This window comes from Streptomyces sp. NPDC026538, from assembly GCF_055567535.1.
This window is the reverse complement of sequence record NZ_JBVHQG010000006.1, coordinates 395344-452400: the sequence shown is the minus strand read 5'-3', so window position 1 is coordinate 452400 and position 57057 is coordinate 395344. Positions and strand designations below refer to the sequence as shown.

The 57057-nt window shown below is 71.3% G+C and carries 42 protein-coding genes and 5 pseudogenes (2 of these 47 cut by a window edge); 23 read left to right on the top strand and 24 right to left on the bottom strand.

Going from position 1 to position 57057, the window contains the following annotated elements:
* From ACZ4N4_RS25725 to ACZ4N4_RS25715, 3 genes are all read right to left on the bottom strand, one after another.
* Nucleotides 1-334, bottom strand: the 5' portion of a protein-coding gene (locus ACZ4N4_RS25725; RefSeq protein ID WP_467592853.1) for a MarR family winged helix-turn-helix transcriptional regulator. It extends 71 nt beyond the left edge of the window; 334 of the gene's 405 nt are visible here — the first part of the coding sequence; it begins with the start codon at nucleotides 332-334; its stop codon lies off the left edge, out of view.
* A 255-nt stretch (nucleotides 335-589) separates the two neighbouring features.
* Entirely contained in the window at nucleotides 590-1546 is a 957-nt protein-coding gene (locus ACZ4N4_RS25720) for an ornithine cyclodeaminase family protein (protein ID WP_467592482.1), read from the bottom strand.
* The gene (locus ACZ4N4_RS25715; RefSeq protein ID WP_467592480.1) at nucleotides 1543-2304 is read right to left on the bottom strand and encodes an IclR family transcriptional regulator; all 762 of its coding nucleotides are present in this window, start codon (nucleotides 2302-2304) and stop codon (nucleotides 1543-1545) included. Before ACZ4N4_RS25715 ends, ACZ4N4_RS25720 begins: the two co-directional genes overlap by 4 nt.
* Before the next feature lie 257 nt (nucleotides 2305-2561).
* On the opposite strand from ACZ4N4_RS25715, the gene ACZ4N4_RS25710 reads away from it, so the two are divergent.
* Nucleotides 2562-3875: an amidohydrolase family protein gene (locus ACZ4N4_RS25710; protein ID WP_467592478.1), complete on the top strand. Its 1314-nt coding sequence runs from the start codon at nucleotides 2562-2564 to the stop codon at nucleotides 3873-3875.
* Nucleotides 3872-4954, top strand: coding sequence for a dipeptidase (locus ACZ4N4_RS25705; protein ID WP_467592476.1), 1083 nt, complete (start codon nucleotides 3872-3874; stop codon nucleotides 4952-4954). The genes ACZ4N4_RS25710 and ACZ4N4_RS25705 overlap by 4 nt, the downstream gene beginning before the upstream one ends.
* A gap of 137 nt (nucleotides 4955-5091) precedes the next feature.
* Here the strand turns inward: ACZ4N4_RS25705 and ACZ4N4_RS25700 are convergent.
* Nucleotides 5092-5549 (bottom strand): annotated as a pseudogene (locus ACZ4N4_RS25700) (MFS transporter); the annotation flags it as partial.
* Nucleotides 5550-5553: 4 nt separating this feature from the next.
* Between ACZ4N4_RS25700 and ACZ4N4_RS25695 the strand changes: the two are divergent.
* Nucleotides 5554-6231: an AraC family transcriptional regulator gene (locus tag ACZ4N4_RS25695; protein ID WP_467592847.1), complete on the top strand. Its 678-nt coding sequence runs from the start codon at nucleotides 5554-5556 to the stop codon at nucleotides 6229-6231.
* A gap of 31 nt (nucleotides 6232-6262) precedes the next feature.
* On the opposite strand, the gene ACZ4N4_RS25690 is transcribed toward ACZ4N4_RS25695, so the two are convergent.
* The gene (locus ACZ4N4_RS25690; protein WP_467592474.1) at nucleotides 6263-7459 is read right to left on the bottom strand and encodes an MFS transporter; all 1197 of its coding nucleotides are present in this window, start codon (nucleotides 7457-7459) and stop codon (nucleotides 6263-6265) included.
* Nucleotides 7460-7576: 117 nt separating this feature from the next.
* On the opposite strand from ACZ4N4_RS25690, the gene ACZ4N4_RS25685 reads away from it, so the two are divergent.
* Nucleotides 7577-8158: a TetR/AcrR family transcriptional regulator gene (locus ACZ4N4_RS25685; protein ID WP_453576385.1), complete on the top strand. Its 582-nt coding sequence runs from the start codon at nucleotides 7577-7579 to the stop codon at nucleotides 8156-8158.
* A 39-nt stretch (nucleotides 8159-8197) separates the two neighbouring features.
* Here the strand turns inward: ACZ4N4_RS25685 and ACZ4N4_RS25680 are convergent, their stop codons facing one another.
* Nucleotides 8198-9055, bottom strand: a complete 858-nt coding sequence (locus ACZ4N4_RS25680; protein WP_453576388.1) for a DMT family transporter — start codon at nucleotides 9053-9055, stop codon at nucleotides 8198-8200.
* Between the two features lie 145 nt (nucleotides 9056-9200).
* Nucleotides 9201-10973, bottom strand: coding sequence for an ABC transporter ATP-binding protein (locus ACZ4N4_RS25675; protein WP_467592472.1), 1773 nt, complete (start codon nucleotides 10971-10973; stop codon nucleotides 9201-9203).
* Between the two features lie 204 nt (nucleotides 10974-11177).
* Between ACZ4N4_RS25675 and ACZ4N4_RS25670 the strand changes: the two genes are divergently transcribed.
* Both ACZ4N4_RS25670 and ACZ4N4_RS25665 read left to right on the top strand, forming a co-directional pair.
* Entirely contained in the window at nucleotides 11178-11441 is a 264-nt protein-coding gene (locus tag ACZ4N4_RS25670; protein WP_453576394.1) for a DUF2630 family protein, read from the top strand.
* A gap of 136 nt (nucleotides 11442-11577) precedes the next feature.
* Nucleotides 11578-12585 carry an amidohydrolase family protein gene (locus ACZ4N4_RS25665; protein ID WP_467592470.1) on the top strand — a complete coding sequence of 336 codons (1008 nt, stop codon included), beginning with the start codon at nucleotides 11578-11580 and terminating at the stop codon, nucleotides 12583-12585.
* 7 nt (nucleotides 12586-12592) lie between these two features.
* On the opposite strand, the gene ACZ4N4_RS25660 is transcribed toward ACZ4N4_RS25665, so the two are convergent.
* The gene (locus ACZ4N4_RS25660; RefSeq protein WP_450757302.1) at nucleotides 12593-13222 is read right to left on the bottom strand and encodes a TetR/AcrR family transcriptional regulator; all 630 of its coding nucleotides are present in this window, start codon (nucleotides 13220-13222) and stop codon (nucleotides 12593-12595) included.
* 83 nt (nucleotides 13223-13305) lie between these two features.
* Here ACZ4N4_RS25660 and ACZ4N4_RS25655 point away from each other — a divergent pair, with 83 nt between their 5' ends.
* From ACZ4N4_RS25655 to ACZ4N4_RS25640, 4 genes are read left to right on the top strand one after another with little or no spacing between them, the layout of a single operon-like run.
* Nucleotides 13306-14118, top strand: a complete 813-nt coding sequence (locus ACZ4N4_RS25655) for a sugar phosphate isomerase/epimerase family protein (RefSeq protein ID WP_453576400.1) — start codon at nucleotides 13306-13308, stop codon at nucleotides 14116-14118.
* The gene (locus tag ACZ4N4_RS25650; RefSeq protein WP_467592467.1) at nucleotides 14118-15236 is read left to right on the top strand and encodes a Gfo/Idh/MocA family protein; all 1119 of its coding nucleotides are present in this window, start codon (nucleotides 14118-14120) and stop codon (nucleotides 15234-15236) included. Before ACZ4N4_RS25655 ends, ACZ4N4_RS25650 begins: the two co-directional genes overlap by 1 nt.
* Nucleotides 15233-16357: a Gfo/Idh/MocA family protein gene (locus ACZ4N4_RS25645; RefSeq protein ID WP_467592465.1), complete on the top strand. Its 1125-nt coding sequence runs from the start codon at nucleotides 15233-15235 to the stop codon at nucleotides 16355-16357. Before ACZ4N4_RS25650 ends, ACZ4N4_RS25645 begins: the two co-directional genes overlap by 4 nt.
* Entirely contained in the window at nucleotides 16354-17367 is a 1014-nt protein-coding gene (locus ACZ4N4_RS25640) for a sugar phosphate isomerase/epimerase family protein (protein ID WP_467592463.1), read from the top strand. The genes ACZ4N4_RS25645 and ACZ4N4_RS25640 overlap by 4 nt, the downstream gene beginning before the upstream one ends.
* Here ACZ4N4_RS25640 and ACZ4N4_RS25635 read toward each other — a convergent pair.
* On the bottom strand, nucleotides 17354-17560 hold the full coding sequence (locus ACZ4N4_RS25635) for a hypothetical protein (protein WP_467592461.1): 207 nt from the start codon (nucleotides 17558-17560) through the stop codon (nucleotides 17354-17356). The genes ACZ4N4_RS25640 and ACZ4N4_RS25635 overlap by 14 nt on opposite strands.
* A 63-nt stretch (nucleotides 17561-17623) precedes the next feature.
* On the bottom strand, nucleotides 17624-19489 hold the full coding sequence (locus tag ACZ4N4_RS25630; RefSeq protein WP_467592459.1) for an arabinofuranosidase catalytic domain-containing protein: 1866 nt from the start codon (nucleotides 19487-19489) through the stop codon (nucleotides 17624-17626).
* Nucleotides 19490-19853: 364 nt separating this feature from the next.
* On the opposite strand from ACZ4N4_RS25630, the gene ACZ4N4_RS25625 reads away from it, so the two are divergent.
* Entirely contained in the window at nucleotides 19854-20060 is a 207-nt protein-coding gene (locus ACZ4N4_RS25625; protein ID WP_467592455.1) for a hypothetical protein, read from the top strand.
* Nucleotides 20061-20086: 26 nt separating this feature from the next.
* On the opposite strand, the gene ACZ4N4_RS25620 is transcribed toward ACZ4N4_RS25625, so the two are convergent.
* Nucleotides 20087-20716 carry a TetR/AcrR family transcriptional regulator gene (locus ACZ4N4_RS25620; RefSeq protein WP_467592451.1) on the bottom strand — a complete coding sequence of 210 codons (630 nt, stop codon included), beginning with the start codon at nucleotides 20714-20716 and terminating at the stop codon, nucleotides 20087-20089.
* Between the two features lie 122 nt (nucleotides 20717-20838).
* On the opposite strand from ACZ4N4_RS25620, the gene ACZ4N4_RS25615 reads away from it, so the two are divergent.
* A complete protein-coding gene (locus ACZ4N4_RS25615; RefSeq protein ID WP_467592449.1) occupies nucleotides 20839-21834 on the top strand; it encodes a substrate-binding domain-containing protein in 996 nt (331 codons plus the stop codon).
* A gap of 371 nt (nucleotides 21835-22205) precedes the next feature.
* On the opposite strand, the gene ACZ4N4_RS25610 is transcribed toward ACZ4N4_RS25615, so the two are convergent.
* Both ACZ4N4_RS25610 and ACZ4N4_RS25605 read right to left on the bottom strand, forming a co-directional pair.
* Entirely contained in the window at nucleotides 22206-23726 is a 1521-nt protein-coding gene (locus ACZ4N4_RS25610; RefSeq protein WP_467592446.1) for a catalase, read from the bottom strand.
* A gap of 321 nt (nucleotides 23727-24047) precedes the next feature.
* Nucleotides 24048-25181 carry an FAD-dependent oxidoreductase gene (locus ACZ4N4_RS25605; protein WP_467592444.1) on the bottom strand — a complete coding sequence of 378 codons (1134 nt, stop codon included), beginning with the start codon at nucleotides 25179-25181 and terminating at the stop codon, nucleotides 24048-24050.
* A gap of 90 nt (nucleotides 25182-25271) precedes the next feature.
* Here ACZ4N4_RS25605 and ACZ4N4_RS25600 point away from each other — a divergent pair, with 90 nt between their 5' ends.
* A complete protein-coding gene (locus ACZ4N4_RS25600) occupies nucleotides 25272-26015 on the top strand; it encodes a TetR/AcrR family transcriptional regulator (RefSeq protein WP_453576424.1) in 744 nt (247 codons plus the stop codon).
* 1097 nt (nucleotides 26016-27112) lie between these two features.
* Nucleotides 27113-31384 carry a discoidin domain-containing protein gene (locus ACZ4N4_RS25595; RefSeq protein ID WP_467592441.1) on the top strand — a complete coding sequence of 1424 codons (4272 nt, stop codon included), beginning with the start codon at nucleotides 27113-27115 and terminating at the stop codon, nucleotides 31382-31384.
* 66 nt (nucleotides 31385-31450) lie between these two features.
* Here ACZ4N4_RS25595 and ACZ4N4_RS25590 read toward each other — a convergent pair whose 3' ends face one another.
* The gene (locus ACZ4N4_RS25590) at nucleotides 31451-33067 is read right to left on the bottom strand and encodes a sodium/solute symporter (RefSeq protein WP_467592439.1); all 1617 of its coding nucleotides are present in this window, start codon (nucleotides 33065-33067) and stop codon (nucleotides 31451-31453) included.
* Entirely contained in the window at nucleotides 33064-33576 is a 513-nt protein-coding gene (locus ACZ4N4_RS25585) for a DUF485 domain-containing protein (protein WP_453576435.1), read from the bottom strand. The genes ACZ4N4_RS25590 and ACZ4N4_RS25585 overlap by 4 nt, the downstream gene beginning before the upstream one ends.
* Nucleotides 33577-34110: 534 nt before the next feature.
* Here ACZ4N4_RS25585 and ACZ4N4_RS25580 point away from each other — a divergent pair.
* Nucleotides 34111-34614, top strand: a complete 504-nt coding sequence (locus tag ACZ4N4_RS25580; protein ID WP_453576438.1) for a DUF1203 domain-containing protein — start codon at nucleotides 34111-34113, stop codon at nucleotides 34612-34614.
* A 282-nt stretch (nucleotides 34615-34896) separates the two neighbouring features.
* Entirely contained in the window at nucleotides 34897-35628 is a 732-nt protein-coding gene (locus ACZ4N4_RS25575) for a dienelactone hydrolase family protein (RefSeq protein ID WP_453576466.1), read from the top strand.
* 31 nt (nucleotides 35629-35659) lie between these two features.
* Here ACZ4N4_RS25575 and ACZ4N4_RS25570 read toward each other — a convergent pair.
* From ACZ4N4_RS25570 to ACZ4N4_RS25560, 3 genes and pseudogenes are all read right to left on the bottom strand, one after another.
* Nucleotides 35660-35800: pseudogene (locus ACZ4N4_RS25570) on the bottom strand (YbhB/YbcL family Raf kinase inhibitor-like protein); the annotation flags it as partial.
* A gap of 60 nt (nucleotides 35801-35860) precedes the next feature.
* Nucleotides 35861-36541 (bottom strand): aggregation-promoting factor C-terminal-like domain-containing protein, encoded by a 681-nt coding sequence (locus tag ACZ4N4_RS25565; protein WP_453576441.1) that lies wholly within the window; start codon nucleotides 36539-36541, stop codon nucleotides 35861-35863.
* Nucleotides 36542-36892: 351 nt separating this feature from the next.
* A complete protein-coding gene (locus tag ACZ4N4_RS25560; RefSeq protein WP_467592435.1) occupies nucleotides 36893-37558 on the bottom strand; it encodes a TetR/AcrR family transcriptional regulator in 666 nt (221 codons plus the stop codon).
* On the opposite strand from ACZ4N4_RS25560, the pseudogene ACZ4N4_RS25555 reads away from it, so the two are divergent.
* Nucleotides 37557-38132, top strand: a pseudogene (locus ACZ4N4_RS25555) (ester cyclase); the annotation flags it as partial. The gene ACZ4N4_RS25560 and the pseudogene ACZ4N4_RS25555 sit on opposite strands and share 2 nt — an antisense overlap.
* 355 nt (nucleotides 38133-38487) lie before the next feature.
* Here ACZ4N4_RS25555 and ACZ4N4_RS25550 read toward each other — a convergent pair.
* From ACZ4N4_RS25550 to ACZ4N4_RS25530, 5 genes and pseudogenes are all read right to left on the bottom strand, one after another.
* Nucleotides 38488-41038: pseudogene (locus ACZ4N4_RS25550) on the bottom strand (multifunctional oxoglutarate decarboxylase/oxoglutarate dehydrogenase thiamine pyrophosphate-binding subunit/dihydrolipoyllysine-residue succinyltransferase subunit); the annotation flags it as partial.
* A 75-nt stretch (nucleotides 41039-41113) separates the two neighbouring features.
* A pseudogene (locus ACZ4N4_RS25545) lies at nucleotides 41114-41272 on the bottom strand (2-oxoglutarate dehydrogenase E1 subunit family protein); the annotation flags it as partial.
* Nucleotides 41273-41521: 249 nt separating this feature from the next.
* Nucleotides 41522-42394, bottom strand: a complete 873-nt coding sequence (locus ACZ4N4_RS25540) for an ABC transporter substrate-binding protein (RefSeq protein ID WP_467592431.1) — start codon at nucleotides 42392-42394, stop codon at nucleotides 41522-41524.
* 157 nt (nucleotides 42395-42551) lie between these two features.
* A complete protein-coding gene (locus ACZ4N4_RS25535; protein ID WP_467592428.1) occupies nucleotides 42552-43307 on the bottom strand; it encodes an SDR family NAD(P)-dependent oxidoreductase in 756 nt (251 codons plus the stop codon).
* Nucleotides 43304-43987: a TetR/AcrR family transcriptional regulator gene (locus ACZ4N4_RS25530; RefSeq protein ID WP_467592426.1), complete on the bottom strand. Its 684-nt coding sequence runs from the start codon at nucleotides 43985-43987 to the stop codon at nucleotides 43304-43306. The genes ACZ4N4_RS25535 and ACZ4N4_RS25530 overlap by 4 nt, the downstream gene beginning before the upstream one ends.
* 488 nt (nucleotides 43988-44475) lie before the next feature.
* Between ACZ4N4_RS25530 and ACZ4N4_RS25525 the strand changes: the two genes are divergently transcribed.
* The 4 genes from ACZ4N4_RS25525 (at nucleotide 44476) to ACZ4N4_RS25510 (ending at nucleotide 49554) form a co-directional block, all read left to right on the top strand.
* On the top strand, nucleotides 44476-45531 hold the full coding sequence (locus ACZ4N4_RS25525) for a maleylacetate reductase (protein WP_453578295.1): 1056 nt from the start codon (nucleotides 44476-44478) through the stop codon (nucleotides 45529-45531).
* A gap of 184 nt (nucleotides 45532-45715) precedes the next feature.
* Nucleotides 45716-46585 carry a dioxygenase family protein gene (locus tag ACZ4N4_RS25520; protein ID WP_467592421.1) on the top strand — a complete coding sequence of 290 codons (870 nt, stop codon included), beginning with the start codon at nucleotides 45716-45718 and terminating at the stop codon, nucleotides 46583-46585.
* Between the two features lie 135 nt (nucleotides 46586-46720).
* Nucleotides 46721-47212, top strand: a complete 492-nt coding sequence (locus ACZ4N4_RS25515) for a flavin reductase family protein (protein WP_453578300.1) — start codon at nucleotides 46721-46723, stop codon at nucleotides 47210-47212.
* A 122-nt stretch (nucleotides 47213-47334) separates the two neighbouring features.
* Nucleotides 47335-49554 (top strand): helix-turn-helix transcriptional regulator, encoded by a 2220-nt coding sequence (locus ACZ4N4_RS25510; RefSeq protein WP_467592419.1) that lies wholly within the window; start codon nucleotides 47335-47337, stop codon nucleotides 49552-49554.
* A 102-nt stretch (nucleotides 49555-49656) separates the two neighbouring features.
* Here the strand turns inward: ACZ4N4_RS25510 and ACZ4N4_RS25505 are convergent, their stop codons facing one another.
* On the bottom strand, nucleotides 49657-51183 hold the full coding sequence (locus ACZ4N4_RS25505) for a 4-hydroxyphenylacetate 3-hydroxylase family protein (RefSeq protein WP_467592417.1): 1527 nt from the start codon (nucleotides 51181-51183) through the stop codon (nucleotides 49657-49659).
* A 159-nt stretch (nucleotides 51184-51342) separates the two neighbouring features.
* Between ACZ4N4_RS25505 and ACZ4N4_RS25500 the strand changes: the two genes are divergently transcribed.
* Nucleotides 51343-54246 (top strand): helix-turn-helix transcriptional regulator, encoded by a 2904-nt coding sequence (locus ACZ4N4_RS25500; RefSeq protein ID WP_467592413.1) that lies wholly within the window; start codon nucleotides 51343-51345, stop codon nucleotides 54244-54246.
* 973 nt (nucleotides 54247-55219) lie between these two features.
* On the top strand, nucleotides 55220-57057 hold the 5' end (the start) of the coding sequence (locus ACZ4N4_RS25495; RefSeq protein WP_467592841.1) for a beta-galactosidase. The gene runs 2236 nt beyond the window's last position; only the first 1838 of its 4074 coding nucleotides appear in the window; the start codon lies at nucleotides 55220-55222; the stop codon falls past the right edge of the window.

Genomic DNA, 57057 nt, shown 5'->3' with positions numbered 1-57057 from the left:
CGGGTTCGGTCAGCTCCTCGATCAGTTCCCGGAGGGCGTGGGCGCGTTCGGAGCGCCGCTGCCGGAAGACTTCGAGTCCGGTCCCGGTGATCTCCACGAGGACGCCTCGGCCGTCGGTGCGGTCGGCGTGGCGTGCCACCAGCCCCGCGCGCTCCAGCCGGCCGACGAGCTGGGTCATCCCCGGCTGCGAGACGCCTTCGGCGCGGGCCAGTTCGGTCAGCCGCAGCGGACCCTCCCGGCCCAGCCGGCCCAGCGCGGCGGAGGCGGCGGTGCTCAGACCGCCGGTGGTGGCGCTGTGCCGCACATGGCGTACCAACTGCTCCACGGCGATCATCAACTGCTCCGCCGAACCAGCGGGATTCCCGGCACCCGCCGACCCACCGGAGCCGCCCCGATCTTCGATCCGGTTCTCCATAACGGCATTATGCATCTAGATGTACGGTGAAACAAAGGGTCTGGCTCAGAGCATCGCCGGGGAACACCCCGGTCGGCGGGGAACACCTGCCGGGACAGGGGCGCCGGCCGAGTCCGCGGCCGGGACGGTGTCACCTTCCCGGCCGGCGGCCGCCGTTGCCGGCACACCCGCCCGTCACAGATCCACGCGCACTCCCCACCCCTGCTCGAGCGCCACGTCGTAGGCCACCCGGACCGCCGCCACGTCGAGCGCCGCGTGGCCGGTGGACTTGAAGACGGTGAGGACGTCGGCGTCCCCGCCCCGCCCCGGGTGGCCGCCGTCCAGGACGGACCCGAGCAGGGTCACCGGCCGGCCGGGGGAGAGGTCCTGGAGTTCATGTGCGCCCGCGGGTGGTGGTGCGCCGGCCGCGCCGGTCCACTCGGTGAACAGGACCGCGTCCCGTACCGTACCCGGGTCCAGTTCGGGCCCCTGGGAGCCGCCGACCGAGGAGACATGGACGCCGGGAGCGAGCCACTCGCGGCGGAGGACGGGAGCGGTGGCGCCGGTGCAGCAGAACACCACTTCGGCCTCGCGCACGGCGTCCTCGATACCGGTGGCGACCCGCGCGCCGGGATACAGTGCCGCAGCCGCACCGGCCCGCAGCGGATCACGGCCGGCCACCGTCACCTCGGCACCCGGCCGCACCGCCGCGAGGAGCGCCAACTGGGCGCGTGCCTGGGCGCCCGTCCCCACCACCGCCACCCGGCCGAGACCGGGGCGGGCGGCCAGGGCCAGCGCGCTCTGCGTGGCGGACGCCGCCGTGCGGACCTCGGTCAGCGACTCGCCGTCCACCAGCGCCAGCGGCCGGCCGTCGTGCTCGTCGAACAGTGCCACCAGCCCCCGGTGGAAACCCCGTCCGGGGTGGCGGGGATCGGCGGTCACGGTCACCAGCTTCGCGGCCAGGCCGAGCCCCGGGACGTAACCGGGCATCGCGCCCAGCAGGCCGGTCGGCGTCAGGGCGGCGATCCGCGGCGGGACGGAGGCCTCGTCGCGGGCGACGGCGACAAGTGCCCGGGCCACCGCGTCGAGTACGGCGTCCGGTGGCAACGCGGCGGCCGTCTGCCGGCGGTCCAGCACCAGCATGCCGCTCATCGGCCGGCCTCCGCCGTGCCGGCGGTCAGAGCCGTCGCCAGCTCGTCCGTGGCCGCGCGCAACTCCCGCCGCACGGACGCCAGTTTCGGCCCGTCGAACTCGGCGTCCGGTCCCACGACCGTCAGTGCGCACACCGGAGCGCCAGGGTCCGGCACCACCGCCCGGCTGACGGAGGCGACCAGCTTGTCGTTACGGCCGTGCTCCACGGCGACACCGGTCCGCTCCACCTCGGCCAGCTCCCGCGCCACCTCGCCGGCGTCCTCCCCGAGCCCGTCCAGCCACCTGCTCCTCGCCTCCGGTTCGAGCGCGGCGACCAGGGCCAGCGGACCGGCGAACCGCCGTACCGGCAGCAACTCGCCCCGCAAGTGGCTGATCATCGCGAGCCGTTCGGGTCTGACCACGTCGATCACTCGGGCGCCGCCCTCCTCCAGCACCTGGAGGTTGACCATCATCGCGGTCTCCGCGGACAGCCGCTCCAGCACCGGACGGGCCAGCGCGGTCAGCGAGTTGCCCACGGCCGAGGCGGACATCCGCAGCACCGCGGCACCGGGCAGATAACGGTCACCGGCCCGCAGTACCCAGCCCCGCCGGACCAGGTCCACCAGGATCCGGTAGGCGGTGGCGCGGTGCAGGCCCACCTCTGCGGCCAGGTCGGTCAGCCGCACCGGGTGCGGTGCGCGCGAGACGGCCTCGACCAGGTCGAGCGCCTTGTCCACGGCCGACCGGGGCGGCGCCGAGGTACGGGGTGCGACGGGCATGGCAGCGGGTTTTCCCTCTCGTCACGGTGCGCCACGGACCGGGGTGTCCTGGTCCGCGTCCGGGGCGGTGTCCTGTCCGGAGTCCCGGCCCGCGACCTGTCCGGTGTCCCGTCCGGCGTCGTCCCGACCGGCGTCCTGTCCGGTTCGGGTCCTTGCGGTGATCCGGCGGTCGCGGAGTACAGTACCTGCGTTTCATCACACGATACAGCTGTTACGTACAGCGTAACAGCGCGCCGTCTCGCGGACCGAAGGTGACCATGACCGACCTGCCCCCGGGCGCCCCGACCCCCTGGGCGGCACCGCCCGCCGGAACCGTCACGGTCTACCGCGGCGCCACCCTCTTCGACGGCACCGGTGACCGCCCCCGCCCGGACATCACGATCGTCACGGACGGCGCCCGGATCCACACCGTCACCGGCGACGGCGATCCGCTTCCCCCGCTCGCGGCCGACGCACCCCGCGTCGACCTCGACGGGCGGTTCGTGGTCCCCGGCCTGATCGACACCCACCAGCACCTGGCCACCCCGCCCGACCGGCCCGTCGCCGAGGCGGTGCTCCGGCGCCTGGTGCACAGCGGGGTCACCGCCGTCCGTGACATGGCCGACGACCTGCGCCAGATCGGCGACCTCGCCCGGGCCACCCTGGTCGGCGAGATCCCCGGCCCCGACATCCGCTACGCGGCGCTCATGGCCGGGCCCACCTTCTTCGACGACCCGCGCACCCACGAGGTCTCCCGGGGCGCCGTACCCGGAGCGGTCCCCTGGATGCAGGCCGTCACCCCCGGCACCGATCTCACCATCGCCGTCGCCCTGGCCCGCGGCACCCACGCCGCCGCGATCAAGGTCTATGCCGACCTGGACGCCGCGACCGTCGCCGCCGTCACCGCCGAGGCGCACCGCCAGGGCATCGCCGTCTGGGCGCACGCCACCGTCTTCCCGGCCGCGCCCGGCGAGGTCGTCGCCGCGGGCGTGGACAGCGTCTCGCATGTCACCCTGCTCGCGTTCGAGAACCCCACCGAGCCGCTGAGCAGCTACAAGACCAAACCCCGGGTGGACCACGAACGCTTCGCCACGGGCGACGACCCGAAACTGGCCGCCCTCTTCGCCGAGATGCGCCGTCGCGGCACCGTCCTCGACGCCACCGCGTCCATGTGGACCAGTGACGAGCTCCGGGGGGACACCGTCGACTCCGCCGAACGGGCCCGCCTCAACGCGGAGTTGGCGGCCGCCGTCACCGCCCAGGCGCACCGCGCCGGAGTCGACGTCTGCACCGGCACGGATTTCGAGACCGGCCCGGAGGATCCCTTCCCCGCGCTCTACGGCGAACTCGCCTTCCTCGTCGACCGCTGCGGCATCCCCGCCGCCGACGTCCTGCGCTCGGCGACCCTGGTCGGCGCCAGGGCCGCCGGCACCGAGGCGGACATGGGCAGCGTAGAACCCGGAAAACTCGCGAACTTCGCCGTCCTGGACGAGGACCCCCTCCAGGACATCACCAACCTGCGCACCATCACCCTCACCGTGAAACGCGGCTGCCGCTTCGACCGCGCCGAGTTCGAGAAGGACGCCAAGTGACCGCCGCCCACCCCGTGATCGTCAACGCGCTGGGACAGCTCGACAACCCCAACGCCCCCGCGGCCCTGGCCGCCGCCACCCAGCTCAACCCCTCCAGCGGTCAACTCGCCGTCGACGCACGGGCGATCGCCGACGCCCACGCCTCCGGCCTGACCGCCGTCAACATCACCCTCGGCTACACCATGGGCGACCTGCCGCCGTACGAGCACACGCTGGAGGAGATAGCGGTCTGGGACGGGATCATCGACGCCCACCCGGCCGACCTGCTCAAGATCCGTACGGCCGCCGACATCCGACGCGCCCACCAGGAGCGGCGGATCGGCGTCGTCTACGGCTTCCAGAACGCCGTCGCCGTCGGCGAGGACCCCGCCCTCGTCGACGCCCGGGTCGCGGGCTTCGCGGAGGCCGGCGTACGGGTCGTCCAGCTCACCTACAACCAGGCCAACCACCTCGGCGACGGCTCCATGGCCACCGCCAACCGTGGCCTGACCCCCTTCGGCCGCCGGGTCGTCGAGGCCCTCAACGACCACCACCTGATGGTCGACCTCTCGCACAGCGGGGAGAACACCTGCCTGGACGCGGCCCGGCACTCCCGGCAGCCCGTCTCGATCAACCACACCGGCTGCCGTGCCCTGGCCGACCTGCCGCGCAACAAGACGGACGAGGAACTCCGGCTGGTCGCCGACCGAGGCGGCTTCGTCGGCATCTACTTCATGCCCTTCCTCAACCCGAGCGGGCACGCGACCGCCGCCGACGTCGTCGACCACATCGCGCACGCGGTCGACGTCTGCGGCGAGGACCACGTCGGCATCGGCACCGACGGCGGTGTCACCGCCGTGGACGACCTCGGCGCCTATCGCACGGCCCTCGCCGAACACGTCGCCGCCCGGCAGGCGGCCGGTGTCGGCGCGGCCGGCGAACGGGCCGACACCTACCCGTTCGTCGTGGACCTGCGCGGCGTGGACCAGTTCCGCGACCTGATCCGCCTCCTGGAGGAACGCGGCTACCACTCCGAACGCATCGAGAAGATCCTCGGCCGCAACTTCCTCGACTACGCCACCCGCGTCTGGCCGTCCTGAGCCGGTCCTTCGGCGTCGCGCCGTCGGCGGCGTACGGTAGCGGGCCCGTGCGGGCAGGCGTCGTGCTCGACGCCGCCGTTCCGACCGGGTCGGCGCGAGCGGCGGCCCACCCGGGAGGGAGTGCGTGGCGGCGGCGGTCAGCGGTGTCCCGGTGCGGTCGGAACGGCGGCGTCGTCGCCGTCCCCGGTACCGGACGCCGTGGCGCGCGGCCGGGTGCTGCCGGGCTCGCGCAGGGTGCCGAACAACAGCCGGCTCAGCACCGGCATCAGGACCAGCGGAGCCAGCGCGGTCTGCAGGGAGGTGGCGTCGGCGAGGCTGCCGAGGGCGGGTCCGGCCAGGCCGCCGACGCTCACGGTCAGGCCGAGGGTGACCCCGCTGGCCGTGCCGATCCGCGAGGGCAGATAGTCCTGCCCGAGCGTCACCTGGAGCGAGAACAGCACATACAGGCCGACCGACGCCAGCGCCACGAACAGGTAGAGCGCCGGTCCCGGCACCACACCACACCCGCGACGGCCACCACGGCCAGCACGTAGGACCAGCGGCAGACGGTCACCCGGTCCCAGCGGCCGGCCAGGGATCCGCCCAGCACGGAACCCGCCATCGACGCCCACCGGCACGACGACCACCAGATCGTCTACGCCGGCCGGGGCGTGGTGGCCGTGACGACCGGCGCGGGCTCCTGGGTGGCCCCCGGCAACCGTGCCATCCGGGTACCGGCCGGCACCGTCCACGCGCACCGGGCCCACGGCGAACTCGAACTGCACTTCATCGGACTGCCCGCCACCGAGAATCCCCTGGCGCTCGACGCCCCGACCGTGCTCGCCGTGGGACCGCTGCTGAGCGAGCTGATCATCGCCTACACCCGTGGCGAGGACGACGACAGCCCCGAACGGGCCCGGCTGCGCGCCGTCCTGCTGGACCAGTTGCGCGCCTCACCGCAGCAGCCGCTGCACCTGCCCACCCCCACCGCACCCCTGCTGCGCGACGTGTGCGCGATCCTCCAGGCCGACCCGGCCGACGGCCGCACGCTCAGGGAACTCGGCCGTGTCGTCGGAGCCGGTGACCGCACCCTGTCCCGGCTGTTCCGCGGCGACCTCGGCATGACCTTCCCGCAGTGGCGCACCCAGTTGCGTCTCCAGTACGCGCTGGTCGTGCTGGCCGAGCGGACCCCGGTGACGGCGGTGGCGCACGCCTGCGGGTGGTCGTCGGCCAGTGCCTTCATCGACGCCTTCCGGCGGGCCTTCGGCCACACCCCGGGTTCCCGGCCGGCGGAGTGACGGCGGGACCCGGCCGCGGACTCGGCGGTTCTCACCCGCCGGCCGGTTCCGCGTCCCGTACCCGCTGCGGCGACCGGGCCGCAGGCGTCGCGAACACGGCGGCCACCACCAGGGCGAGCACCAGGATCAGGGCGTTCCGCAACCCGAAGTGCTCACCCAGGTAGCCGAGGGAGGGCGGCCCCACCAGGAAGGCGACGTAGCCGACGGTCGCGGCCAGCGCGACCCGGGCGGCGGGGTCGGAGCCGGAGTCGCCCGCCGCGGAGAGCGCGACGGGGAACCCCAGCGACGCCCCGAGGCCCCACAGGACGGCGGCGGCAGCCGCCACGCCCTGGTTGTCGACGAAGATCACCAGGGCCAGGCCCGCGGCCCCGACGAGCGCGCTCCCGCACAGCGCCGCCGCCCGCCCGAACCGGTCGACGAAGCGGCCGCCGACGAAGCGTCCGAGGGTCATCGCGGCGGCGAACACCGCGTACACGGCCGAGCCCAGGGCGGCGTCGAAACCGTGCCCGTCCACCATGACCAGCGGCAGCCAGTCGTTCGCGGTGCCCTCGGCCATGGCGAGGGCGAGGATGACGCAGCCGATGAGCAGCAGCGTGGGGTCCTTCCACACCGCGGCCCGTGCCGTGCCCGGCTCGCGGCGCTCGGCGGCGGTCCGCCGGCCCACCTCGGAGGGGACGCTCCTGATCACCAGGGCGAGTGCGACGAGGACCACCACCGCGACCGTGACGAGATGGACGAGCACGGGGAAGCCGACCGCTGTCAGACACATGCCGGCGACCGCGCCGACGACGGTGCCGAGACTGAAGAAGCCGTGCATGGCGGGCATCGTGGAGCGGCCGAGCAGCCGCTCCACCTCCGCGCCCTCCACGTTGATGGCCACCTCGCCGCCGCCCATGCCGAGGCCGAACAGGCCGAGGCCCAGAGCGACGCCGGGGCCGGAGCCGGCGGCGGCTCCGATACCGATCAGCGCGGCACCGGCGGCGATCGCCGACGTGCCGGCGAGGATGACGAGCCGGGCGCCCCAGCGGGCCACCAGCGCGCCCGAGCACAGGATGCCGGCCATCGAGCCGACCGAGAGCCCGAACAGGATCAGCCCCATCTGCGCGGTGGATGCGCCGACCAGGTCCCGCACGTCCGGGGTGCGGGTGACCCAGGAGGAGATGGTCAGGCCGGGGACGAAGAACAGGACGAAGACGGCGTTACGGCGCCCGGCGAGGTCGGCGGTCATGGCTGCTGGCTCCAGATGTGCCCGATGGGTCAGTGTGCGTGAGTCTGTACGAATGTACACACTGTCTTGTACATCCGTACACACTCGGTGTGGCGCAACCCATGGCAGATTGAGGGCGTGACCGGCACACGACGCGAGATCCCGAACGACCCCGGACGCAAGGAGCGCATTCTGGATGCGGCCCTCGACGTGATCGCCGAGGGCGGTGTGCACACGACCACCCATCGGAGGATCGCGGCGCGCGCGCAGGTCCCGCTCGGCTCGCTGACGTACTACTTCGACGGGATGGCGGACCTGCTGGCCCAGGCCTTCGCCCGCCTGTCGGACACCATGTCCCAGCTCTACCGGCGCACCCTGCAGTCCGCCGCGTCGACGGCCGAGGCCGAGGCGGCCGTCGTCGAGCTGATCTGCGGACCGGCGTACGCCACGGAACGCGACATGACGCTCATCTTCGAGATGTACGCCTACGCCAACCACAACGAGGCGGTGTCCGCGACCACTCGCACCTGGCTCGAACGCAGCAGGGACAGCCTCGCCCTGCACTTCACGCCCGGGGTGTCCCGCGCGCTCGACGCGCTGATCGAGGGCTGGCCGATGCACCGCGCCTTCGACGAGGCCCCCCTGGACCGGCGCCTGGTCACCGAGACCGTGCACGCGATCGTCACCGCCGCCCCGAGCCTCACCGCCGACGGCAACTGAAGCGCCCCGGCCACTGAACCGCCCGCACGGCACGACGTCTCAGTGCACGACGTCCGTCAGGTGGGGTACGACGCGGGTCAGCCGGACCACGCCCCACGTGATCAGCCCGGCGCCGAGCGCCTCCGGCAGCAGCCACCAGCCGGTGCGTACCGACTCGCCGAACAGGGCGACGCCCAGCAGCAGGCTCACCGACGCGTCGCCGATGGTCAGCGCGGGCTGGGAGGCGACGAGCGGACCGGCCTGCAACGAGTTCTCCAGGAGCATCAGCGCCGCGATCCCGGCGAGTGCGAAGCCGTAGGTCTGCCAGGTGGTGAGGAAGGCGGGCAGGCCGTCGTCGGCGAGCCGGCCGGTCGCCGACTTCATCAGCGCGGCGGTCAGCGCGTTGCCGATCGCGGCACCCGACGCCAGGGCCGCCGCGCGGAACAGCGGCGACGACGAGGACCGTTCGAGCAGCACGACGCCGGCGATGGCCCCCACGGTGAGGGCCAGGGCCGGGATCCAGCGCTGCATGGACGCCTGCTCCCGGCCGCCCGAAGGAGCCGCCGAACCGAGCAGGAGGGCCAGGCCGGACACCACCACCGCGATCGCCCACCAGCCCTGCGGGTTCGGCCGCCGGTGCATCAGCGGCATGGCGATGAGCAGGGCGAACGGGAGCTCCAGCATGAACAGCGGCTGGACCAGCGCCATCGGTCCGTTCACCAGGGCCAGCGCCTGGAACACCGCGGCCCCCACGACACCGGTGATCCCGATGGCCCAGGCGGGCCGCCGGGCCAGGGCGAGCAGCAGGCGCACCCCGCCCCCGCCGGGCAGTGTCGACGCGGCCTTCCGCTGGAAGGCCGTGCCCGTCGCATTGCTGACGGCACCCAGGACGGCGAAGATCACGGCCAGCACCATCATGGTTCCAGCATGCCGTGAGCGGGCCCGGCGCTCTCTTCGAGGACGGCACGCGGGCGCCCCCGCGCCGCTCCGGTTCTCCCGCATGCCGGCCGGCGGATTCCGAGGACCGGGACGCCGGGTCGCCGCAGGTCCCGGGGTGCGTCGGTCAGGCCACCTGCCCACCGTGCAGCGCGGTATAGGCACCGCCCCGGTGCAGCAGTTCCTCGTGGGTGCCGATCTCGCGGATACGGCCGTCGTCCATCACCACGATGCGGTCGGCGCCGCGGACGGTGGACAGCCGGTGGGCCACCACGAAGGTGGTACGACCGCGCAGCAGACGGGTCAGGGCCTGCTGTACCAGCGCCTCCGACCGGGTGTCCAACGCCGAGGTGGCCTCGTCCAGCACCAGGACCCGCGGATCACGGATCAACGCCCGAGCGATGGCGAGGCGTTGGCGCTGGCCGCCGGAGAGCCGGGCGCCGCGCTCGCCGACCACGGTGTCCAGGCCCTGGGGCAGCTGGTCCACGAACTCCAGCGCGTTGGCGTCGCGCAGCGCCGCGCGCACCGCCCCCTCGTCGGCCTCGTCCTCCATGCCGTAGGCGACGTTCTCCCGGATGGTGCCGTCGAAGAGGATCGACTCCTGCGGCACGACCGAGACGAACCGCCGGTAGGTGCGCAGATCGAGGCCGCTCATGTCGGTGCCGTCCAGGAGCAGCCGGCCGGCGGTGGGCCGGATGAACCCGATGACGAGGTTGAGCACGGTGGACTTGCCGGCACCCGAGGCGCCCACCAGGGCGACGGTCTCGCCCGGCACCACATCGAGGGTGAAGTCCGCCACCGCCGCGCGGTCGGTGTCCTCGTAGGCGAAACCGACCCGGTCGAACACGACGGCACCGCGGACGGCGGTGACCTCCGCCCTGCCCTCGTTGTCCTCCAGCTCGGGCGCCTGCAGCACCTCACCGACCGAACGTACCGACTCCAGCCCCTTGGTGACGACCGGCGCCAGACTCGTCAGCGTCGTCGTGGAGTTGGTGAGAGTGGTCAGGAAGGCGCTGAGCATGACGACGTCACCGGCGGAGACGCCCCACATGCCGTAGTACGACACCAGCGCGGCGGCGGCGAGCACGGCGACGCCGATCACGTTCAGGACCACCCAGGCCAGCGAGCCGAAGCGGCCGTTGACCAGGTCCAGCCGCATCCCGGAGGTGAGCAGCCGGCTGAGGGTGCCGTCCATGCGGCGCAGCGCCTTGCCCTCCAGCCCGTGGGCGCGGGTGACCGGGATGAGCCGCGTCATCTCGGTCACCCGGGAGGACAGGGTCTCCACCTCGTGCCGGAAGTGCTCGTTGTGGGTCCGCAGCCGCGACCGGAGCCGGGCCACGATCAGGGTCGCGCCCGGCACCACGACCAGGAAGACGGGCAGGAACTCCGGGGTGCGGACGGCGATGATCACCAGCCCGCCGGTCAGCACGGTCAGCGCGCCCAGGCCCTGTTCGGCGGTCTGCTGGACCATCTGCTCGACGGTCTCGACGTCCCGCACGACCTTGGCCTGGAGGACACCGGCGCTGACCCGGGAGTGGTAGCCGATGGACAGTTGCTGCATGCGGGTGCACAGCGCCGAGCGCAGCGTGGTGCCCATCCGGCGCACGCTGCCGTAGAGCAGCCGCACATACAGCACATGCAGCGGGTAGTTGACCAGCAGGATCGCCATGATGATCCCCACGGCCGTCCAGAGCCGGGATATCTCCCGGTGCTGTACGACCGTGTCCACGACCGAGGCGGTGATCAGCGGCAGGAGCCAGATGGGGCTGTGCTTGACGGTGAACACGAGGACCGCCGCCGTCAGGCTGCGGCGGTCGGCGCGCAGGAGGTACCGGAGGGTGCGGATGGGATGTTCGCCCCGGTAGCGGTGGTCGAGCGGTCGTTCCGACGTCGACGCCATCGGCGGTGGTCCTCCCTGCGCTTCCGGCTTGTGGCAACCGCTTTCCGCCGGTCACCGTACACCCGGCGCCCGACGGTCGGGCAGGTGCGGTCGACCGACCGATGCGGCTGGGGGCCGAGTGGGAGAAGGTGGGGAGGGGCGGACGACACGGCGAGCGTCCCGTCGTAGGGGTGATCCGCCCCCTTCGCCAGGAAAGAGGCAGCCATGACAGGACCGGAAGCCGAGGCCGAGAGGCAGATACTCGGCCGCATCACGGAAATGATCAGCCAGGAGAAGGACCTGCGTGAGCGCCTGGCGCAGCAGGAGACCGACGGAACGACCGAGCACGCCCGTCTGGCACACCTGGAGACCGAGCTCGACCAGTGCTGGGACCTGCTCCGGCAGCGCCGGGCCAGGATCGCGGCGGGGCAGGACCCGACCGAGGCGAACGTCCGCCCGGCATCCGAGGTGGAGGGCTACCTGTCCTGAGGACCGCACGCGCCCGGGCCTGACGTGCCGGGAGGACGGCCCCCGCCCGACGGGGCGCCGCCCTCCCGCCCGCGCGGCGGACGGATCGTGGGCGAAGACCCTGTACTCGGCGTGCATCAGCACCGATCGTGGGGGTATGAACGATCACCGCGCTGCCTCCGCCGGCCCTGCCGAACCGGTCCCCGTCCAGGCACCTTCCGACCGCCCGGGAGTACCGGCGCCGGGCGATGCCACCGGATCGCCGGAGGGCATGAGCGAGGCGGCCGCGCGCGCGGAGGCCGCCGAGATCCGCCGATTCCGGGAGCGGCACGGACTGACCGGACTGGTCGACGTCCACACGCACTTCATGCCCGAGCGTGTCCTGCGCAAGGTCTGGAACTACTTCGACACGAACGGCGAGTCGCTCGGTGGACTGGAATGGCCGATCACCTACCGGAAGGAGGAGGCGGAACGCACCGCCCTGCTCCGGGAGTTCGGTGTCCGGGCCTTCACCGCGATGCTCTACCCGCACAAGCCCGGCATGGCGACGTGGCTGAACGCGTGGGCCGCCGACTTCGCCCAGCGCACCCCCGACTGTCTGCACACCGCGACCCTTTACCCCGAACCGGGCGTGGGAACGTACGTCCGCGAGGCCGTCGAAGCGGGCGCCCGGGTCTTCAAGGCGCATGTCCAGGTGGGTGCGTACGATCCGGCCGACGAACTCCTCCAGCAGGCGTGGGGACTGCTGGCCGAGGCCGGGATTCCCGTGGTGATCCACTGCGGTTCCGGTCCCACGCCGGGCGAGCACACCGGCCCCGAGCCGATCGAACGGGTGCTGGCGCGGCATCCCGGGCTGCGGCTGATCGTCGCCCACATGGGGATGGCCGAGTACGAGGACTTCCTCGGCCTCGCCGAACGGTTCGAGGAGGTGCGGCTGGACACGACGATGGCGTTCACCGACTTCACCGAGCGGTTCATGCCGTTCCCCCGCGGCGCCCTGTCCCGGGTCGCCGACCTGGGCGACCGCATCCTGCTCGGCTCCGACTTCCCCAACATCCCCTATCCGTACGTGCACCAGCTCCAGGCCCTGGAACGTCTGGACCTCGGACAGGAGTGGCTGCGGGCGGTGTGCCACGACAACGCGGCCCGGTTGTTCGGGCTGTGACCAGGCCCTAGGGCAGTTCGACGCTGATGAGGCCGCGCAGCAGCTTGCGCAGGTGGTCCGGCATGTCGATGTCGTGCGGGCTGAGCAGCCACTGGATCTGCAGGCCGTCGATGAACGCGATCAGGTCCGCCGCCAGCCCCGAGGCGTCCACGTGGGGTCGCAGCAGATCGCGTCGTACCAGGTCGTCGACGGCCAACTGCATCTGCCGGCGGGTGCGTTCGTAGCGAGCGACGAAGTACGGGTGGGCCGGGTGGTCGGCCGCGGTCGCCTCGCTCGACAGCACGGCGAACAGGCTCACGATCAGCGGGTTGGCCTGGTTGTGCGCGACGAGCCGGATCATGCTGGCGAAGTACTCCAGGCCGTCGCGGTTGACCGCGCCCGAACCGAAGAAGTGCGCGTCGTCCTGGCGTTCCCGTTCCTCCAGAACCGCTTCGAGCAGTGACTCCTTCGTCGGGAAGTGGTGGAGCAGGCCGGCCCGCGAGACGTCGCAGGCCGCGGCTAGCTGGACCATGCTCGCGTTGCGGTAGCCGACCTGCCCGAAGGCGGTGAACGCGGCCTCGATGATCTGGGCGCGTCGGCGTTCCCCCTTGGGGTAGTTCCGTGGGGCCGTCCCCTGCCGCGCGGTCGCCTTTGCCATACGGAGATGTTAATCGCCCTCTAGAAACCAGCACCCCTGTCGGTATTCTGTTGTGCGGCCGTCCGCATCGAGAGGAGCCCAACATGTCGACACCACGGATGTCGGTGCAGCTCTACTCCGTCCGTCACGCTCTGGAAGCCGACGAGGACGCGGCCCTGGGCCGCCTCGCCGCCCTGGGACTGAGCAAGGTCGAGGCCTTCGGCTTCGTGCACCGCGCCGCCGAACTGGCCGACGCGCTCGCCCGGCACGGCCTGTCCGCGCCTACCGGACACGCCGGTTTCCTCTCCCCGGAGCGCGCCACGGCCGAGGGGGCACCCGCCCCCACCCTCGACGAGACCTTCCGGGCCGCCCGGCGACTGGGCGTGGAGATCCTCTTCGACCCGTTCGTCCCCGCCGCCCGCTGGGCCGACGAGACGGAGATCGCCCGGACCGCCGGGCTCCTGAACGAGGCCGCGAAGCGGGCCGCCGACCATGGGCTGCGCGTCGGGTACCACAACCACTCGCAGGAGTTCGTCCACACCGTCGCCGGCGTCAACGCCTTCGACCGCTTCGCCGACCTGCTGGCCCCGGAAGTCGCCCTGGAGATAGACCTGTTCTGGGCCTCGGCCGGCGGCTACGACGTCGTGTCGCTGCTGAACCGCCTGGGTTCCCGGGTGCGCGCCCTGCACGTCAAGGACGGCCCTGTCATCGACGACCCGTTCACCTCCGGCGCCCCCTTCGACGCCGCCGACACCCGCCAGGTACCCGCGGGCCGGGGGGAGATACCGCTCGACGCCTCGCTGGCCGCGGCCACGGACGCCGAGTACGCCGTCATCGAGTTCGACCACTACGACGGCGACGTCTTCGAGGGCATCGCGGCGGGCGTCGCCTACCTCAACGGGAAGGGCATCGCCTGATGGCGGCACAGCACCCGGTCGGCGTCGGCCTCGTCGGCGCCGGCAACATCAGCGACCAGTACCTGACCAACCTCACCCGCTTTCCCGACCTGCACGTGGCCGTCGTGGGCGACCTCGACACCGTGCGCGCCGAGACCCAGGCCCGCAAGTACGGGATCGAGGAGTGGGGCACCGCCGCGGACGTCCTCGCCCACCCGGACGTCGACATCGTCGTCAACCTGACCGTCCCCGCCGTCCACGCCGAGGTCAGCTCGGCGATCCTCGCCGCGGGCAAGCACGTCTGGTCCGAGAAGCCCATCGCCGTCGACCGGGCCGACGCCCGTGCCCTGCTCGACCGGGCGGCCGAGGCCGGGCTGCGGGTCGGAGTCGCCCCCGACACCGTGCTCGGCCCCGGACTGCAGACCGCCCTGCGGGCCGTCGCCCGGGGGGACATCGGCACCCCGCTGTCCGCACAGACCGTCATGCAGTACGCGGGACCCGACCTCTGGCACCCCGACCCCGAGTTCCTGTTCGCCAGGGGCGCCGGTCCGCTCTTCGACATGGGCCCCTACTACCTCACCGCCCTGGTCTGCCTGTTCGGCTCGGTCAGCCGGGTCGCCGCGGTCGGTTCCACCGCCCGGACGGTGCGCACGGTCAGGAGCGGACGGCGGGCGGGCACCGAGTTCGCCGTCGCCGTCCCCACCCATGTCTCCGCGCTCACCCAGTTCGAGAACGGCGGGGTGGGCCAGAGTGTGTTCAGCTTCGACTCCCCGCTCACCCGCACCGGGTTCGTCGAGATCACCGGCACCGAGGGCACGCTGGTGCTGCCCGACCCCAACACCTTCGCGGGAGAGGTGCGGATCACCCGGGTCCAGCAACGCGGCCAGGATCCCGTATGGGAGACGGTCCCGCCGGTCGGCATCGAGGCCGGCCGCGGACTGGGCGTCCTGGACATGGCCCGGGCCATCCGTGGCGGGCGACCCCACACCGCCTCCGGAGACCTCGGCTACCACGTCCTTGACACCATGATCTCCGTCGACGAGTCCGTCATCTCCGGCCAGACCGTCCAGGTCGCCAGCGCCGCGGGCGAGATACCGCTCGTCCCCGAGGACCGTGACCCCTACGGAGCCACCCTGTGAGCCGCCCGCTGCGCACCGGATTCATCGGCGGCGGTTTCATGGCGGCCGTGCACACCCGCGCGAGCCGGGCCGCGCGCGGCCGGCCCACCGCCCTCGCGAGCTCGACCCCCGAAGGCGGCAAGCGGGCCGCCGAGGCCCTCGGCGTCGAACGCTCCGAACCGGACGCCCGCAGCCTCACCACCGCCGGCGACCTCGACGTCGTCCATGTGTGCAGCCCGAACCGCCTGCACACCGAACACACCCTGGCGGCGCTGGCCGCGGGCGCGCACGTCATCTGCGAGAAGCCCCTGGCCACCACCGCGGCGGACGCCGAACTGCTGGTCCGGGCCGCCCGGGAGGCCGGCCGGGTGGCGGCGGTCCCCTTCGTCTACCGCTACCACCCGATGGCCCGGCAGGCCCGCGCCCTGGTGGCGGACGGACAACTCGGCACCGTCCTCACCCTGGACGCCTGCTACCTCCAGGACTGGCTCCTCGACCCCGGCGACACCAACTGGCGCGCCGACCCGGAAGCGGGCGGCGCCTCCCGGGCCTTCGCCGACATCGGCTCCCACCTGTGCGACCTCGTCGAGTTCGTCTCCGGACAGCGCATCCACCGCCTGGCCGCCCGCACCCGGACGGTCTTCGCCGAGCGCGGCGGCACCCATGTCACCAACGAGGACACGGCCGCCCTCCTCGTCGAACTCGGCAACGGGGCACTGGGCACCCTGCTCGTCAGCCAGCTCGCCCCCGGCCGCAAGAACAGCCTCACCCTGGAACTCCACGGCACCCGGCAGAGCGTGCGCTTCGAACAGGAACGCCCCGAAGAACTGTGGATCGGCAGACGTGACGGATCGCAACTGCTGTTGCGCGACCCCGGGATTGCCGCCCCCGACTCGGCCCGCCTGTCGGTGCTGCCACCCGGCCACGCCCTCGGGTACCAGGACGCCTTCACGGCGTTCGTCACCGACGTGTACGACGCCGTACGGGGAAGGCACCTCGAGGGGATGCCGACGTTCGACGACGGACTGCGCGCCGCCCGGCTCACCGAGGCCGTCCTGGCCTCGGCCGCCGGACGCGGCACCTGGATCGAGACCGCACCCGAGACGATCGAGACCGCACGCGCGACGGAGGACCGCACATGACCGCAGCCACCCACCCCGTCACCCTGTTCACCGGACAGTGGGCCGATCTCCCCTTCGAGGAGGTCGCCCGCCTCGCCGCGCAGTGGGGCTACGACGGCCTGGAGATCGCCGCTTCGGGCGACCACCTCGACCTGAAGCGCGCCGACGAGGACGACGCCTACGCGGCGTCACGCCTGGAGATCCTCGACCGGTACGGCCTCAAGGTCCACGCCATCTCCAACCACCTGGCGGGCCAGGCCGTCTGTGACGCGCCCATCGACTTCCGCCACCAGGCGATCCTGCGCCCGTACGTCTGGGGCGACGGCGAGGCGGAAGGCGTACGGCAACGCGCCGCCGAGGACATGAAGCGCGCCGCGCGGGTGGCCCGCAAACTGGGCGTGCACACCGTCGTCGGCTTCACCGGCTCCGCCATCTGGCCCTACGTCGCCATGTTCCCGCCGGTACCGGCCACCGTCATCGACGCCGGCTACGAGGACTTCGCCACCCGCTGGAACCCGATCCTCGACGTGTTCGACGCGGAGGGCGTGCGCTTCGCCCACGAGGTGCACCCCGGTGAGATCGCCTACGACTACTGGACCAGCGTCCGCACCCTGGAGGCGATCGGCCACCGCGAGGCCTTCGGCTTCAACTGGGACCCCAGCCACATGATGTGGCAGAACATCGACCCGGTCGCGTTCATCACCGACTTCAAGGACCGCATCTACCACGTCGACTGCAAGGACACCCGGCTGCGCCCGCGCAACGGCCGGGCCGGCGTCCTCGGCTCCCACCAGCCGTGGGGCGATCCACGCCGGGGCTGGGACTTCGTCTCCACCGGCCACGGCGACGTCCCCTGGGAGGACGCCTTCCGCGCCCTGGAGTCCATCGGCTACGACGGGCCCATCTCCGTCGAGTGGGAGGACGCCGGCATGGACCGCCTGCACGGCGCCGCGGAGGCGGTGACCTTCGTACGCTCGCTGCTGTGGCCCGTGCCGAAGGCGTCCTTCGACGCCGCGTTCAGCAACCAGTAGCCGGACTGCCGCCCGGCGGGTCCAGGACGGCCCCTGCCAGCGTGGCGTGAGCGCCGGGAGGGTGCGGCGTCGGCCGCCCTTCGACGGAGACGAGTTCGACGGTCACCGCCCCGTCCGTGGCGGCGCCGCCGGCGGACAGCACCTCGTAGGGGGCGATGACATCGAGCGGGGCCTCCTCACCGCCCAGTGGCATGGGTGACACCCTTCGACGGATACATGCCACGGCCGGGAAGAGGCCCCTGAGCTGCGTCCGCGCTCAGCTCAGGCTGAACTTCTGTGCGGTGGAGCCGTTGCAGTCCCAGATCTGCAGGCGGGTGCCGTTGGCGGTGGCGCCGCTGGGGGAGTCGAGGCAGCGTCCGGACTGGGGGTTGAGGAGGGAGCCGTCGGCCTGCTGGACCCATTTCTGGCCGCCGACCCCGTTGCAGTCCCACAGCTCCACCTTGGCGCCGTCGGCCGTGCCGTTGCCCACGATGTCCAGGCAACGCCCCAGCGTGGCAAGCGAGTTGTCGGACCCGTGATACCAGTGCTGGTCGACCGCGTACGACTGGCAGCCCCACAGCTGTACGGCGGCCCCGTCGGTGCCGGTGTCATCGGCGGCGACGTCCACGCACGCGCCGCCCGGCCCCTTGACCGGCCCTCCGGCGTTCACCGAGAACTTCTGTGCGGTGGAGCCGTTGCAGTCCCAGATCTGCAGGCGGGTGCCGTTGGCGGTGGCGCCGCTGGGGGAGTCGAGGCAGCGTCCGGACTGGGGGTTGAGGAGGGAGCCGTCGGCCTGCTGGACCCATTTCTGGCCGCCGACCCCGTTGCAGTCCCACAGCTCCACCTTGGCCCCGCCGGCCGTGCCGTTGTTCTCGATGTCGAGGCACCGCCCGAGCGTGGACAGCGAACCGTCCGGGTTGTGCGTCCAGTGCTGGTCCTCGGCATACGTCTGGCAGTCCCACAGCTGTACGGCGGCGCCATTGGCGCCGGTGTCGTCCGCCGCGACGTCCACGCACTTGCCGCCGGGGCCGGTGATCGTGCCCTGCGGACCGTTGGGCACGTCCGTCCGGCCGTTGTAGCCGACGGAGACGATGTTCGCCTGGACGGCGTTCTCGGCGGCGTCGGTGGGATAGCCGGAGACCATGACGCCCTCGAAGAAGGTGCCCCGGTTCCAGTTGCTGTTGTCGCCCCCGATCCCCAGGATGATCCCGCCCTCCTGGTGCATGGGCTGGTAGCCGCCCCGGGTGGGCAACGCGCCGTCCCACCAGGTGGTGAGCGCGCCGGACCGGGAGTCACCGCCCTTGAGGGCGTACCGGGTCTGCCCGTTGTTCTTGAGCACGGCGGTCACGAAGGTGCTGCTGTTGCCGAGGTTCGCCGTGTTGGAGCCGTTGTCGCCCTGGAACATGCCGTTCTCCAGGTCGGCCTCCACCCAGGGCCCGTTCCCGGTGCATGGCGCGAAATAGCAGGTCGTGGAGATCGACACGGCGTCCATGTGCCCGTTGCCGGTGTCGGCCGGGGTGCGCTCCGCGTTGCCGTAGTCGAAGCAGCAGGCCGATCCGACGTGGGTACCGCTGGCCACCATGTAGGCGCCCTCGGGCTGACCGCCGACGGCGACTCCCGAGGCGACGCCGGTGTAGCGGTAGCCGACCCCCGGGGAGATCCAGACGCCGTACACCTTGTGGCCGCCCGCGGTGACGGCGATCTCCGAGGCGTCGGCGCCCCGGTCGTCGCCCATGCCCGCGGTACCGGCGGGGCCCGGCGTCAGGTCGTTGTGCCGGCCGCTCTGATCGTAGATCTTCGTGATCCGGCAGCCCCCGCTGGTCCCGCAGAAGGCGTCCTGGGCCGCCGCGTCGGCGTACCCGCCCGGTGCCAGCAGCCCGACGTCGGCGGTCGCGCCGTCCGAGACACGGGTCACCTGGTAGAGCGGGCCGGCGTAGGAGGAGAGCAGCGCGCGGGTGACGCTGTGCGCGGCCACGCACGGGGTGCCGGCCGCGGCGTAGATGTCGCACGGCAGCGAGCCCGCCGCCTGCGAGACGGCCGGAAGCCCGAGCAGCAGCCCCAGAGCGAGCCCGAGGGTGGCCAGCGCGGCGACGACCCGCGCCCGCCACGTCCGTGGTCCGGTCCATGGTCTTGGTGGGTTCATGACATTCCAGGGGGACGGGGCACCATGCATGGCAAGTCCCTTCGAGGCCGGAGTGGGGGAGGGCCGCACCGACGGCACGGCGACACAGCTCTTCGATCGGCTCGGCCCGGAACCTACGCACCCTGTTCGAGCCCGTCAATAATTGTTTCCTTTTTGGTTCAGACCAAGTGCGGGAGCGTGGGCTGCTGTCGGGGTGTGGGGGAATCGGCCACCTCCGCGGCGCCCGCATCGCACCGTTCGGCGCGATGGCCGTTGCAGGCGCACAGTTCGCGCGTGCGAGTTCACCGCTCTGCGGCAGCCGATTCTCGGGCGAGACGTTCACGCCTCGCACGGAATTCGCTTCAGTGAAACATCTGATCGCGGAGTGACCGGGGCGCTGGTGAACGTCACCGGCGACGACCTGATGCCCGCCTGCTACCTGATGCCGGCCGGCGTGATCGGTCTGCTGACCGTACGGTTCCTGCCGGAGAGCGGCAGGTGCCGCTCAACGGGTCCCACCATGGTCGGTTCACGCGCGGAGCAGAGAGAGCCGCCGCCCGCGGTGTCCTGGACGCGTTCGCACCCGCGCTGACGGCGAACCGCCTGCCGACGCGGGGTTCACGCCACCGGCCGGCCGGCCAGCAGCGCGCGCACGGCATGGGTGAAGGCGTCGGCGTCGACCGGGCCGAAGGCCACCTGCTGGAGCAGGTAGCCGTGCAGGAGAGCCATCACGGCCCGGGCGCCCTGGACGGGATCCAGATCGGCGGGCACGTCGCCGTGCCGCTGGCCGCGCCGCAGGACCGCCGTGAGATGTCCGAGCGCGCGCTCGACGCCGTCGGCGGCGCGCTCGTGCAACCCTTCGTGGTGCAGGATTTCGCCCCATGTCTGCACCGCGCAGCGCAGGAGTTCGCCGACGGGCACGGGATTCCCGGCGGCGTCGACGGGTTCCGCGGTCACCGCGGCCCGGACGGCGGTGGTGATCAGGTCGGCCGCCGCCCCTTCGCCGCCTTGGTCGTGGAGCCGTTCCAGGGGGCCGAAGACGACCGCGAAGGCGTCCTTGGCGACCTCGATGATCAGGTCGTCCTTGCCGGCGAAGTAGCGGTAGGCGGCGCCGACCGCCACACCCGCCTCGGCGGCGATGCCGGGCATGGACGTCCGGTGGAACCCGTCGCGTGAGAAGCAGCGCCGGGCCGCCGCGACGATCACGGCGCGGTTCGCAGCCCGGCGCTCCGGGGTGATGCGCGGCATCGGCCCTCCTGTCCCGTCTCCTAAAGCGAATGCTGATTCATCTTGACTGCTTCCGTCAATCGCGCAACCCTTTCCGTGAATGGTCATTCGCGGAAAGCTGTGCCGAGTGAGGAGGCATCCCCATGAGTGATCGCCGGATCAGGGTCGGGGTCCACCGCTACGAACACACAGAAGGGCTGTTCAACGGGGACATCGCGATCGAAGGCGTGACGGCGACCGTCGAGTCGGCTCCGGTCGTCTCGGATATCTTCCGCCGGATGGTGCGGGGCGACTTCGACGTCGCGGAGCTCGGCCTGACCTACTTCCTGCGGATGTGGGACACCGAGGAGTGCCCGTTCGTCGGCCTGCCGGTCTTCCCCAACCGCAACTTCCGGCACTCGGCGGTCTTCGTCAACACCGACAGCGGCATCGGGAAACCCGAGGACCTGGCAGGCAGGCGCATCGGCGAGTTCGCCCTGTACGGGCATGACGCCGGGGTCTGGCCGAAGGGCATCCTGGCGGACGAGTTCGGAGTACGGCCCGAGGACTGCTCCTGGGTCATCGGCGGTACCAACTTCCCCCTCCCGCCCTTCGACTGGCTGCCCCAGCCGCTGCCGCCGGGCGTCGACATCCGGCGCCTCGCCGAGGGTCGGACCCTCGGGGCCCTCCTCGAAGCAGGCGAGATCGACGCACTGGTCTCCGTCGACGTGCCCGAGGCGATCCTCGACGGGAACCCCCGGGTCGCCCGCCTCTTCCCCGACTACGAGTCGGCCGAGCGGGACTACTTCCGACGGACCGGCATCTTCCCGCCCATGCACCTGGTGGCCGTCCGCCGGGAACTCGCCACCGACACCACCCTCGTGACGGCCGTCTACGACGCGTTCCGCGCCGCGAAGGACCTGGCCGGGCAGCGCTATGTCGACGGAGCGGCCAAACAGCACTGGGACCTGATGACCCCCTGGTTCAGCAGCCTGTTCGACCGCAACCGCCGGCTGCTCGGCGACGACTGGTGGCCGTACGGCGTCGAACGCAACCGCAAGGCCGTCAACACGTTCCTCCGCTACCACCACGAACAGGGCCTGTCCCGGCGCCTGCTCACCATCGACGACATCATCGCCCCCGCCCTGCTCGGTACCTGAGGCCGGCAGCGTGCTCGCAGTGATGGTGGGCACCGAGGAGACCCGGCTGGTCGCACTGCGCGGCACCAGCGCCTCGCGCGAGTCGTCTGTCGCGGCGGCCGTTCCGCGCGAGCGGTTCGGGCGGCGACTCGCGCCGGCCGGACAGACGACCGCGGCGGCCGCCGCCCCCGGACGCGTGTCGCCGCCTTCCGGCCCCCGCCGGTCGGTGTTCGCCCCGGCGGTCGTGCAGGCTTGTGCCGCCCGGGTCCGCGTCACCGGCCGAGCCGTCGCGGAGGGCCGAGGACAGGCCGGACGCGCCGCCACGGGCCGAGCGGATCGCTCGGCCCGTGGCGCGTGTTCCTGTTCCGTGAGGTTCGGTCAGCCGGACGAGGTCAGGCCTTGTGCTGCATGGAACTGCGCGCGGGGTTGCCCTGTTCGGCGGCCTTGGGGTCCTTCTCGTCGGCCTTGGCCCGTACGCCGTCGGCAATACGCTTGCCGATCGTCTCGTCGATGTTCGACCAGTACGTGAAGGCGCGCTGCAGGACGGGTTCGGTCACGCCGTTGAGGAGGTGCCCGACGACGTTGTCGACTAGACGGTCGCGGGCCGCGTCGTCCATCACCTCCCGCACCATCGTGCCGGGCTGCCCCCAGTCGTCGTCCTCGGGGTGGGACACGTAGGCGGCGCGGGTGATCTTGCCGTCGGCCTCCCAGGTCGGCGGCGGGCCGAACCGGGCCGGGTCCGCCGCCGGACCGCCCTTGGAGTTCGGGGCGTACACCGGATCGGACGTCTTCCGGTAGGCCATCGCCCCGTCCTTGGAGTACGTGTGGACGTCGACGACGGGAGCGTTCACCGGGAGCTGCTGGTAGTTGGCGCCGATCCGGTGCCGGTGGGCGTCCGCGTAGGAGAACAGCCGCGCCAGCAGCATGCGGTCCGGGCTGGGCCCGATGCCGGGGACGAAGTTGTTGGGCTGGAAGGCCGCCTGCTCGATCTCGGCGTGGTTGTCGGTCGGGTTGCGGTCCAGGGTCATCCGGCCGACCGGGACCAGCGGATAGTCGCCGTGCGGCCACACCTTGGTGAGGTCGAACGGGTTGAAGCGGTAGCTCGCGGCCTCCGCGTACGGCATGAGCTGCACGTAGAGGGTCCAGCTCGGGAATTCGCCGTCACGGATGTGCTCGAAGAGGTCGCGCATGTGGTAGTCCGTGTCGGCGGCCGCCATCTGGTCGGCCTCGTGCTGGGTGAAGAACTCGATTCCCTGGTCGGTCTTGAAGTGGTACTTCACCCAGAACCGTTCGCCCTTGGCGTTGATCCACATGTAGGTGTGGGAGGTGTAGCCGTTCATGTGGCGCCAGGTCCGCGGGATGCCCCGGTCGCCCATCAGCCAGGTGACCTGGTGGGCGGATTCCGGGGAGAGCGTCCAGAAGTCCCACTGCATGTCGTGGTCGCGCAGGTTGCTGTCGGCGCGGCGCTTCTGGGAGCGGATGAAGTGCTGGAACTTCATCGGGTCCTTGATGAAGAACACCGGGGTGTTGTTGCCGACCATGTCGTAGTTGCCCTCGCTGGTGTAGAACTTCACCGCGAAGCCGCGAGGGTCGCGCCAGGTGTCGGGGCTGCCCCGCTCACCGGCGACCGTCGAGAAACGGATGACCAGGTCGGTGCGGGTGCCGGGCTGGAAGACGCCGGCCATGGTGTAGGCGCTGACATCTTCGGTCACCTCGAAGTGACCGAACGCGCCGCTCCCCTTGGCATGCGGCTGGCGCTCGGGAATGCGCTCCCGGTTGAACTGCGCCATCTGCTCGATCAGATAGGCGTCCTGCAGCAGGACCGGCCCCCCGGGGCCCACGGTCAGCGAGTGCTCGTCACTCTCGACGGGGGCACCGGAGTCGGTGGTGGTGAGGGGTGGCTTCTGCGTCATGACTCTGCCTTTCTCCGCACGGGGCAGCCGGTCCTCGCGCTGTCCCAGGACCGGCCGGTGCACCTGTGGCCTCGCCCCGGGAGGGTGCCGTACGGATGTGCTCGCGTCTCGATTCCGGAGTCTTCGGTACTGTGAGCGGGTGACCCTGCGTGTGCTGGGCAAACCCGTGAGCCCGGTTCCCGATGAGTCGGGTCGACGCGGCAGGGCCGGGCTGTCCGGCATCCAGCCTGGTCCCACCGGGCCGGTGCCGCCACTCGGGAACGCGGCCCGGCCCGATCACCCGGCCGCCTCACAGATCTCACGGGTCGCACGGTGAGTGGTTCACGACGGCCGCTCGGCTCCGGTGAACATGGCGATCAGGCCGTGGGGCGAGTCGTCGCCGAACATGAGCTCATGGAGCTGGGCGGCCTCGGTGGCCTCCTCGGCGCTGCGGGAGAACATGGCCTGCTCGTACGCCGTGAGCGCGGCCTCGGTGTCGTCGGGGTGTGAGGCCAGGGCCCTGCCGAGTTCGGCGCCGTCGTACATGGCCAGGTTGGCGCCCTCGCCGCTCGGGACCATGAGGTGGGCCGCGTCGCCGAGCAGCGTCACCCCCGGTACCCGGTCCCACCGGTGCTCGACGGGCAGGGTGTGGAGGGGGCGCAGGACCGGCGCGGTCTCGCCGTCGGTGATCAACGCGGTGAGCTCCGGTGCCCAGCCGTCGAACTCGGCCGCGATCCGCGCGGCCGCCGCGCCGGTGTCGGTGAAGTCGATGCCGGCGAACCAGTCCTGCGTCCTGCGGAGTGCCACATAGGTGTGCAGGGTCCCGCCGTTCTCCCGGTGGGCCTGGATCCCCTTCCCCGGCGCCAGCGCGAACATCGCCCCGCCGCCGACCGCCTTCGCGGTGGCCGGGTGCCGGGTGTCGGCGTCGAAGAGGTAGGTCTCGACGAACGACGTTCCGACGTACTCGGGCACCGCGTCGGACAGCAGCGGCCGGACCCGTGACCACGCGCCGTCCGCGCCGACCAGCAGGCTCGTGGTGACCGAGCCGCCGTCGGCGAAGGTCACCTCGTGGCGGCCGTCGCCGAGGGCACGGACATCGCTGACCTTGTGGCCCCACCGGACGGTGCCGGCCGGGAGCGAGTCGAGCAGGGTCCGCCGCAGTTCGCCGCGGAGCACCTCGGGGCGGCCCCCCGTGCCGTCGTCGGGTTCGTCGTGCAGGACCGCACCGTCCGGAGCGAGGGCCCGGGTCGCCTGGCGTCCCTCCAGGACGAGAGCGCGGAACTCCTCGATCAGGCCGGCCGCCTCGAGGGCCGGCCGGCCGTTGTTGTCATGGATGTCGAGCATCCCGCCCTGCGCCCGCGCCGTCGCGGACGCCTCCGCCTCGTAGACGGTGGCCGGGATTCCGTGCACGTGCAGGACGCGGGCGAGCGTGAGGCCGCCGAGTCCGGCGCCGATGATCGTGACGTGATCGCACATGGTGGCTCTCCCTCGATTTCTGGTACGCCGTTCCAGAATGGAACGGTGCTCCATGTTGGAACGTCGCTCCAGATGTGTCAACATGGCGGCATGGCAACGCGGACGCGCCGGTCACAGCGGCGCACAGAGGCGCTCTCGCGGGACCGCATCGTCGAGGCCGCCGTCGAACTGCTCGATGCGGCCGGTGAGAGCGGACTGACGTTCCGGGCACTCACGGAGCGCCTCGCCACCGGCCCCGGGGCGGTCTACTGGCACGTGGCGAACAAGGACGAGCTGCTCAGCGCCGCCACCGAAGGTGCCGTCGCGGCAGCCCTGGCCACCGAACCCGCCGATCCCGCGGGCTCACCGCAGGACGGGATCCGCGCCGTCGCGCTCGGCCTGTCCGGGGCGATCGAGGAACACCCCTGGCTGGCCACCCAGCTCGCCGTGCAGCTCTCCCGCAACCCCTGGGGGACGGTGACGGCGCGGCTCTTCGAAAGCATCGGCCGGCAGGTCCGCGCGCTCGGCGTGCCCGAGAGCACCTGGTTCACGGCGACCTCGGCGCTGTTGCACTACATCCTCGGCGCCGCGGGCCAGAACGCCGTGAACGCCGGTGCCCCCGGCCCCGACACGGACCGCGCGGAGTTCCTCGGCGCCGTCTCGACGGCGTGGAAGGAGCTCGACCCCGAGGCCTACCCGTTCACCCGGGCCGTCGCGGACCAGATGCGCGAGCACGACGACCGCGAGCAGTTCCTCGCCGGGATCGACTTCGTCGTCACCGGCATCACCACACTCCACCCGCCCGGCGGACACCCGGGCACCCCACCCACCCGGCGCGGACCCTGCTCGCCCTGAGCACGGCGCCCCCGCGACTCCGCATCACGGAAGGGGCCGGACACGGATTCGACAGCCCGTGTCCGGCCCCACCTCGCGTCGCTCAGCCTGCGTGCACGGTCCCCGCGTAACGCCGGGCGAACCGGGTCCCGGTGCCGTGCCCGCGGTGACCGTGATGTCGTACCGGCCCTCGTCGGTGTGCCAGGTGATGCCGCCGCCGGCCGCGTCGACCTGTGAGAGGGGTTGCACGGTGTTGGGTCCTCACCGCCCCGGACGCCGTCGCGACGACGTCCAGGTGAGCAAAGTTGTCTATATAACTTCGCCCCACAGCAAGCCGTTCCGCGGCGACGGACGCGTGAACGAAGGGTGGCCGCCGCCCGGGGAACAGACGGCATTCTGAGATTTCCCGGTGTACGGCGGGCAGTCAAGGGCACGTCAGGACTGGACCGTTGACCTGCGAATTCGACAACTCGCCGGGATTCTCGGCGGGCAGGGCGGGCGGTGGAGCCGCTTCGCCCGAGCGGCCACCCGAGCAGCCCGCGACGCCGACCGCCCGCAGCCGACTCGGGCCGCGCTCTGCGCGCAGTTCGAAAGAGTCGCCGTTGCTCCTGCGAGGGTCCGGGCCGGGCCGGCGTCGTCGGAGTTCTCGCCGGCATACTCGCCGCACACCGCCGGACCCGGACTTGCGTTGCAAGGTGCGCGACGCAGGAGTGCGCAAATTCTTGCGCAACTTGCGTTCACTTGCGGTCCGGTGACGCAAGCGCTCAGCGCGCATCCGAGTGACGGGCCGGGGCGTCCGGTCATGCGAAGTGCGCCTGACTGCTGGCTCTTTGGCTGCCTTTGGGCTGCCTGCGCCGCCGCGCCGTGAGCGTTTCTGGTGAAACTTGTGCCGTCCTGCCTGTGGACCGACTCAGAGGTCTCTGCAATATTTCGATGAAACAACGCAATATTCTGCGCACCGCGCCATCGTGTCATCGCTCCACAGAGAGACCGCAGCGAGACCGCAGAAAGACCGCAGAGACCCGTTCGGCCCCGCACCTTTCTGCCCCACTCCGCCAGGAACGAGCCGCCCTCGCCCGCCCCTCCGGCGTGCGAGCCTCCGCAGAAAGCGACCTCGCATGACTCGACACAAGCCGAGATCCTGGAGACGGCGCGCAGCGACCGCTGTGCTCGCCTCCGCCGTGATGGTTCTGGGCCTGCCCGCCGTCGGCGCGCACGCGGCCGGCGGGCCCAACGCCGCCGCGGACGCCAGGACCAAGGCGGGCAGCGCCCGCGCCGCACACGCGGCCGCCAACGTCACCGACGGCGACACCGACACCTACTGGCAGGCCGGAAAGAAGTCCGCCCAGTGGGTCCAGACCGACCTCGGACGGACCGAACGCGTCCGCCAGGTCGTGCTGCGGCTGCCCGAGCAGTGGCAGACCCGCAAGCAGACGCTGGCACTTCAGGGCAGCGCCGACGGCAAGAGCTTCGCCACCCTCAAGTCGTCGGCGCAGTACGTCTTCAGCCCCGGCAACGGCAACACGGTGAAGGTCTCCTTCCCGGCCACCCTCGCCCGGTACGTACGGGCCGACTTCAGCGCCAACTCGGTCGCCGCCACCGCGCAGCTCGCCGAGATGCAGGTCCTCACGGCCGCCGCCTCGACCCCCAACCTCGCCCAGGGCAAGCCCTTCAGCGAGAGCGGCCACGCCGACGTCTACGGCGCGGCCAACGCCGGTGACGGCAACCGCAACACCTACTGGGAGAGCACGAACAACGCCTTCCCGCAGTGGCTCCAGGTCGACCTCGGCTCGTCGGTCAAGGTGAACCAGGTGACGCTGCGGCTGCCCAGCGGCTGGCCGAGCCGCAGCCAGACGCTCAAGATCCAGGGCTCGACCGACAACCAGAACTTCACCGACCTGACGGCCTCGAAGGCGTACACCTTCGACAGCTCCGACGACCAGTCGGCGACCGTCACGTTCGACGCGACCACCACGCGGTACGTGCGCGCGCTGTTCACCGCCAACAGCGGCTGGCCCGCCGGGCAGGCGTCCGAGCTGGAGGTCTACGGACCGGCCACCGGCGACACCCAGGCGCCCACCGCGCCCTCCAACCTGAGCTACACCGAGCCCGCCACCGGCCAGATCAAGCTGACCTGGAACGCGGCCACCGACGACACGGCCGTCACCGGCTACGACGTCTACGCCAACGGCCAGCTGCGGGCGAGCGTCGCCGGGAACGTCCTGACCTACACCGACACCCAGCCGGCCGGCAGCGACATCACCTACTTCGTGCGGGCCAAGGACGCGGCGGGCAACGTCTCCGCCAACAGCAACAGCGTCACCCGCAAGGGGGCGAGCGGCGACACCCAGGCCCCCACGGCGCCCGGCAACCTCGCCTACACCCAGTCCGGCAGCGACGTGAAGCTCACCTGGCAGGCGTCCAGCGACAACGTCCAGGTCACCGGTTACGACGTCTACGCCAACGACCAGCTCGTCAAGTCCGTGGCGGGTGGCGTCACGACCTACACCGACACCCCGTCGGCGACGGCCACGGTCACCTACTACGTGAAGGCGAAGGACGCCGCCGGGAACGTGTCGGTGGCGAGCAACAGCGTCACCCGGCCCGGATCCGGCGCCGGTTCCGACCTCGCCCAGGGCAAGCCCGTCGAGGCCTCCTCGTACACCTTCACCTACGTCGCCGCCAACGCCAACGACGGTCAGATCGGCACCTACTGGGAGAGTGCGGGCGGCGCCTACCCGGCCACCCTCACCACCAAGCTGGGTGCCAACGCCGACCTCGGCCAGGTCGTCGTCAAGCTCAACCCGGACCCCGCCTGGTCCACCCGCACCCAGAACATCCAGGTGCTCGGCCGCGACCAGGACGCCACGGCCTTCACCAGCCTCGCCGCGGCCAAGGACTACACGTTCAACCCGGCGACCGGCAACACGGTGACCATCCCGGTCTCCGGCGCCGCCGCCGACATCCAGCTCAAGTTCGCCTCCAACACCGGTGCCCCGGGCGCGCAGGTCGCCGAGGTGCAGGTGATCGGCACCCCGGCCGCCAACCCTGACCTCAAGGTCACCGGGATCACCAACTCGCCCGCCGCGCCGGTCGAGTCGGACGCCATCAGCCTGACGGCGACCGTCACCAACAGCGGCAGCAAGGCCTCCAAGGCCACCGACCTGAACTTCACCCTCGGCGGCACCAAGGCAGCCACGGCCGACGTCCCGGCCCTCGCCGCCGGCGAGACGAAGACGGTCACCGCGAGCATCGGCAGCCGGGACGCGGGCAGTTACCCGGTCGGTGCCGAGGTGGACCCGTCGAACAAGGTCATCGAGCAGAACGAGGCCAACAACGTCTTCACCCGCTCCGACGCCCTGGTCGTCAAGCCGGTATCCAGTTCCGACCTGGTCGCCGCACCGGTCGCCTGGACACCGTCCAGCGCCTCGGCGGGCGACGCGGTCGCCTTCACCATCGCCATCAAGAACCAGGGCACGGTGGCCTCGGCCTCCGGCGCCCACGGCGTCACCCTGACGATCCAGGACGCCAACGGCGCGACCGTCAAGACGCTCAGCGGCTCCTACAACGGCGCGATCGCCTCCGGCCAGACGACCGCACCGATCGCCCTCGGCTCGTGGACGGCCGTCAACGGCAAGTACACCGTCAAGACGGTCATCGCCGACGACACCAACGAACTGCCGGTCAAGCGCACCAACAACACCACCACGCAGCCGCTGTTCGTCGGCCGCGGCGCGGACATGCCCTACGACATGTACGAGGCCGAGGACGGCACGGTCGGCGGCGGCGCCACGGTCGTCGGCCCGAACCGGACCATCGGCGACATCGCCGGCGAGGCGAGCGGCCGCAAGGCGGTGACACTGAACGGGACCGGCCAGTACGTCGAGTGGACCACCCGCGCGGCGACCAACACCCTGGTCACCCGCTTCTCCATCCCGGACGGCACCAACACCACCCTGAACGTCTACGTCGACGGCCAGTTCCTCAAGGCGATCGACCTCACCTCGAAGTACGCCTGGCTCTACGGCAACGAGACCTCGCCCGGCAACTCGCCCGGCTCCGGTGCCCAGCGTCACATCTACGACGAGGCCAACCTGCTGCTCGGCAGGACCGTGCCGGCCGGCTCCAAGATCCGCCTCCAGAAGGACGCGGCCAACACCTCCACCTACGCCATCGACTTCATCAACCTCGAACAGGCGACGGAGATCCCGAACCCGGATCCGGCCGCCTACACGGTCCCGGCCGGCTTCACGCAGCAGGACGTGCAGAACGCGCTCGACAAGGTGCGCATGGACACCACGGGCAAACTCGTCGGCGTCTACCTGCCCGCCGGGGACTACGACACCTCCAGCAAGTTCCAGGTCTACGGCAAGGCCGTCAAGGTCGTCGGGGCCGGGCCGTGGTTCACGCGCTTCCGCGCACCCTCCTCGCAGGAGAACACGGACGTGGGCTTCCGGGCCGAGGCCACCGCGAACGGTTCGACCTTCTCCGGCTTCGCCTACTTCGGCAACTACACGTCCCGGATCGACGGCCCGGGCAAGGTGTTCGACTTCTCCAACGTCTCGAACATCACCATCGACAACATCTGGGCCGAGCACATGGTGTGCCTCTACTGGGGCGCCAACACCGACAACATGACCATCGAGAACTCCCGCATCCGTGACACGTTCGCCGACGGCATCAACATGACCAACGGTTCCACGGACAACCACGTGGTCAACAACGACGCCCGCGCCACGGGCGACGACAGCTTCGCGCTCTTCTCGGCCATCGACGCCGGCGGCGCCGACGAGAAGAACAACCTCTACGAGAACCTGACGTCCACCCTCACCTGGCGCGCGGCGGGCATCGCGGTCTACGGCGGCTACAACAACACCTTCCGCAACATCCGGGTCGCCGACACCCTCGTCTACTCCGGCATCACGATCTCCTCGCTGGACTTCGGCTACCCGATGAACGGCTTCGGCACCGAACCCACGACGATCGAGAACGTCTCCCTGGACCGGACGGGCGGCCACTTCTGGGGCTCCCAGGTCTTCCCCGCCATCTGGGCGTTCTCCGCCTCGAAGGTCTTCCAGGGCATCCGGGTCAACGACGTCGACATCGACGACTCCACCTACGGAGGCGTGATGTTCCAGACCAACTACGTCGGCGGCCAGCCGCAGTTCCCGGTGAAGGACACCATCTTCACCGACATCTCCATCACCAACTCCAAGAAGAGCGGCGACGCCTTCGACGCCAAGTCCGGCTTCGGCATCTGGGCCAACGAACTGCCCGAGCCCGGCCAGGGCCCGGCGGTCGGCGAGGCCACCTTCCGCAACCTGCGGATGAGCGGCAACGCCCAGGACATCAAGAACACGACCAGCACCTTCAAGATCAACATCGAGTAGGTTCCGAAGGGCGGTGAAGGGAAGGGGCGTCCCCGGCGGGGGCGCCCCTTCCCGCCGTGTCCGGCACTACTGGGGCGAGTGGCGTGGCGGCGTGCCGGTGAGGAGGTGGTGCTCGTGGGACTCGTAGCGGCTGCGTTCGCGGGCGGTGGCCCGCCGCCCGGACAGGACGGTGGTGAGCCAGCCGGCCAGGAAGCCCGCGGGTACGGAGACGAGGGCGGTCGTGTTGTAGGGGAACCAGGCGAAGTCGGCCTCGGGGAAGGCGGACAGCGGTGTCCCCGAGACCAGGGTGGTGCCGGGGGCCACGGCCAGGACGCTCAGGGAGCCGACGATGAGGGTGGCCAGGAGCGCGGTGCGCGTGAAGCGCCGCCAGAAGAGGGTGTAGAGGAGCGCGGGGGCGATGGCCGAGGCGCCGAGGGTGAAGGAGACGGTGGCCAGCGGCTGAAGGCTGCGGTGCTGGGCGAGGACGGCCAGGAGGATGGTGGGGATGCCCACGGCCAGGGCGCTGAACCGGGCGAGGGCCAATTCCCGGGCCGGAGCCGGGGGATGGGCGCGGGACGCGGTCAGGTCGTGGGCGAGGGTGTTGGCGCAGGCGAGCGTCATGCTGGCGACGGAGGCGAGGAGGGTGAGGAAGACGGCGGTGGTGACGGTGGCGAAGAGGAGGCTCTCCGGCCGGGACAGACTGGTTCCGAACGCGGCGCGGGCGCCCAGGAGATAGGCGGTGGTGCCGTGCGCGTCGGCGGCGGCGATGCGGTCGTGACCGACGAGTGCGGCCGCACCCGTGCAGATCAGCGTGAGCATCAGGATGAACAGGGTCACCGAGGAGACCGCCCAGGACATCGCACGGCGCACCTGACGCGGAGTGCCTGCGGTGTACATGCGCATGGTGACATGCGGCAGGCTGGCACCGCCGAGCACGATCGCGCACTGGGTGCTGGCCATGTCCAGCGCGGGATGCGGGCTGCTGGAATACTGCAGACCCCACCTGAGATAGGCGGGCCCCGCCCCGCTCTGCCCGGCCGCCGCGTGGAACAGCGCCTGGGGCTGCCAGCCGAACGTGCGCAGGATCAGGACGCTCACGACCAGCCCGGAGCCGAGCAGTACCACGGTCTTGATGATCTGGACGAGCGCGGTGCCGGGCATCCCGCCCAGCGCCGCATAAGTGATCATGAGAACGCCGGCCCCGGCCACACAGCCGTTCTTCATGCCGGGATCGGTGAACCCGAGGACGTACGCCAGGAGTTCACCGACCCCGGCCAGCTGTACGACCATCATCGGGACGAGCGCGGCCAGGGTGACCAGACACGCCGTGACGCGCACGGACCGCGCGGGGTGACGCCGCGCCAGCGCGTCGCCCATGGTGTAGCGGCCGGTGTTGTGGAGGGGTTCGGCCAGCAGGAACATCAGCAACAACAGGGACAGCAGGGCGCTCAGGGCCAGGACGATTCCGTCGTAGCCGCACAGGGCGATGATCCCGCCGACGGTGAGGACGGTGGCGGCGGAGATGTAGTCACCGGCGACGGCCAGCCCGTTGCGTATCGGGGAGAGGGACCGGTAACCGGTGTAGAACTCGGCGAGGTCGTCCGCCTCCGGGCCGGTGAGCACGCACAGCAGGAGGGTGAGGGCGACGACCGTGCAGAACGCGACGAGGGACCAGGACTGGGCGGAGCCGCTGAACTCGGTCATGGCCCCTGCTCCCGGTCCGCGACGGCCACGTGGGTCTGGCGGCGGGCGTGGCGCGCCAGGGGATCCACGAAGCGGTGCGCGGCGGCTTCGTAGAGGAAGACCGCGAGCCAGGTGACGGGGATCTGGACGAGGGCCAGGACCAGCCCGGTGGGCAGGCCGCCCGGGCCCGGCCGGGCCATCAGGGAGGGCGCCTTGACGGTCAGGGTGAGGAAGGCGGCGAAGTAGCCGAGCGCGGTGGCGGTCGCCACGCGCCGTTGCCAGCGGTAGGCGCGCCGCAGCAGGCGCAGGGTGCGGTGGGCGCCGGAGTGCGGGTCCGGGGGACGGACGCCGGACAGCTCCAGCTGCCCGGTCGACCAGGTGGGGGAGGGGCGGTCGTACAGCGAGCGGTCGTACAGCGGTCGGTCGTGCGCGGAGAGGTCGTACGGAGAACGGTCGTCGGGGGAGCGGTTGTGCGGGGAGCGGTCGTACGGGTGCCGGTCCGAGGGTAACTCGGGGGAATCATGGGACATTTCGGCAACTCCTCGTAGGGGATTCCGCCCCGCGTGTGGCGGACCGCGAGCGGGGAGAGCGGTTCGGGTGACCGCACGCCGTGCGGCTCGAAGATCGGGCGGAGCTGATGGCGCCGGTCGTCCGGGACGAGGTCTCGTGCGTCGCGATCGTGTGAGTTGGGCGCCATGGTCTCCGGCGTGGGCCTGGTCCGCCAGGGGTGCGGCCGGAGTCGGCGGGGGTGATCCGCGGCGCGCGGAGCTGACCGTGGCATATCTGCCCAGGAGTGAGGAAGCATTAACGGAGCGCGAGGTGGCGCGATTGGTTCGAAGAGTGCGCCGTCGCACATCTCACGAGCCCCAGAGCACCCACCGGTTCACTCCCGGTCCGCCCCACGCCTGCCACCGGCTGGAAGGGACGGGACGCGAACCCGCCACGCCATGACCGGTACCGGCCGAACGCGACTTCCGGGCCTCTTCGGCGGACGCTCCTCCGGCGTGAAAGGCGGCGTCCGGATCCCGCCGGCGTCCCCGCTCGGCCCGCGTCAGGCTGAACCCATGACTCCTGCCTTCCTTCCTCTTCCCATCCCGTCCGAAGCCCTCAAGGAACTGCGTGCTCGTGACGACGCCGGGCACCCGCCGCGCCCGTACACGGACGACGAAGGCGACGCGCCGCTGCGCTGCTGCCTGCGGTCCAGTGCCAGGGGGGAGCGGATCGCCCTGGTCTGCTACGCCCCGCTGCGTCGGTGGGCGGCGGAGACGGACGCCGACCCCGGGGCGTACGACGAACAGGGGCCGGTCTTCATCCACGCCGAGGACTGCGGCGGCCCGGCCGACGAGGACTCCGGCTACCCGTGGGCGCGCCCCGGCGCCCTGCGCGTCCTGCGCCGCTATGACCGGCGAGGCCACATCGCGGGCGGTCGCATGCTGGAGATTCCCGAGGATCCCCGCGCGGCTTTCGAACAGGCGCTGGCCGAGGCCTTCGCCGACCCCGACACCGCGCAGGTACACGTCCGCGCCGTCGAATACGGCTGCTATCACTTCCGCGTGAACCGCCCCTGACAGAACCAGGCATCGCCACGGCACCTGAGCCGAAGGCCGGGGCCGGAACCCGCGGCCGGAGCCCTGGTGGACTACGGCGCGGCCGCAGCAGAGCGGTCACGTCGCCGCGTGCGGACCAGAAACCGCCGAGGGCCTGAGGACCCCTGTGATAGCTTCGGTTCCGCTGTGCGCTTGCTGCGAACTGGGGAGGTGAGACCGATCAACACTGTGACAGGTCGGGCCTCCCTCCCTCGCATGGCCTAGGGAGTGCCCGCAGAAGGCATCCCGAAGGGCTTGAACCCCATGCGCTTCATTTCCGAGACGTCCTCCGACGGCGTCTGCGAACAACTTTTTGTCCTCGACGAGGTTCCCGGTGTGCTGTGGACGCCGGAAGGTGCTGCCGGGGCCCGTCCGCTCATCGTGATGGGGCATGGCGGCGGTCAGCACAAGAAGGCCCCCGACATCATGGACCGTGCGCGCCGCTTCGTGACCGAGTGCGGGTTCGCTGTGCTGGCGGTCGACGTACCCGGCCATGGTGACCGGCCGTTGGACGAGAAGTTCAACCGGATCGCGACCGAGAACCAGGCACGTGTGGAGGCCGGCGAAGAACTCGCGCCGCTGGTCGCCGGATTCCAGGCGCTCGTGGCCCGCCGGACCGTACCGGAATGGCGGGCGGTTCTGGACGCGGTTCGGCGGCTCGATCACGTGGGCGATGGCCCGGTGGGCTACTGGGGAGTCTCGCTGGGATGCGGGCTCGGTGTTCCCTTCGTCGCCGCCGAACCCCGCGTCCGCGCCGCCGTGTTGGGGCTCGGCGGGGCCTTGGCCTCGGGCGCGGACGCCGCACGGATCAGCGTTCCGGTGCAGTTTCTGGTGCAGTGGGACGACGAGCGCGTCCCGCGTGACCAGTGCCTGGCGCTGTTCGACGCCTTCGCCTCGACCGAGAAGACGCTGCACGCCAACCCCGGCGGACACGGGGACCTGCCGGCGTTCGAACAGGACAGCGCACTGAGGTTCTTCTCCCGGCACCTGACATGATCGCACTGGAGCCGACCTCGTATGTTCCGTCCAGCCGGGCGCGGCCGACGGCGTGGCCCTCGATGGCGGCGATCAGCTCGTCGAGGGCGAAGCCGGCAGGCGGTTCGGGGGCCCGGTCGAGGGCGTAGAACTGGAAGACGTAGGCGTGCGGCCCGTGCCATCCGATGGGCACGGGCCCGGCCCGGCCCAGCCGCGGCGGCGCGGCGGCCGGCGCCGGCTGGGTCAGGGGCTGTCAGTACGCGTGGTGGACCTGCCAGAAGGCCCACGCCTGGCAGGGGCTGCCGTAGGCCGTGTTCATGTAGTTCAGGCCCCATTTGATCTGGGTGGCCGGGTTGGTCTGCCAGTCCGCCGCGACAGAGGCCATCTTGGAGCCGGGCAGGGCCTGGACGAGTCCGTAGGCGCCGGAGGAGGGGTTGACGGCGAGATAGTTCCAGGTGGACTCGTGGTCCACGATGTTGCTGAAGCACTGGAACTGGCTGCTGCCCACTATCTGCGCGGCCATCGCCTTGAGCTGCGCCACGGTGTACGAACTCCGCACCGGGAAGCTGGCGGTGGAATCGCCGGCCGCTGCCTTGGCCTCTGCGCGCTCACGGGCGGCCTTGTCGGCGGCGGCCTTCTTGGCCTGTGCGGTCTTGGCCGCTGCCGCCCGGGCGGCCTGCTCGGCGTCCTTGCGGGCGCTCGCGTCCGCCTGGACGGCCACGGCGTCGGCCTGCTGGGTCAGGGACGCGGTCTGCACCTGTGCCTGCTGGTCAGCGGGCAGGTCCGCGAGGAGGGTGGCGTCGGTGGCCGCCGCCTGGGCGTCGTTGTTCTGTGCGCTGCTGCCCGAGGCAACACCGACGACGCTTCCGACAGCGGTGACCGCGGTGGCCGAGGCCACCGCGAGTCCCCTCAACGGCATGGGGCTCACGCGCATCGCATCCTCTTCGCCGGTGCCGCTGTGTGCGGCGCCCGACGGAATCATCTCGATTGCTGGGCTGGGCAGTTGGAACACTCTTGCGTGCGGGCCCGGCCGACGCAATCCCGGCGGACGTGCGGATCCTCACACTCACCGAAAGACCTGGCCGGGCAGCCCGCCCCGGCTTCTCAGACACACGGCCGCGTGCCGTCGCTTGTCAACGGCCGTGCGGGGCCAGTGTCCAGAGGACGAAGAATCCACCGGGGCGGGCTCCCGCGGCACCGGATGGCGACGCCTGGAACCGGATCCCGGACGGTGCTGTCCTGGACGGACGGCGCGGCACACCGAAACCTGTCTGTCTGACGGCGGTCAGTACGTTCGCCCGGCCCGGTGGTCTTCGCCGGATCCGGTCATCGGGTCGCGAGGGAGAAGTGCGGCAAGCGCCGTGCGGTACAGGACGTCCTCCGCACGGTCCCAGGTCCAGCCGCTCTCGACCACGAGGGATTGCCAGCCGGTGGGTCCGAACCAGTGCCAGAGCAGGTCGGCTGTCTCCGCCACGGAGTAGACGGGCCGCGCGGGCAGGGTGTGCAGATGGCGGGCCGCGGTCCGCAGCGCATCCCGGTAGTCCGCGGTCGCGCGCTCCCACAGGGCCTCGCCGTCCTCGTGGACGGGCAGCGCCTTGCGGATCGCCTCGTGCACGGTGAACTGACCCTCGTTGCCGGCCCGTGTGCCGCGGGCCAGCGTGCGCAGCACCGACTCCGGCGTCCGCTCCGCGAGCAGCGCCGCCATCGCCCGCTCGTAGCCGGAGGCGTTCACACCCTGGTCGACGATCCGGTTCAGGATGTCGCTCTTGCTGCCGACGCTCGCGAAGACGGTCTTGGCGGCCACGCCCGCGGCCGCGGCGATGTCGGCCACGGTCACCCGCCCGTAGCCGCGTTCGGCGAACAGTTCCGTCGCCCGGCTCAGGATCAGCTCACGTGTCCGTGCGGCGGCCTGTTCGCGCAGCGGGGAGACGTAGGAGCGCTTGGCCTGCATGATCGCACTCTATCGCGATGAATTCATTAGGCGTACTGTAACCTCAATTTCCGTCGGCCCCGTCCGGATGCCTTCGGCGGTCGCACAGCCGGCCCCTCGTGGCCGGGCCCACGCCGGCACCACGAACCGCCATCCGACGAGAGGCAGCCGCACCATGGGTATGGAGCCCACAGAACTGGCCCACGGACTCTTCCGGGTCCTCGCAACAGGTGCCCCGGCACTGGCCGCCGACGTGGTCCACGAGGAGTTCCACAACCGCGAAGCTGCGGTGGCACCCGCGGCCTGCGCGTTGCCCGGCCCGGCCGGAGTCCTCGCCTCGGGCGCATGGATGCGCTCCGCCTTCAGCGACCTGCGCTTCCCGGTCCTTGGCACCGCGCTCAACGACGACGAGATCTGGGTGCGACTGCGTATGCAGGGCCGCCACACGGGTCCCTTCGTCCGCTACCGCGACGGCGCGCTCGACCAGGCCGTACCGCCCACCGGGCGCGAGATCGACGTCGAGCAGATCCACGTGATCGGCCTGCGCGACGGCAAGGTGATCCGGCACGAGGCCGTCCGCGACGACATCACCATGCTCGGGCAGCTCGGCGTCTTCCCGCCGGCACCGCCCACGGCACTGCGCGTGATCGCCTGGCGTACGACCGGGCGAGCCGCCCGCGCCGCCGCCCGGGTGACCGCGGAGGCCGCCGAGGCGGCTGCGTCGCTGCGCGCGGGAGCGGGCAACTGAGTCCGCCGTGCCGTGTCGCGGCACGCGGGAGCGGGTGGCCGAGGCCACCGTGCCGTGTCGTCCGCACCCGGACGGTTTCCGACCCGGGGCTCGGTACGGCGCGCGCTGCCCGGCCGGGTGAGCGGGCCCCCTCGCGTGTCGTCGAGGGGGCCCGCAGTGACGGGTCGCGCTGTAGCGCGGGAACCCGGTCCGTGTGCCGTGGTCAGCGGAAGGCGGATGCCACCAGCTCCCCTTGCTCGTCGGCATGCCGTCGGGCGGAGCCCACGGCCGCGGCCGACGCCGGCGGCCGGCTGACGCACCCGAGGGGGCGGTCCGCCAGCCGTCGCAGAGGGGAGCTCACGAAGAGCCAGGCTCCCTGGTTCTCCGCCTCCTCCTGCACCCACCGCACCTCCGTGTCGGCGGGGAAGCGGGCGAGTTCCGCGGCGAGTTCCCGCTCCGGGAACGGGTAGAGCCGCTCCACACGGACGATCGCGGTGTCCGACAGGCCGGCGTCCCGCCGGTAGGCGTCCAGGTCGTAGAAGACCTTGCCCGAACACATCAGCACGCGCCTGACCCGGGCGGCGTCGGCCGTCTCGTCCGGCAGGACCGCACGGAACCCGCCCGTGGTGAACTCCGTCAGCGTGGAGACCGCCGCCTTCGACCGCAGCATCGACTTCGGGGTGAACACCACCAGCGGCCTTCTGTGCCGCGGGGCACCGAGCGCCTGCTGCCTGAGCAGATGGAAGTAGTTGCCGGGCAGGGTGGGCACGGCCACGGTCATGTTCCCCTGAGCGCACAGTTGGAGGAAACGCTCGATCCTGCCGGAGGAGTGGTCCGGTCCCTGACCCTCCAGGCCGTGCGGCAGCAGCAGGGTCACCCCGGAACGCTGCCCCCACTTCTGTTCCGCCGAGGCGATGTACTCGTCCACGACGGTCTGGGCACCGTCGGCGAAGTCGCCGAACTGGGCCTCCCACAGCACCAGGGCTTCGGGCCGTGCCAGCGAATAGCCGTACTCGAAGCCCAGCACGGCCAGTTCGGACAGCATCGAGTCGTACGGCGTGAAGGTCGCGGCCTGCGCGCCGAGCGAGTTGAGCGGTGTGTACTCCACGCCGGTGTGCCGGTCGGTGAGCACGGCGTGCCGCTGCCCGAAGGTGCCGCGGCGGGAGTCCTGCCCGGCCAGCCGCACCGGAACCCCGTCCAGCAGCAGGGAGCCGAAGGCGAGGGTCTCCGCGGTGGCCCAGTCGATGGTTCCCGTGTCCGGCATCGTGGCACGTCTGTGCAACTGCGGCAGAACACGCGGGTGCACGGTGAACCCCTGCGGCAGGTCGGTCTGGGACGCGACGACGTGCCGGGCGGTCGTCTCCGTGATCGCGGTGGCCGGTACGGCGGCCGCGTGCCCCGAGTTCCCGGCGGTGACGTGCTCCGCCAGTCGGCCCGGCGCCGGCGACGCGTGGGTCTCGGCGAAGGCATGCTCAAGACGCTCGCGGTAGTCCCGCAGGGCACCTTCCGCCTGCCGTGCGCCGATGTCTCCCCGGCGGACCAGTGCGTCGGCGTACAGCTTGCGCACCGAGGGCCTGGCGTCGATACGGTCGTACATCTGCGGCTGCGTGATGGACGGGTCGTCGACCTCGCTGTGGCCGTGGCGCCGGTAGCAGATCAGATCGATGACGACGTCCTTGTGGAAGGCCTGGCGGTAGTCGAAGGCGAACCGGGCGACACGGACGACGGCCTCGGGATCGTCTCCGTTCACGTGCAGGATCGGGGCCTCGACGGTCCGGGCCACATCGGTGGCGTACGCGCTCGACCGGCTGTGGGCCGGTGTGGTCGTGAATCCGAGTTGGTTGTTGATGACGACGTGAACCGTCCCGCCGGTGTGATAGCCGGGCAGCAGCGACATGTTCAGCGTCTCGCCGACCACGCCCTGACCGGCGAAGGCGGCATCTCCGTGGACGGCGACGGGGAGGACCGCGAAGGCGCCGCCGCCGTCCGAGGCGACTTCCTGCTTGGCGCGGACCACTCCCTGGGCCACCGGGCCCACGACCTCCAGGTGCGAGGGGTTCGCCACGACGGAGACGCCGACCGTGCTGCCGTCGAGGGCGCGATAGGTCCCCTCCGCCCCGAGGTGGTATTTCACATCACCGGATCCCTGGACCGAGCGGATGTCCACGGCATCCTCGAACTCGTGGAAGATCTTCCCGGTAGGACTTTCCGACGATGTTGGCCAGCACATTGAGCCGGCCACGGTGCGCCATACCGATGACGGCTTCTCCCACTCCGTGAGCGATGGCACGGTGCAGCAGGGTGTCCAGCAGGACGATCGCCGACTCGCCGCCTTCGAGCGAGTACCGTTTCTGGCCCACGTATTTGGTGTGCAGAAACCTCTCGAAGGCTTCCGCCGCGCCCAGCCGGTAGAGGATCTGCAACTGTTCGGCGCGGTCCGGCGGTCGCTGGGGCGATTCGATCCGCCGCTGGACCCAGCAGCGTTCCTCGGAGCTCTGGATGTGCATGTACTGGACGCCGACGGTCCGGCAGTAGGACTCCCGTAGTACGGCCAGCACGTCACGCAGCGTCATCGTGTCCCGCCCGGCGAAGTCGTCCACGACGAACGTCCGGGCCAGGTCCTCCTCACCGAGCCCGAACGTCTTCACGTCGAGCTCCGGGGGAGTGACCCCCTGCTGGTTCGCGAGCGGGTTCGTGTCGGCCATCAGGTGCCCGCGTACGCGGTACGCGTGGATCAGTGCCGCGACGCGGACGGCCTTGACGGCTGTCTCCTCCGCACGGCCGTTCTCGGTGACCGTGTTCTCGGGTGCCCGTCCGTCCGTCGCGGGGCTGGGGAGGGCGAAGAGATCCCGCCACGCCCGGTCGACAGAGTCCGGGTCCCGCAGATACCGCTCGTACTGTTCGTCGACAACCCATTCGTTGAGGCCGAATTCCAGCCCATTCGACACCGGCTGTCCGGCGCGGGATCGCAAAGCCACGACGCGGATCGCCTTCTTTCCTCTTCGCATACGGCCAATGGCAGACGCGCCCGAATCGGCGCAGAAAACCCTTCCGGCGCGTCACACCACCACGGTAGGCGGATATGGCAGCCAAGCCGGGGGGGTGAATGTGCCACGACGGCCGCACATCAGGACATGGCCTCAAAGCGACGGCGCTCGCCTGGAATGCTGCCATCGCGTTCATTCCCGGGTCACGGAAATGGCGCCCTGCCGTGCCCGGTGAAACCCGACGGACGCACGCGATACCAGGTGCGGGCCCTAGGGGGCGGTGGTGCGGAAGAACTCGGCCGCGGTGAAGGTGGCGGGCACGCCGAGTTCGGCGGCGACCGCGGTGATCGCGGCGTCGCCGATCGCGAGGTCGGCCTGGCCGTCGGTGGTGAAGTGCGGTGCGATGAAGGTGTCGTAGTGCGCTCGGACCTCGTCCGGGGTGTGTCCACCGAGGAACGTCTGCATGTGCCGCACGGTGGTGTCGGGGTCTTCGTGGATCACCTTCAGGGCCCGTCGGTGTGCGCGCAGGACCGCCTGGACCGCCGGGTCGTCCGGGTCGGTGTAGGTGGTGTCGACGGCCAGGCCCACGGTGGGGATCCGGAAGTGGTCGCCCAGCCAGGCCAGCACCCGCCAGCCGTACTCGGCGGCCACCGCCTCCGGCGCCATGGTGCTGCCGACCAGCGCCGCGTCGATCTCGCCGTCCCGCAGCCGGCGCAGGTCCATGCCGTAGTCGCCGGGCGCCCGGACGATCGTCCGGATGTCACGGTCCGGGTCGAGACCGGCCTTGCGCAGCACGATCCTGGTGAAGCAGCCGGGGGCGGTGTGCGGGGCGTGCACCGCCAGCCGCCGCCCGGCCAGGTCGGCCATCGAGGTCAGTTCTGGACGGGCGAGAAACCAGAACAGCGGACGGTGGGTGTTGACGTTGAGCCCGACCCACGGGGTGCCGTCGGTCAGCCGGGACAGCAGGGCCCGGCCGAGCCCGATGGTGGCGCCGCGGCGCAGCCGCTCCTCGTCCCAGGTGCAGCCGTCGCGCAGCGCGACATGGACGCCCTCGTCGGCGTAGTAGTCCTCCTGGTCGGCGATGTAGGCGGCCAGTTCCTCATGCAGGCCCCGGCCGACGTAGGCAAGATCGATCGTGTACATGAATACGCTGCTTCCTTGATCGTGTCGCAAGCATGCGCCCGTGACGGTCACAGGCGCTGTGCCGTCCGGTGCTCAGGTGACGGTGTGTCGGATGACGTCCGGCGGCCGACCGGCCCGTGACGGCGCGGTCCCGCGTGCGGGGGGCGGCGAGGCGGATTCAGTACATGGCCATTCCGCCGTTGACCGCGGCGGTGGTGCCGGTCATGAAGGTGTTGTCCTCGCCGACGTAGAAGGCGACCGCCTGGGCGACGTCGGCCGGGTGTGCCAGGCGGCCCAGGGGAGTGGCGGCCACCTGTCGCTGCTTCGTCGCGTCGTCGAACACGTCAGCGGCGGTACGGGACTCGACCGGTCCGGGCGAGACGATGTTGACCGTGATGCCCTGCGGGCCCAGTTCCTGGGCGAGGTACCTGGCGAACTGCTCCAGCGCGGCCTTGGACGTGCCCAGCGCGATCATGCCCTCCCGGGGCCGGCGGCTGAGGCCGGTACCGAGATAGACGATGCGTCCCCAGCCCTGTGCGGTCATGGTGGGCAGCACCGCCTTGGTGACCGCGAAGGCCGCGTGCATCTCGGCGTCGAGCTTGCCCCCCAGCTCGTCCCATGTGATGTCCTGGAACGACTTGACGGCGTAGGGGATGAGCGCGTTGTGCACCAGCACGTCCACGCCGCCCCAGGCCGCCCGTACCCGCTCGACCATGTCCTGGACGGCCGGCACCTCGCGTACGTCGGCCTGTACGGCCATGGCCCGCCCGCCGGCCGCCTCGATGTCGGCCACGATCTCCTCGGCCGCCTTGGTGTTGCTGAGGTAGTTGAGCACCACGCGCATGCCCCGCTCGGCGAGCACGCGTGCGGTGGCCGCGCCGATTCCGCTGCTGGCGCCCGTCACCAGGGCCACCCTGCCGGTTGTCGCGGTCATGGGCTCACCTCCTTGTCGTCGTCACGGGCAGCCGGAATGGCCGCTCCGAGTCGTTCGGCGTCGGCACCCGTGCCGGTGGGGCGGATCGCCCCGTAGAGCACGGTGTCGACGGTGGCCCGCAGCAGGTCAGTCGCGGTCCACTCCAGTTCCTGCGGCAGCCGGGAGGTGAACAGGCGTTCCAGCGCGCCGCGGGTGATCTCGCAGAGCAGTTCGGGGGGCGCGGTCAGCAGCCCCTGCCGATGCCCGTACCGGAACAGCTCGTCGATGGGCCGGTAGATCACCGCGTCCACGCGTTGTTCCACGTACTGGCGCAGCATCGGGTCCCCGCCGCGTCCGGTGGCGAGCTGAGCCGCGCCGATCCGCCCGAGCTCGGTGCCCGCGGCGACCAGGAACCGCTGGACCCGTACGTGGAACGGCTGTCCTTCCGCGCCCTCGGCCGCCGCCGCCAGCGTGTCCTCCACCGCCGCGAACTGCCGGTCCAGCACCGCGGCCAGCAGGCTGCGTTTGTCAGGGAAGTGGCGGTAGATCGTCTTCTTGCTCATGCCGAGCTCACGAGCGAGTGCGTCCATGCTCACGGGCGCGAGGCCCGGCGCGAAGAACAACCGGCCGGCGGCCTCCACGATCGCCTCGGCACGCCGCTCGTCACCCTCGGAAACTTTCGAAACTGAATTAGTTTCCATGGTTTCCCATCCTGGATACCCTTCCCTGCGCTGTCAAGACACGCCCTCCGCTCGGCTGGGCCGGGGCGACGACGCGCAGGGGTGTCAGCGTCCGCGGAGCAGGACGACGCCCCGGCTGCCCACGCCGGTGCAGGCCACCACTTCATCCATCGCTTTTCACGCCGCCGCTCGACAGCGCGGACCCACTAGGCGATTTTCCGTAGCGCAATGAACGGGAATCGGTCGGGCTCGGCGACGCCTTTCGAGCATTGTGACAATCGCGGGTCCGCACCTGCACCCACACTCGGGTGCCCCGACTCGGTCGGGCCATACCGCAGATGAGTGATATCGCACGTGCTCCAGGGGAGCATGGGACCTTGGGAGTCACGCGAACAGGGTATTCCGGCGGGGCTGTCCGTCATCTTCCACGGATTCCGTTGACGCACCTCAATTCCATGACGACGCTTCCTTCCACCCAGGATATGGCGCGGCAGGACCGAGGAAATCTCATGAAGACATTCGTGCACCGGGGCCAGATCACCAAGGTGGTCTTCGGCAGCGGAACCCGCAGCCGTATTCCCGAAGAGGCCGATGCCCTCGGATGCCGTCGGGTGCTCGTGCTGTGCACGCCCGACCAGGTCGAGCAGGCAGCGCGGATACGGGATCTGCTGGGCGCGGCAGCCGCGGGAACCTTCACCGGGGTCGCCCCGCACACTCCCGTCGAGGTCACCGAGAAGGCGGTCGCGTGCGCCCGGTCCGTGGCGGCCGACGCGGTGCTCGCCGTCGGCGGCGGGTCGACCGTCGGTCTGGGCAAGGCGATCACCGCCCGGACCGGTCTTCCGCAGCTGGCGCTGCCCACCACCTACGCCGGCTCGGAGATGACACCGATCCTCGGGGAGACCGAGGGCCGCAGGAAGACCACCAGGCGGCTGGCGGAAGTACGGCCCAGGACGGTCGTGTACGACGTCGAGCTGACGCACACACTTCCGGCTCCGGTATCGGTGGTCAGCGGCATCAACGCCATGGCTCACGCCGTGGAGTCCCTCTACGCACAGGACGAGGACCCGGTCGCCTTCCTGATGGCCGGTGAGGCACTCGACGCCCTCGCCCGCTCCCTGCCCCTGATCGCGCGACGACCGGACGACGCGGAGGCACGGGCCGACGCGCTGTACGGCGCCTGGCTGGCCGGCACCTGCCTGGGCACGGTGGGCATGGCCCTGCACCACAAGGTGTGCCATGTGCTGGGCGGCACCTTCGGACTGCCGCACGCCGAGACGCACACCGTCGTCCTGCCCCACGTCGTCGCCTACAACGCCCCGGCCGCCGGCGAGGCCATGGCCCGCCTCGCGCGGGCACTGCCGGGAGACGACCCCGCCGACTCCCTGTTCGATCTCGCCCGGCGGCTCGGCGCACCCAGGGCCCTCCGGGACCTCGGCATGCCCGAGTCGGGGATCGCCCAAGCGGCCGAACTCGTCGTGCGGGACGGCTACTGGAATCCGCGTCCGGTGGACCGGGGGGCGGTGACCGCCTTCCTGACCCGGGCCTGGGCCGGCGAGCGGCCCTGACCGTCACCGGAGCACCGGCGCCCGGCTGACCGTCACCGGAGCACCGGCGCCCGGCTGACCGTCACCGGAGCACCGGCACCCGGCTGACCGTCACCGGAGCACCGGCGCCCGGCTGACCGTCACCGGAGCACCGGCGCCCGCACCGACTCCGCCAGCGAACACTCGATCACCACAGGAGCACGCCATGCGCGATCTGACCAGCGAGACCATCACCGGGGCCGTGATCTCGACCATGCGGGACACGAAGGACCCCCGCCTCGCGGAGATCCTGCGCTCACTGGTCCGGCACCTGCACGCCTTCGTCCGCGATGTCGAACCGACCGAGGAGGAGTGGGCCGCGGGAGTGGACTTCCTGACACGTACCGGGCACACGTGCACGCCCACGCGCCAGGAGTTCATCCTGCTCTCCGACGTGCTGGGCGTCACCATGCTCGTCGACGCCCTGAGCAACCGGCGCCCCGCCAAAGCCACCCAGAACAGTGTCCTTGGCCCTTACTTCAGGGAGGACCGGCCGCAGCACTCCGACGCCGCCGACATCTCCGGCGGCCTGCCCGGCACCCCGCTGTTCTTCGAGGGACGGGTCGTGGACCGTGAGGGAGCACCGGTAACCGGCGCCGGGGTGGACGTCTGGCACAGCGACGCGGACGGCCACTACGACATGGAGGTACCCGGCCGCGTCGACCCGGCCATGCGGGCGCTGTTCCGAACCGACGAAACGGGGCACTTCGGCTTCCGCTCCATCCGCCCGGCCAGCTACCCCATCCCCGGTGACGGCCCGGTCGGCGAACTCATGAGCGCCACCGGCAGGTCGCTGATGCGTCCCGCCCACCTGCATCTGCTGATCACGGCTGCGGGATTCCAGCGCGTCACCACCATGCTCTTCCCCTCCGACGACCCGTACCTCGACACCGATCCGGTGTTCGGGGTCAAGCAGTCGCTGCTGGAGTCCTACGACACGTACGAGGCCGACACGGGTCCCTGCCGCGGCCTGACCGACGTGCCGTACACCCTGCTGCGCCGCACCTTCGTCCTCGAACCCCTCCCCGCGGACTGACTTCACCGCCGTCGGCGCCGCACACGTCGGGCCGCGCCCGAGCGACATGCGGGCCAACACACCCACCTGGACCGGGAGCCATCCCGGGCCCCGCCCTACGCACCGACGTTCCCCCGACTTTCACGGAGGCTTCCGATGACCGAAATCCTCGACACGGCAATCGACTTCCGAGCCACGATGGGCCGGCTCGTCACGGGTGTCAGCGTGATCACCACACGCTCCGGAAGCACGCCCATCGGCATGACCGCGAGCGCCGTGTCCGCCCTCTCCCTGGCCCCGCTCCAACTGCTCGTGTGCATCGGCAACCACCTGTACACGCGGACCGCGATCGCGGAGCACGGCCGGTTCGCGGTCAACGTGCTCGGCGAGGACGGCGAGGCCCTGGCACGGAACTTCGCCGCCTCCAAACCGGACAAGTTCGCGGGCATCGAGACCGTCGACGACCACGGCGTGCCGGTGCTGAAGGACGCCATCGCGGCCGTCGTCTGCGATGTCGCCGAGGCGCTCCCCGGCGGCGATCACACCATCTTCGTCGGAGCCGTCCGCTACTGCACGCACCGCGTCGACAGCCGGCCGCTGGTCCACTTCGCCGGCGGCTTCGGCGCGCTCAGGACGGCCTCGCGCTAGGCCTCGGCGGCAGCCGCCGTTCCGATGACCGGCCCACCGACGCCCCCGACGTCCGGCTCTCGCAGGCGAGTCACGGCCGTCGGGGGCTCCCGCTCGTTCCGACCCACTCCAGGGGAACTGCCATGACCAGCTCCGTGCCGAGCTTCAAGCTGCATCCTCCGGCCCAGCCCCCGCATCTTCTGACCCGTCCGCGCCTGCTGCACCGGCTCGACGCGGCCACCGAGCCCGTGGTGGTTCTCTCCGCACCGGCCGGTGCCGGCAAGACGGTACTGCTGACCGAGTGGTCGCGGGACCAGGCCGCTCGCGGGGCGTGCGCCTGGCTCAGCCTGGACACCTGCGACAACGCTCCGGACCGGCTCTGGTCGGGCATCCTGCGCGCACTTCAGCAGGCACGAGCGGATCTGCCCGGCCGTCTCGACGAGGGCGAGTGGACGGCCGACTCCTGGCTCGACGGGACCCTGCCCGCCCTGCTGACGGCGGTGGGCGCGGCGGGACCGCTCACCCTGGTCCTCGACGGACTGGAGACCGTCACGGACGCCGACGCACTGCGCACCCTCGCGGACTTCGTGACCCGGCTGCCGCACGGCTTCCGCGTCGTGCTGTCCACCCGGCACCTTCCCGGAGGCCCCCTTCCGGCTCTGCGGGCCCGTGGCCTGGTCGCCGAACTCGACCTGCACGACCTGGCCTTCACCCCCGAGGAGGCACGAGCGGTGCTCACCGCTCTGCTCGGATCCGCGCCCACGGAGGCAGACGCGCGCGCCCTGTACGAGGCCACCGAGGGGTGGGCCGCCGGGCTGTGCATCATGGGACGGGCCCTGGCCCGCTCCGGGAGCGAGGCCGACGTCGAGGGGCAGCGGGCCCGCGGCAGACAAGCGGTCACCGAGTACCTGGCCACCGAGGTCCTCGACCGGCTCACCACCGAACAACGCCGGTTCCTGCTCCGCACCGGCGTGCTCGACGAACTCGGTACCGGACCGTGCCAGGCACTCGCGGGCGACCGGGCGGGCGTCCTGCTGCGCGAACTCGCGCGAACCGTCCAACTGCTGGTGCCCGTCGGTGCCGAGGCGGCCACGTACCGCAGGCACCGGGCACTGGGCGCACTGTTGTCCGACGTCCTGGCAGCCGAGGGATCGGACACCGTCGCGGCCCTGCACCGATCGGCGGCCCAGTGGTACGCACGGCAGGGACGGACGACCGAGGCCGTACGGCACTGGACGCTGGGCGGAGACGAGCCGGCGGCCGTCGCGGCGGTCCTCGACGGCTGGGAGAAGGGGATCTCGGCGGGCCACGGTGCGCGCGTCTCGCAGTGGCTGGACCTGCTGTCGCGTCGCACGGTGGCCGCCGACGCGCGCCTGTGTGTCGTGGCGGCCATGACGGCCCTGGCGGAAGGCGCACCCGTCACGGCCTGTCGCTGGCTGGACGTGGCGTTGCTCAGGCATACGGGAGCCCAGACCGTCGGCGAGGGCGGCACGGTCGGCGACGCGGCCGCCGTCGCCCGGGCCGTGGCCTGTTGTCTGAAGGGGGAGGTCCTGACCGCCGACCGGGTCGGCGAGTCCGCCGTCACCGGCACCCTGCCGCTGACCTCCTGGCGCGCGCTGGCCGGTACGGCCCGCGGTACCGCTCTCCTGTGGACCGGCCGGTACGAGGAGGCGGAAGAACTGCTCGGCGAGGCGACCCGTGACGCGCACGCCGCCGGACACGGCCTGGCACTCGTCCGCGCGTTGGGTCTGCGGACCCTGTGCGCACTGCTCGCCGGGCGTCACGAACTGGCACACGTCCTGAGCGACGAGGCCCTCCACGAGATCGCGACGGCCGGTCTGGACCGCCACTTCGTCTCGGTGCCCGCCTACGTCGGCCGGGCCGGCCTGCTCCTGGGGGAGGGGCGCCTCGACGAGGCCGAACAGGTGCTGGCCGCTGCGGAAGCGGCACTGGCGGACTCGTCCCGGACGGATAGCGAACCCCACGTGCGCGCGCTGTGGCACTTCACGCGGTCGCGGCTGGCGGCCGCACGGCACGACTCGAACGTGGCGCGCGGGGCCCGGGCGGCTGCCGAGGGAGCGGCGGCCAGATGCGAGTCGCCCGGCATCCTGACGAACCTGCTCGGCCGCGTCGCCGGGGACACGTCGGCCGTACCCGTCGGTCCCCGGCCCCAGGACCTGTCCCTGGGAGAGCGCCGGGTGCTGCGAGCGCTGTGCGGCTCGCTGACCCTGCGGGAGATCGCCTCCGAGCTGTACGTCTCCCACAACACGGTCAAGACCCAGGTGCGCGCGATCTTCCGCAAGCTCGACGCACACGACAGGAACGAGGCGGTCACCCGGGCCCGGGAGTGCGGTGTGCTGTGACCCGGGCCCTGGCTCCTGCTCCGGGGCGCGCACAAGCCGGCGATGGCGCCCCGCTCACCGGGCCGGCCGAAGGAGGCCGTTCGGCCGGCCCGCGTCCGGGGCCTAGGCGTCCTGACGTGAGGCGTCCTGGCGTCGGGCGTAGTTCGCCTGGGCCCGGTACGCGGACTCCTCCTCGGCGCTCACCTTCTCGATGCCGCAGACCTTGCGCGCGAGGTCCGCCATGGCGCCGTTGGGGGACATCTCGGCGCGCTTCATGGTGAGCGTGCGGATGGCCAGCAGGGGCGTGCCGTTGAAGTTCTCGAAGACGCCGATCCGGTCGCCCCAGTCGGACAGGAACATGTCGCGGATCACGCGGCTGATCTTCAGCCGGTCGTGCGGCCTGCCGACCGGTCCCGTCTGCAGGGCCTCCAGCCACGGCCTGAGTTCGGGCTGCCGCCACTGCCCCTCGGTGGGGTAGATGAGCGCGGCCCGGCCGGCCAGGTCGATGAGCTCGTGCACCATGTCGGTGATGTGCTCGATGTAGTACGCGCGCCCGAAGTCGAACATCAGGACGTTCGGCTTGAAGATGCCACCGGGCGTGTAGAACCCCTGGGCCTCCGAACCCACCACATGCGCCTTGAGCGACTGGTGGAAACCGGCGAACCTCGCTATCCGGGCCTGGACCGGCGGCAACTGGTAGGTGCCGATGTGCTCGGTGACCAGCAGGGCCAGTCCGAGCATCAGCTCGGCCTTGACCATCGCCCGCACCAGCGAGTGGTAGTGCAGCCAGTCGAAGACGCGCTGCGGGTACAGCGAAGCATGCTGGGGGTTGCCGATGTGGAAGACGCGGTTCCAGGGGATGAGCACGTCCTCGAACACGATGATGCTGTCCAGTTCGTCGCCCTGCGAGGCGAGCGGGTGCTCCACCTCCTCGCCGTCCCGGACGTTGCTCTCGCGGCAGATGACGGTGACCCCGGGGGTGTTGGGCTTCACCGCCCCGTAGATGATCTGCTCCGCGACGATGCCGGGCCGGTAGAACACACCGATGTGAATCCAGTCGCCGAAGGCCGCGCCGGTGCTGATCGCCTTGACACCCCGCACGGTGATGCCCTCGTCCGAGGTGGCGACCACCCTGAGGGCGGGGGACTCGGCCTGAGCGGAGTCGCGCGAGCGGTCCGCCTGCGGGTCGACGAAGGCGGGTGTCGCGTTGAGGTCGCCGTCGCGCACCTCGTTCCAGAAGTCGAGGAGCCCCACGGTGAGGTCCCGGCCGTCGGTCCCGACGGACTGGCTGCTCCAGGGCTCCGGGTCGTCCACATAGGTCAGCAGCACGTAGTTGTTCACGTCCGGTGTGCGCGGTACGGCCCCGCCGCCCAGCTCGCGCTGCACCGTCTCCAGGTACTCCCGCTTGCGCCGCAGGTCGTCGGCGGAGCGGTGCTGGAACCAGGTCATGGACCGCCGTACCCCGTCCTCGTCCACGAACGTCATGACGTCCTGGAGATCCGGGCGGTGGTGAAGGTCGTAGAAGGCCGCGAGGCTCCGGGCGTACGCCCGGGTCTTCGGGTGCGTGGCCACGTTGTCGACGAGCTCGTCGCCCACCCACACCGTGCGGCCGTCGTTCAGCGCTGCCAGGTATTCCTTGCCTGTACGCACGTCGTACTCCTCTCCAGGGACAAGAGATCCGGATGGCACGCAGCATGTGTCCGGACAGGGTGAGCCGACGGCCCGGAAGGGGCTTTCACCCGGGTGAAAGCGATGGTCACCCCGGGACTCGCGTTGAGGGCCGATGTGACCGTGCGCCATGCTTGCCGCATGCACAGCACAGACCCCGCCGGCGACGACGCCGGTGGGCGCGGGAACGGGGCCGTGACCGGGCTGCGCCTGCGGGGACGGGACCGCGAGATCACAGCGGCCCGTGAGGCACTGGACGTGGTGCGCGGCGGCCGGGGCGCCTGCGTCGTCGTGGAGGGCGCGGCCGGCGTCGGCAAGAGCCGGTTCCTCGCGGAGCTGGACGGGATGGCACGGCGATCCGGGTTCGACGTGGTCTCGGTACGCGCCGACGAACTCGACCAGTACGCGGCGGGAGCCGCCCTGCAGTCCGCCCTGCAGCCCTCCGACGGCTCCCACCGAGCCGTGTCGGCCGCTGACGACCAGCGACTCCTGCTCCTGGACAGCATCGCGGACGCCCTGGAGGAGCGGGCCCAGCGCGCGCCGGTGGCCGTGCTCGTGGACGACGCCCAGTGGGCCGATCCCGCCACGCTCTTCGTCCTGCGCACCCTGCCCGGGCGGCTCGCCGCCGCACGGATCTTGTGGGTTCTGGCGGTACGGTCGGACGCAGAGCGGCCGATCGTGGCCAGGGTCCGGGAGGACCTCGAACGCCTCGGCGCCCGATGGCTCACCTTGGGCCCCCTGCCGCAGCGCGACCTGCAGCACATCGCGGCCGACGTCCTCGGGGCGACGCCGTCACCCGGACTGGCCAGGCTGCTGCGCGGTGTCGCGGGCAACCCCTTTCTCGCCATCGAACTGGTACGTGGCTTCGCCGACACCGACGTCGCCAGGATGGCGGCGGGCGAGACCGGCCTGCCGCGCGACGGCATTCCCGTCAGCTTCCGGCGCAGTGTCGCCGCACGGTTGGACCGGCTCCCCGAGGACGCCCTGCACCTGCTCCAGATCGGCTCCGTCCTCGGCCGTGAATTCGACCTCGGCACGGCCGCCCGGATGATGGGCAGACAGGTCGGCAGCCTGCTGTCGGGCGTCGACACCGTCCTGAACGCCGATCTGCTCTCGGCCGACGGCCCACGCCTGGCCTTCCGCCACGACCTCACCCGGCAGGCGGTCCACGACAACCTGCCGCCGGCCGTGCGGACCGCCCTGCACCGGGAGGCGGCCGAAAGCCTCCGCGGCACCGGAGCCCGCCCCGCGGAGGTGGCCTGGCACGTCGTGATGTCCGGCGGCCCGGTCGACGACCATTCCGTGACCACGCTGGCCACCGCCGTACGGGAGATGTCGTCCTCGGCGCCCGACGCGGCGGCCGACCTGGCCCACCGGGTCGCCGGCCTGCTGCCCCCGCACGACCCGCGCCGTATCGCCCTGCTGACCGACGCCGCCGAGTACCTGGGCCGCACCCGCCGGGTACACGAGGCGCTGGACCTGGTCGACGCCACGCTGCCGGAAGGACTCGAGCCGCTGCAGGAGGCGCGGTTGCGTCTGGTGGCCGCCGAGATCCACCAGGCCGCGGGCGACGACGCCGCCGCGACGGCACACCTGGAGAAGGCCCTGGATCTGCCCGGGCTGCCGTCGGACCTGCGGGTCCGGCTGCTGAAGACCAAGGCCACGGGCCTCGTCTACCTGGGAGACATCGCCGCCGCCGAGCGGACCGGGGCCGGGCTGGTCGAGGCCTCCTACAGCAGCGACGATCCGGCCGTGGTCGTCAGCGCCATGGTGTTCCAGTCACAGACGTTCTTCTACCGCGGCCACCTGGCCCGCGCCCTGGAACTCGCCGAGGAGGCCACCCGGCGCGCCCGTACCCTGCCCGTCGCGCTCTATCTGCGGCCCCCGCGCATTCCGGCGCTGTGGCTGGCCACCGTACTGACCGTCACCGACCGGCTCGCCGACACCGAGCGGACCCTGTGGGAGGGACAACGCGACGCGGAGGCGCTGGGCCTGGGCTGGTCACTGCCCCACTGGCATGCCGCCCGCGCCTGTGCGCTCCTCGAACAGGGCGCCCTGCACGACGCGGCCGTGGAGGCCGAGGCCAGCCTCGCGGTGGCGGACGAACTGGAGATCGCTTTGCCGACTCCGCAGGCCCGCGCGGTCCTGGCACTGGTGGAGACCAGACGCGGTGACCTCGCCAAGGCCAGGGACCACCTCGGCGCCGTCGGCACCGAAGTGGGCACACACACTCAGCGGTACGGGCCCTGGGTCTCTCTGGCGCGTGCCTGCCTGGCGGAGGCCGAGGGGGACGACGGCGCGGCTGCGGCGGTACTCGCGGAGAGCTTCGCGAGGCGGGAGCCGGCGCGCCTGCCGGCACTGCCCCCGTCGCACTGGCCCGGGATCGTGCGCATCGCGCTCCGCGGCGGGGACGCGCCACTCGCCCAGGCCGTGTCGAGGGCCCTGCGCGGCCTGGCCGTACAGGACGAGAGCCGGCAGATCATCGGGGCCGTCCGCGCCCACGTGGACGGCCTGCTCCACCACGACTCGGGTGCCCTGGAGTCCGCCGTCGCCGGCTACCGGAACACCGGCAGACCGTTGGCCCTCGCCGCGGCCTGCGAGGACCTCGCCGAGCGGACGGCCGAAGCGGGCGACACGGCATCGGCGATCGCGTACTTCGAGGAAGCGGGCCGCCTGACGTCGGCCTCGGGGGCCGTGCGCGACCAGGAACGGATCAGGGGGCGCCTGCGGCGGCTCGGCGTGCGTACCGCCCCGGTACGGGCCCACACGGTCGGCCCCCGGGGGTGGGAGGACCTGACCGAATCGGAGCGGAAACTCATCCCGCTCGTCGTCGAGGGCCTCACCAACCGAGCCGTCGCCGACCGGCTCTACGTGTCCGTACACACCGTCAACACCCATATGAAGCACATCTTCGCCAAGCTCGGCATCAACTCACGGGTCGAGCTGACCCGGCTGGCGATCGAGCGGGGCGCCGGTGCCGAAGCGCTCGACCGACCGGGTCCACCGACCGCGGAGCCCGGGCACAGAGATCCCCTGAACGGGTGACGCCCGGCCCGGCGGCACCGGTGACGCCGGACGCGACGGCTCGGCGTCGTCCCCGAAACGGGCCGTGTCCGAGGGAGAAGCCCGACGGCGCGCGGGCCCATCACCGGATCGGTGGGGATGCTTCGGCTGCCGCGCCGCGGACGGTGGTCTCGATCGCGCGAGGTTCGCCGCGAAGGCCGTACACGACCACGTGAAGTGCGGGTCGCTCCACCTGTCCCGGGGAGCCAGGCAAGGCCGGCCCGTCGGCGTGGCCACCCAGGACCCGCGCCGCGCACGCGCGTCGGACGTCGATGACAGTCGGCACGGGGCCACCGCTTCCGGTACCCGACGGTGAAGAGCGCACCGGCGAATCACCGGATCGTGCGATGCCCTGGGTGCCTTGCCGATCAACACTGGTCGCGTCGGTGGTTGTCGCTCCGATCGGAACCGGGAGTGTGTTGCACGATGAGCGCCACGCATACTGCCCCAGGACCCACGCCTCGTGATGCGGAGCCCGCCTCGGCCGGTCGCACCAGCACCCCGTCATGCATCACCACTGGTCCCGGCTCTGCACGGAACGAGCCGAGCCGGACGTACGCGTACGAACTCGAGCCCTGGCTCTCGGCATGGCTGGCGACCGGCCCGGGCAGCGGCAGCGAATCGGCGTAGGAACCACCGCGCCCCCCGTCGCCTGCGGCGCGGTGGGACCGGAGATCCTGCGCCGTGCGAAGTCCGGAGCCGCATCCGCTCAGATGTGTGAAGTCCAGGGCGCGCGACGGCATGCCTGACGGCTGTGTCCTCCCGCCCCATTGTGTTGAACCTTGTGTCCCCTTACTGTTCGGCTTTGCCTGAGTCTGTTCGATGGTGATTGCTCAGGGGGATGGAGGCCGCAGTGCGGGGAAGTGGGATCCGTTCAGAGGTCGCGAGACCCGATCGCCGGAGGTGGTGGCGGGCGCTCCTCGCGACGGCCGCGACCATCGCCCTGGCCGTGGGCATGACCGCGCCGGCCGCCGCGGCCCGGGACACCGGCCGGCAGGCACCCGCCGCCACAGCAGCCGTCGGCGCGCGGGCGCACACGGTGACTCTCGACGGCTACTCGTTCCTCGTCGACGGCAAGCGCACCTACCTGTGGTCCGGCGAGTTCCACTACTTCCGGCTCCCGAGCCAGGACCTGTGGCGCGACATCTTCCAGAAGATGAAGGCCGCCGGCTTCAACTCCACCTCCCTGTACTTCGACTGGGGCTACCATTCGCCCAAGCCGGGGGTGTACGACTTCACCGGGGTGCGGGACGTCGACAAGCTCCTCGACATGGCCCAGGAGGCCGGCCTCTACGTCATCGCCCGCCCGGCGCCGTACATCAACGCGGAGGTGGACAGCGGCGGCCTGCCCGGCTGGCTGACCACGAAGGCCGGGAACAACCGCAGCGACGACCCGCGGTTCCTCCAGTACGCGGACGAGTGGCTGACGCAGATCGACCGGATCATCGCCCGCCACCAACTGACCAACGGCACCGGGTCGGTCATCGCCTACCAGGTCGAGAACGAGTACTACAACGGCTCGGCCGCCGGCCGCTCCTACATGCAGCACCTGGAGGACAAGGCCCGCGCCGACGGCATCACGGTTCCGCTCACCGGCAACAACAACGGCACCTTCAACTCGGGCACCGGCGCACTGGACGTGGACGGACCGGACTCCTACCCCCAGGGCTTCGACTGCTCCAACCCCTCGAAGTGGAACGGCGTCCCCGACATCAGCTACGACCACCCCGCCGGAAAGCCGCTCTACTCGCCGGAGTTCCAGGGCGGTGCCTTCGATCCCTGGGGCGGACCGGGCTACGACAAGTGCGCGCAGCTGATCAACGACCAGTTCGCCGACGTCTTCTACAAGCAGAACATCGCCGTCGGCGCCACCGCGCAGAGCTTCTACATGACCTACGGCGGCACCAACTGGGGCTGGCTCGGCATGCCCGAGAACTACACGTCGTACGACTACGGGGCCGCGATCCGCGAAACCCGGCAGCTCGATCCGAAGTACTACGAGGACAAGCTGATCGGGTACTTCACCCAGTCGGTCGCCCCGCTGACCGAGACCGAGGCGATCAGGGCGACGCCGCCGGACGACTCGGCGGTCGTCGACACCGCCCGGATGAACCCCGACACGAAGACGCAGTTCCACGTCCTGCGGCACGGCAACTCCACGTCCACCGCGGTCGACAAGACCCATGTCTCGCTGGACTTCAACGCGCAACCGGCCGCGGACACCACCTACACCTGGGACGACCCCGACTCCGCGCTGCAGTACACCGGTTCGTGGTCGCACGTGGCCGACCAGAGCTACACCGGCGGCGACTACAAGCACACCGAGTCGTTCTCCAACAAGGCCGGTGACTCGGTCACCGTTCCCTTCGACGGCACCGCGGTCCGCTGGATCGGCTCGAAGACGAACAACCACGGCAACGCCGACGTCTACCTCGACGGCACCAAGGTGGCGACGGTCGACGACTCCGGCGGCGAGACCCAGGCGGTGCTCTTCCAGAAGACCGGCCTGACGCCAGGAGCACACACCCTGAAGATCGTCGTCGACGGGAACCACAGCTCGGGCTCCACGGACAACTACGTGGCCATCGACGCCATCGACGTGCCGACGGCCGACACCGCGGAGCCGACCTACCCGGTGGTGCCGCAGCAGCCGGGCACCGCGATCACTCTCGACGGACGCGACTCGCACGTGATCGTGGCGAACTACCGGCTCGGGGACTCGCAGTTGCAGTACTCGACCTCGGAGATCATGACCAGCGCGACGATCGGCGACCGCGATGTCGCCGTGCTCTA

What these genes read in the sequence shown, in the direction of transcription:
- ACZ4N4_RS25540 (WP_467592431.1), bottom strand. Translation starts at nt 42,394, where the DNA reads ATGTACACGATCGATCTTGCCTACGTCGGCCGGGGCCTGCATGAGGAA.
- ACZ4N4_RS25665 (WP_467592470.1), top strand. Translation starts at nt 11,578, where the DNA reads ATGAACGATCACCGCGCTGCCTCCGCCGGCCCTGCCGAACCGGTCCCC.
- ACZ4N4_RS25510 (WP_467592419.1), top strand. Translation starts at nt 47,335, where the DNA reads ATGACCAGCTCCGTGCCGAGCTTCAAGCTGCATCCTCCGGCCCAGCCC.
- ACZ4N4_RS25500 (WP_467592413.1), top strand. Translation starts at nt 51,343, where the DNA reads ATGCACAGCACAGACCCCGCCGGCGACGACGCCGGTGGGCGCGGGAAC.
- ACZ4N4_RS25520 (WP_467592421.1), top strand. Translation starts at nt 45,716, where the DNA reads ATGCGCGATCTGACCAGCGAGACCATCACCGGGGCCGTGATCTCGACC.
- ACZ4N4_RS25655 (WP_453576400.1), top strand. Translation starts at nt 13,306, where the DNA reads ATGTCGACACCACGGATGTCGGTGCAGCTCTACTCCGTCCGTCACGCT.
- ACZ4N4_RS25615 (WP_467592449.1), top strand. Translation starts at nt 20,839, where the DNA reads ATGAGTGATCGCCGGATCAGGGTCGGGGTCCACCGCTACGAACACACA.
- ACZ4N4_RS25720 (WP_467592482.1), bottom strand. Translation starts at nt 1,546, where the DNA reads ATGAGCGGCATGCTGGTGCTGGACCGCCGGCAGACGGCCGCCGCGTTG.
- ACZ4N4_RS25610 (WP_467592446.1), bottom strand. Translation starts at nt 23,726, where the DNA reads ATGACGCAGAAGCCACCCCTCACCACCACCGACTCCGGTGCCCCCGTC.
- ACZ4N4_RS25530 (WP_467592426.1), bottom strand. Translation starts at nt 43,987, where the DNA reads ATGGAAACTAATTCAGTTTCGAAAGTTTCCGAGGGTGACGAGCGGCGT.
- ACZ4N4_RS25585 (WP_453576435.1), bottom strand. Translation starts at nt 33,576, where the DNA reads ATGTCCCATGATTCCCCCGAGTTACCCTCGGACCGGCACCCGTACGAC.
- ACZ4N4_RS25630 (WP_467592459.1), bottom strand. Translation starts at nt 19,489, where the DNA reads ATGAACCCACCAAGACCATGGACCGGACCACGGACGTGGCGGGCGCGG.
- ACZ4N4_RS25680 (WP_453576388.1), bottom strand. Translation starts at nt 9,055, where the DNA reads ATGATGGTGCTGGCCGTGATCTTCGCCGTCCTGGGTGCCGTCAGCAAT.
- ACZ4N4_RS25650 (WP_467592467.1), top strand. Translation starts at nt 14,118, where the DNA reads ATGGCGGCACAGCACCCGGTCGGCGTCGGCCTCGTCGGCGCCGGCAAC.
- ACZ4N4_RS25515 (WP_453578300.1), top strand. Translation starts at nt 46,721, where the DNA reads ATGACCGAAATCCTCGACACGGCAATCGACTTCCGAGCCACGATGGGC.
- ACZ4N4_RS25605 (WP_467592444.1), bottom strand. Translation starts at nt 25,181, where the DNA reads ATGTGCGATCACGTCACGATCATCGGCGCCGGACTCGGCGGCCTCACG.
- ACZ4N4_RS25710 (WP_467592478.1), top strand. Translation starts at nt 2,562, where the DNA reads ATGACCGACCTGCCCCCGGGCGCCCCGACCCCCTGGGCGGCACCGCCC.
- ACZ4N4_RS25715 (WP_467592480.1), bottom strand. Translation starts at nt 2,304, where the DNA reads ATGCCCGTCGCACCCCGTACCTCGGCGCCGCCCCGGTCGGCCGTGGAC.
- ACZ4N4_RS25640 (WP_467592463.1), top strand. Translation starts at nt 16,354, where the DNA reads ATGACCGCAGCCACCCACCCCGTCACCCTGTTCACCGGACAGTGGGCC.
- ACZ4N4_RS25690 (WP_467592474.1), bottom strand. Translation starts at nt 7,459, where the DNA reads ATGACCGCCGACCTCGCCGGGCGCCGTAACGCCGTCTTCGTCCTGTTC.
- ACZ4N4_RS25525 (WP_453578295.1), top strand. Translation starts at nt 44,476, where the DNA reads ATGAAGACATTCGTGCACCGGGGCCAGATCACCAAGGTGGTCTTCGGC.
- ACZ4N4_RS25590 (WP_467592439.1), bottom strand. Translation starts at nt 33,067, where the DNA reads ATGACCGAGTTCAGCGGCTCCGCCCAGTCCTGGTCCCTCGTCGCGTTC.
- ACZ4N4_RS25670 (WP_453576394.1), top strand. Translation starts at nt 11,178, where the DNA reads ATGACAGGACCGGAAGCCGAGGCCGAGAGGCAGATACTCGGCCGCATC.
- ACZ4N4_RS25600 (WP_453576424.1), top strand. Translation starts at nt 25,272, where the DNA reads ATGGCAACGCGGACGCGCCGGTCACAGCGGCGCACAGAGGCGCTCTCG.
- ACZ4N4_RS25575 (WP_453576466.1), top strand. Translation starts at nt 34,897, where the DNA reads ATGCGCTTCATTTCCGAGACGTCCTCCGACGGCGTCTGCGAACAACTT.
- ACZ4N4_RS25595 (WP_467592441.1), top strand. Translation starts at nt 27,113, where the DNA reads ATGACTCGACACAAGCCGAGATCCTGGAGACGGCGCGCAGCGACCGCT.
- ACZ4N4_RS25580 (WP_453576438.1), top strand. Translation starts at nt 34,111, where the DNA reads ATGACTCCTGCCTTCCTTCCTCTTCCCATCCCGTCCGAAGCCCTCAAG.
- ACZ4N4_RS25635 (WP_467592461.1), bottom strand. Translation starts at nt 17,560, where the DNA reads ATGCCACTGGGCGGTGAGGAGGCCCCGCTCGATGTCATCGCCCCCTAC.
- ACZ4N4_RS25560 (WP_467592435.1), bottom strand. Translation starts at nt 37,558, where the DNA reads ATGCAGGCCAAGCGCTCCTACGTCTCCCCGCTGCGCGAACAGGCCGCC.
- ACZ4N4_RS25565 (WP_453576441.1), bottom strand. Translation starts at nt 36,541, where the DNA reads ATGCGCGTGAGCCCCATGCCGTTGAGGGGACTCGCGGTGGCCTCGGCC.
- ACZ4N4_RS25535 (WP_467592428.1), bottom strand. Translation starts at nt 43,307, where the DNA reads ATGACCGCGACAACCGGCAGGGTGGCCCTGGTGACGGGCGCCAGCAGC.
- ACZ4N4_RS25620 (WP_467592451.1), bottom strand. Translation starts at nt 20,716, where the DNA reads ATGCCGCGCATCACCCCGGAGCGCCGGGCTGCGAACCGCGCCGTGATC.
- ACZ4N4_RS25675 (WP_467592472.1), bottom strand. Translation starts at nt 10,973, where the DNA reads ATGGCGTCGACGTCGGAACGACCGCTCGACCACCGCTACCGGGGCGAA.
- ACZ4N4_RS25660 (WP_450757302.1), bottom strand. Translation starts at nt 13,222, where the DNA reads ATGGCAAAGGCGACCGCGCGGCAGGGGACGGCCCCACGGAACTACCCC.